This is a genomic window from Olivibacter domesticus (genome assembly GCF_900109575.1).
GTDB classification, from domain to species: Bacteria; Bacteroidota; Bacteroidia; order Sphingobacteriales; family Sphingobacteriaceae; genus Olivibacter; species Olivibacter domesticus.
In genome coordinates this window covers 57,672-115,342 of record NZ_FOAF01000010.1, presented here as the reverse complement: position 1 = coordinate 115,342, position 57,671 = coordinate 57,672, and the positions used below count along the sequence as shown (strand labels likewise).

Here is a 57,671-nt window from a genome sequence, read left to right as displayed (position 1 = left end):
CAGATTTGGACCTTCTCCGTTGGTACCACAAATGAAAATTCCTGCTAATCCGTCTTTTATCAGCCCACTCACCACCGTGGGAATTATGTCAAGATTAAGTGTCCCATCTTCGTGAAACGAAGAAAAAGTCGCTGCTATTAAACCTTCTGTTTTTTTCATCCGTATATAATTATTGATATATTGTTTATTTATAGCGGTATCAATGAGATCGCTTCGCTAAGTTGTTTTTTTTAAGGCGATGAAGCTATCATGATTTATTTTTCACTTTTTGTATGTTTTTCAGCAACGTTCAAGAGAACGCTACGCTTAGTTCATTTCACTGTGTGATTGGCAAATCATGATGGTTTCATCTGTATATAATTATTTATTCATTTATTTCTGTTTCCAAAAGTATTCATGCTGCCTTTGGCGGTTTGAGTGATTCTCTCCTTGGCATAAACAAGCTCGTTACACTCAGTTAATTATTCATATTGTGCCCACCTTTATTGCATTCATAATGGTTTCAAATGTGCTATTTTCTGCTCATTTATATTACTTGTACCCTCCCTTATCCGTTCTGAATGAAGAGGCGGGCAGTCCCCTTGAATTAAATAGGCTACCGATCGCCCAATCTTTAAAACAATAACGCACCGCAATTGGATGGGCTACCTGCCGACTCTGGATGATTAGCTCATTGTCAGTCACAATACGTGCCGTTGCCGGATAAAATTGTCGATCCGCGCCCGCCACCTCAAAATTATCATTTGCTGTTTCACTATCTCTCATAACAAGTCCTTCTGCTACGTTGTCAAAATACAAATGAATATTGCCTCCCTTTCTCTTCGTCTTTTTGAGTACTGGACTGTTCGTCTCTTCTGATAATTTTCCATAAACCTTTGCTAACGCCAGATTTGACAACCTCCCAGCAACCGTTGTTTTATCTGGAGGATGTATCGTTTCTTTGGAACCAACGTCCAACGTCACGGCCATCCCCGTATTGGGTATTTCTGTCATTGCTTGTAACTGGGCCTCTCGTAGATAAGCCGACTGATTTTTTCCGTCGTACTTAAATGGTGCTATCTGCGCATAAAGAAAGGGAAAGTCACCTTGATTCCACCTCGCCCGCCAACCCTGTACCATACCGGCAAACCAGTCGGCGTAGCGATCGGCCGTGCCGCGGTTTCCTTCACCTTGATACCATATCGCACCTTTAATCCTGTATCCCAAAATCGGATAAATCATGGCATTGAACAGCACTGTCGGCGTATTTTTTGTCACCTTTTCAGGTATCCTCAGACTGGCAAGCTCTGGAAAAGAGTTAAGCGAAGTCGAATCCATCCATGCTTGGACCTGTGTCCCTCCATAGGCGGATTGCAAGATACCAACCGGCACCCCTAGTTCTCGCTGTAGATTTAGTGCAAATTGATAGGCAACGGCGCTAAATGCCGATACGGATGCCGAATCGGGTTGTGTCCAGGTGGCATCACAGTCATCCAAAGGATGTATGGCTTGCTTTACCGGTAGTCTAAACAAGCGAATAAGTGGATTGCCGGCTTCCGAAATAAGTCTATCTGCATGCAATACGGGTTGGGTGGGCGGACTGGCTACCCGCATACCCATATTTGACTGGCCCGAAGCAAGCCAAACTTCACCAATCAGCACATCCCGCAACACCATTTCGTTTCCATCGTTTAGGTAAATCTCATACGGCCCTCCAGCTTTCGGCGTTATTACCATCACCCGCCAAGCACCATCATCATTGACCTGTACACGGTATTTCTTTTCATTCCAAGAAGTGGTAATATCAACGGTCTGACCATTTGAAGTACCCCATACCGGTACGGAGGCTTGTTGTTGCAAGACCATACCATCACTAAACACCGCGGGCAATTTCACCTTCGCCAAGGCCCCTGTTAAAAAAAAGGTTGTAACAAATAGGCAAATCAGCCGCTTGCAATGATAACTTATCATAATTTTTCAATTTATCGGTTATCAATATCCAGGTGTCTGTTTGATATTCGGATTACTATTGATCGATGAATTGTGCACTGGCCAAAGAAGAATGTTCTGTTCATTTTGGCGGCCGGCAAGGCTACCGACTTCCTCAAACACTACACCAAATCGAATCAAGTCCCACCAGATTTTGCCTTCCGCTACAAACTCTTTTTTCCGTTCATCAATAATTGCTCGATCTATTTGCTGCGGCGGCACGGCGTTGGGATAAAAATTAGCTATACCATAAGCCCGTTCAGCCACGGCATTAAGCCGTTCAACAGCTACGGATGAATTACCTAGCGCGTTTTCAATTTCGGCACTCATCAGCAAGGCATCGGCGTACCGGTAAACCACAATATCTGCATCAAAAACGCGGGTTTGGTTCTGCCAGCTACCAGCATACTTATTGATCCATTGAAAGGTCGCGTCTTTCGGCTCATCGAAAAACGTTTCAAAGCTTACATTTTTTCGTTGATCATCGGCATTTGCCGACAGGAAGTTCTTATACTCATCGGTCAAGAAAATCCATTGCTGATGACTACCCACCTTAATGGGATTTTCGATGTATTGTGCCGATATGTATTGCAAAGGCACCAGATGATCCGCCGGATAGCCCCCTGTATACTCGTCCATTACATAGCTCCACGCAAATACGATTTCCTGGTTAAGTTTATTGTTGAATACACTTGAAAAATCTGTCATTAACGTGTAATTGGAGTTGTTCACAACAGCATCAACGGCTTGCTTTGCTAAAGTTAACGCAGCATCACCTCCTCCCCTCACTTTAGCCATCCACAGATAATAATCAGCTTGCAATAGATTGATTGCTCCCTTCGAGGCTAAATTACGGTCGTTAACATTTTCCGGCATGAGCGAATTGGCCGCCTCCAGATCAACACGCACTTGCTCGAACACACGGTCGGCCGGCTCCCTGGAAGGGTAGAGATCTTCTTGTTCTCCAGACTCGAACCCGTTGACCAATACAGGAGCGTCACCCCAAATACGACCGATCCAATAGTAACAGAATGCCCGGACAAATAGCGCATTGGCTAAAACTTTGTTCTTGTTTGCTTCATCAGCAAAGGAAATGTTAGGCGTATATTTCAGGATGAGATTACAATCATTAATCGTTGTATACAGGTTCTGCCAGTTCGCGTGGGTATGCGAGGCGTTTAGCTGGTTAGTAAACGGATCACTATAAGTCGCATTAGTAGCCAAACCTCGCCCCCATAGGCCAGAACGGTATTCTCCCCAGAAGATATAAGCATCCGAAAACGCGAAGCGCATCTCATTGTAAACGCCATACATTGCTGCAGCAGCATCACTTTCATCTGCCCACATAGCATCCGCTGTAATGGCACTTTTTTGGTCAACATCCAATTTGTCATGGCATGCCTGCATTCCGAGCAAACTGGCCATTATATAGATAAGATAATATTGTTTGATCTTCATGATACTTTCATTTATAAGGTTATTTTGGCTCCAATTGAAAACCTTCTGATCGGGGGGTAATTATAATACGCATTTCCGCCAGCATTACTATACGTAGTGGACGCCCCTACTTCGGGCGAAATACCTGTTCCTCGCAAGGCGGAGAAATAGTGTAAATTATTCCCCGAAAGGGTAAGGACCATACTTTTTACGCCTAGTTTACTGAAGACTTTTTCCGGCAGTCGGTACTGCAAAGTTACTTCTCGGATACAGAGGTAGTCACCTTTATAATTAAAGACATTAGATGTTCTCGAAAAATTCGAGTTACCCGCATCTGGGTCATTCGCCGTAAACCGGGCATACTTTGTGTCATCCCCTTCATGCGTCCATGTCTCTTTCACTCTGTCCACAAGCGTGTAATTATTGGCAAAAGTATTCATGAAATAGCGCATATAGGCATTATGGTTAATCGAATGGCCCAAAGCCCAATCCACAAAGACATTTAGGCTAAAGTTTTTGTAAGAAAAGGAGTTGTTCAATCCACCTGTGGTGTGTGGCACAGTTACACCGAGCTCAAACTGGTCCATGTTGTTAATCCGTCCGTCACCGTTGCGATCCATCCATTCATAATCGCCCGGTAGCTTGCGTCCACGGATGTTTTGCCCATCTGCAGGATCCCAACCCCTAGCGCTTTCGTCGTATCGTGCATTTGCCGCCTGTTCGGCGTTCTGCAGGATGTGATCCACCATATAACCATAATACCGATACAATGGTTCCCCTTCTGCCGTACCACCATAAGCCGTCCCATCCGATAAGGTGATTCCACCGATACGATTCCGATCGCGTCCATTGTCGGGCAATTCAAGCACTTTGTTCTTGACAAAGCTCCAGGTTAATTTTGAATCCCAGGAAAAGGCATCCGTCTGTATATTTCGCGACGAAAGTTCCAGATCATAACCATGGAATCGCACCTTACCGACATTGGTTTGCACGTTATTAAACCCGGAAGTATTTGGCAGTTCCATACTAAACAGCAGGTCTTCGGTGACCTTATTAAAATAATCGGCGCTGATTGAAATTCGGTTGTTAACAATATTCAGATCGAAACCGGCATCGAGTTGGGTTGATGTTTCCCAGGTCAAGTTCCTATTCGGCATACTAGATGTCGCACTGCCTACATTTCCGGGCACAATACCTGCATTTCCATTATACCGTGCATCGGTGGCAAAGCGGCCCAAAGCATCGTATAATCCTATTGAGTTATTACCTGTCTGTCCGTAGCTCGTCCGCAATTTCAGGTAATTAATCACCCGATTGTCCTTCAGGAAATTTTCGTCTGACATGATCCACCCGCCAGATATACCAGGAAAAAAGCCCCATCTATTTTCTCTAGCAAAGAGCGACGATCCGTCGACCCTAAAGGTGGCCATCAGCAAATATTTTTTCTTAAAATCGTAAGATAGACGGCCAAAATAACCGATAAGCACTTGCTTATCAAAATTACTGTCTGCACCGGTTTTGTTCGGGCCGGCTGTCAATGTAGGCACCTTATCCGAGCTGGCACCTGTGGCACTAGCCGAAAATCCTTTGTTATCGGTCACCTGATAGGAGTAGCCTGCCATCCCGGACACTGAATGTTGGCTGCCAAAAGTCTCGTCATAAGAAAGATATGCGTCTAATTTCGTCCTTTCCAACTCGCCGAATGTTGCTTTTGTGGTTCGGAGACCGCTGAATTCATGTGCTTTCTCAAAATAATCATATTGCGTGACGTGACTATAGTTCGAAACTTGGACATTAGCCTTCAATTGGTCCAGAATCCGATAATTCAATCCTCCAATCAACGAAAGCCGTCGGTCCTTATTTGCTACGTCGCGTGTATAGTCCCACCAAACAGGGTTCGGTGAACTAGCATTGTAACCCGGTGTCGGCCGACCGTCAGCATAATACACTTTCTGCGTAGCAGGTGTCGCCAATCCCCTTGCAATCACATTCATCTGGTTCTCGAACTCACTCGAACGCGTTAATGAAAAATCGAAAGCCGTATTTAACGTAAGTCGTTCTGAGATTTTCGCATCCGTCTTTGCACGTGCACTATAGCGGGAGTAACCAGTCCCCAAGGCTACACCGCCATCATTTGTATAGCCACCGCTTGCTGCATACCGAAGAAATTCGTTACCACCATCTACACCGAGGTAATAATTTTGCCAAAGCACCTCACGGAACATCAGCGATTGATAATCGTTATCTTGGTATATCAATGTTTTACTCGGATCGAGCGGATCGGGCATCGAATGATACCCTGCGGGCACAGCTTCGCCTTCGCCCAGGTATCGAGTGGAATAAAGAGAATTTGCATCATTGCCTGAACTTGCTGAATATCCCGAGGCACTATTGTACTCCGGAGTCGGACTCAAGGCCACAGCAGGCCTCACCGTATTGATATAGTCGCGTGCATTCATGAAATCGATCAGCGTTTCCGGTTCCTGATGCGCAAGGCTTACGTCAAACGTGATCCGTGGCGCCTGCGAGGATGAACCCTGTTTGGTGGTAATCAGCACTACCCCATTAGAAGCACGCGATCCATAAATAGCAGTGGAAGCGGCATCTTTCAGTACTTCAATCGATTCCACATCGTTCGGATTGACACCTGAAAACGCTCGTTCTACCCCATCTACCAGTACCAACGGATCGTTGGATTTATTAATGGACGAACCACCACGTATCCGAAAAACAGCATCTGCACCGGGTGTGTTATTAGATTGATACACCCGTGCACCGGCAACTTTACCTCTCAATCCCTCTCCAACTGTAGTGATGGGAATGTCACGTAAAACCTCTCCCCCTATCTTCGTAATCGCTGAAGTAAGCGTTCGTCGGGACTGTGTACCGTATCCCACTACTACCACTTCATCTAGATTCTCATGTGCTTCAACTAGCGTGACAATAATCTCATTCGATGTCGGTATTGAAGCTTCTTTTGTTTCAAAACCAATAGTTGAAAAAATAAGCGCTCCACCCAGAGGAGGAACACCGATGTGAAATGCGCCGTTTTTATCCGTAGTGGCTTTTACGGTTGAACCCTTGAGTGAAACAGTCACCCCTTCCAGCGGCTTTCCGTCAGCCCCACTGACGGTACCTGTAACCCTTCTATCCTGTGCGGCTACATGTTGCACCGAAAAAACAGCGCAATACAGGAAAACAATAAATAACAAACAAACCTTCATGACATAGAGTTAAGTTTAATAATTGGAAATTGGTTATTATGTAGAACATATGAACAAATATAAAAGACTTAACACCACATTTCAAAACTTTTAATTAAAAAAAATTAAACGGATTTGCTGGCATGGCTCTGCCCTAATGTTCGCTCATATATTGGTTCACATACTACCCCACCAACCATTGCCGGGATCAACATCAAGTAAATAGGTAATGCTTTAGCTATGACGGCCCTTGCCTATTATTTTTTATTAATACTAGCTTTCCTTTTCTATGTCGTATTCGAAGTTAAAAAGCGGGCACTTGGCGTTAGCCTGTTTCACTGCATTCAGTCGTTTACCAACCCTTTTAAATCCAACTGTTTTAAAACCAGCGACCAGCTATCTGTAGGATTGTGTTTGGTTTCAAACAAACAGTAAACAGCTCCGTTAGCTCCCACAGCAATATCTGAATAAGCCGAAATCCCTTCATTGACCACCTGCTCGATTATCCAAGTCTTACCACTGTCGTTGCTCGCTTTCAGTGTTAGATTCTGCCGGGGATGTTTAGGAATGTGTTCACTGTCTGGATTCAAGAAGAGTAAATAATTCTTCTTTCGGTATTGGGTAGCGATGATGCTAGACATGCAGATCGGTTCAAACAATGCTTCGTCATAAGTGGGGGCAGTCCATTCTGAAATCCCATTCTTACTGAAGCTTATGCCTTTCCGTCTTTTATCAGACTCATTACGGATGCTCAGCATTACCCTGCCATCCGGGAGTTGCACAGCCATGGTTTCACTGGGGTTTTTAAACCCTTCCACCTCAGGCACCATCACGCCCCTGTGCCACGTTTTTCCGTTGTCGTCGCTATAGATGGTCGCGATACGGGAAGGCCGATGACTTCTATGCGGTTTTATCTTATCCGAATTGGCAAGCCATACAGGCACCAATAACCGCCCACTCTTAAGCTGTATGCCATGCCCAGGAGATGGGGCCAACACCTTCCAGTCGTAATCCTGCTTAAATGCTTCAAAAGTAGCAGTAATGTTTACAGCCTGCGACCAGCTGTGTCCGTCATCAGTAGATTGAATATGATATGCGTAAGCATAATCACGTTGGTATAACAAATGGATGGTACCATCACGATCTACGATAGGGGCGGGATTGTCGGTAGGTTTGCCTCCCGCACGTTTGGCAACTACCTGTACAGCGCCCCATGTTTTACCGCCGTCTTCGCTCCGCCGCAACAGCAAGTCCATGTCCGCCCAATCGCTTGCGCTTTCTATCCGTCCCGCAGCAAATGCGAGTAGGGTTCCTTTTTTTGTCAGCGCCAACGCCGGTATACGGATAGACGAATATTCTCCTATTTTTGGCTCAAATACCACTACTTCTTCCTTTTCTTGCGCTGGTATGGGCTGTGCTGCTGCGCCAATCACGTGTATGCAAATTAAAAAGGTGAAAAACGATCGTAAAAATTTCCTTATATGTTTCATTTGTAAATAATTATTCGTCAATTCTATTTTACTTTTGGCACTCATGAACCCCAAAGCGGTTTTCAATCCATCAGTCAGATGGAGCTTACCATGGTTCATTTTTTATTTTTTGATATGCAGGATTGATTACGGGTAGTTGTACACCGGTTTGGCTTCTCCACCTTTCGAGCATCTGCTGAAGGGATTTCGCCAATTTTATATTTGACTGGGCTAGATTATGCGATTCTTCTTGATCAGCCTTTAAATTGTACAGTTCCAGCGCCCCGTCTTCCAATGATTCAATCAGCTTCCAATCCTGATATCGGATGACACTGAGCGGAGCAGACGGATTGGGATGGCCGGTACCGACGTAATTTGGAAAATGCCAATATAGAGCGTCTCGTTGCAGTACCCCCTTCTGCTTGAGTACTGGAACCAAGCTGACACCGTCCTGGTGTTGATCAGGCATCAGGGGCAAGCCCACCATATCCAACAAACTTGGATAAAGATCAGCGGTGATCACCGGCGTTTCCGAAATCAATTTCCGGTCAGTGACCCCCGGCCAATGAATGATCAGCGGCACTCTAATTCCCCCTTCATAGAAGTTACCCTTATTACCGCGGAAGGGATAATTTGATGTCTGCTTGCCATATCCCCCATTGTCGGAAGTAAAGATGATGATGGTATTTTCCGCAAGCCTCGACGACTCCAATTTCTCCATGATGGCCCCCATACTAGCATCCACACTTTCAATCATGGCAGCATAAGCCGGTTTCACATGCCCTTTCAATGTGTCCGGTGCCTTTTGCTCATAACGCGACTGAATATCCTTCTTTGCCTGAATGGGTGTGTGCACCGCATAGTGAGACAAATACAGAAAGAAAGGTTTGTCGTTGTTGCTTTCGATAAATTCGATCGCTTCAGCAGTCAATCTGTCAGTCAGATACTCTCCCTGTTCACCATCAGGCAACGTATTCCATTCCACCCACGGATGTCCTTCTGCCATCCGCCATCTGCCATGGTACGGATAAAAGTGCTCACCCGTATGTCCGTGATGATTGCCGCCGATGTTGATATCAAACCCTTGGTATTTGGGATAGTAGGCCGAGTCATCGCATACATGCCATTTGCCGATACTGGCAGTGGTGTATCCCCCAGTCTTCAACGCTTCGGCGATCGTCACTTCCTCCAAAGGAAGATTCATTACATAATCCGCGTCTTTCAACCGAGTTCCTTTTCCCCCATCAATACGTTTGTACCCCTTAATGGGAATGGCATGGGTAATGTGTAAACGTCCGGGATTTTTGCCTGTAAGAAGACTTGCTCTTGTTGGCGAACAAAGTGCACTACTGGCGTATGCATTGGTAAACCTCATCCCTAATTCGGCCAGCTGATCGATATGAGGTGTTTCGTAGTAATCACTACCGTAACAACTGACATCGCTATATCCCAGATCGTCGACTAGAAACACAATAATATTCGGCTTTTGCAACATTTGGGCGGTGCCCACATTGAAGGAGCATAGAATAACCAATAGCAATGCAAGCTTGGTGAGTGGTCTTTGGTTTTCCATGTTTATAATGGTATTTATTAGTCAATGATCAGTTCTGGAATAGGGCTGTTCATGCCGTCGTTATATTGGTTATTTCTACACTCTACATTATGTAGAACATATAAACAAATATAAGCACTTTGTTTTCAAAACCTACAAATTTTATCAAAAAAACATGCTTATTTGCGAAAAACGTGAAGCTAATAGATGTATCGCTTTGTAGGCAATTTTTCTAATGGTTCCTTTTTAGTCTCAATTTTTTAATAACTCGCTGAAAAATTACCAAAAGAACAAAAAGCCATCAAAACAAGCATTTAATAACTCCCGAAATGCTTTAATGAAGTACAGAACATATATTCAATAGGTACCTTTGAGCTAAGCAAGATGTACCGGAAAAAGATATATAACACCTGGATGAAAGGTAGGTGGAGGGGAGGTGATACGTGAATAAAATCAGCCTAGCGCATTAGCTGTGCTACACTGGAACCAACTATAAAGAAAAAGCAAATTAAATCATTTCAGATACTTATCTATTAGCTTAGCAGTCTTTGAGGAAGCGCCAGGCTCACCCATGATTGCCGCCAATGCATTATAATCGGCAAGAACGCGCTCGCGATAAGATCGGTTATTGAGCAACTGATCTAATTCCTCAGCAATTGCGTCGTAATGAGCGGCATTTTGTATAAGCTCTTTCACTACTTCCCTATCCATAATTAAGTTAACCAGCGATATATAATCAACTTTTATAACCCGTCTAGCGATCGCAATGGATACTGCGTTAGCTTTATATACCACCACCTGGGGGATATGGAGCAAGGCGGTTTCCAACGTGGCTGTTCCACTTGCTACCACAGCAGCCTCAGCATTGTTCAACAGATCGTAAGTCTGATCGAAAATAACGGGAATAGTAGCTCCATGCATAAACTGCTCGTAATAACTCTGATCAAAATTTGGCGCCCCAGCTATTGCGAAATGATGCCCAGGAAATAGTTTCACCACTTTCATCATCTCTGGAAGCAGTTTGCTAATTTCCATCTTCCTACTCCCCGGTAGTAGGGCGATAATAGGTTTATTGATTAAATTATTGGCTTCTTTGAATGTCGAATTAAACCTATATTGACTCACCGCATCTAGTAAAGGATTACCTACATAATCCACTTTCATACCCCATTGGTCATAAAACCCCACTTCAAATGGCAAGATGCAAAAGAGATGATCTACGATACGTTTAATTTTCTTAACCCTTTTGGTATTCCAGGCCCATACCTTAGGTGATATATAGTAAAATACCTTTATATCGTGTTGCTTTGCAAAAGCCGCAAGCTTAAGATTAAATCCTGGAAAATCAATTAAGATCAATGCATCAGGGCGATGTCTAAGTAAATCCGCTTTTACGTTCTTTAAATTTTTCAGGATACTCCTAATATTCAGTAATACCTCTATAAACCCCATGAAGGACATTTGTGACGTATGCAACACCGCTTTTTGGGTACTCGCAGCCTCCATTTTGTCACCCCCAACGATACGAAAGGTTGCATTTGGATCTTGTTCCTTTAGGGCATATATAAGATTCGCTCCATGAAGATCACCTGAAGTCTCACCCGCTACAATATAATAGTCCATTAAAAACTTATTTAATAAATACTTCCCTGCCTACGATTCATTTTAATAAATATCTACCCTCATAATACCTTTTTAAATAAGAGCAACAATATCAAACCAAAAAAAGTCAATGCAACCATTCCCCCACCTGTCCTCGTTAATTCTTGCTTATAAAAATACCTTAAGATTAGCAAATTAACAACTCCTGCGACGGCATATAATGTTAATGGTTTGTCGGCGAAATGATTACCTAGCGGTGAGTGCTCGGACAATAAATAGGCCATTAATGGTGCTATAACACCCAATAAAACGCCAAAAAAAAGATTATTTCTCTTAAACATATTATTTTAGGTTAGTCCGTCGCTATTTGCTTTCTTAATAAGCAAACTAGAACTATTCCGCATTTAGGCTATTTCACATCAAAAGACCACGAGTTTAACTGCGGTATAGCATGATGAGCGGTCATATCAAATTGAGTCGGCACCAGCGAAGCAAAGCCGTGATTAAGTGCCCATACATCGGTATCTTCCCCTCTATCATTTAAAACAAATTTGCCGGTTAACCAATAGTATGGTCTGTTATACGGATCCATTCGTTCGTCGAATTCTTCAGCCCATTTAGCATCCGCTTGTCGGCATACTTTCACCCCTTTTATCGTGCCCTGTGGAAAATTCACATTTAACAATGTACCGAACTGGATGCCATTTTTTAATACCTGACTAGCTATTTCTCTAACAAAAGGTCTACAATTTTCAAAATCTGCATCAAAAGTATGGTCATCATAAGAAAAGCCGATAGATGGAATACTCTCAATAGCTCCTTCAACAGCCGCCGACATTGTTCCGCTGTACAATACATTAATGGAGTTGTTGAGCCCATGATTAATTCCTGAAACACATAAATCTGGCTTACGTCCTTTAAAAATTTTGTTCACAGCTAGTTTTACACAATCAACAGGTGTTCCAGAGCACTTATACATTTCTACATCTGGATAAATAGTTACAGGCTCTATACGAAGTGGTTTACCGATAGTGATAGCGTGGCCCATACCAGATTGAGGACTGTCGGGCGCAACAACTATTATTTTCCCTAATGACTGCATTTCTTCCAGTAAGACCTTAATACCCGGAGCTGTTATTCCATCATCGTTAACTACTAAAATAGTTGGCTTTTGTTTACTCATGTTGCGAAGATACTAACATTACTTTTTGGCTTAAAAATAAATGTCAATTAATAAAAAAATCCCAAAATAAAACAGAGGATAACCATTTGATTATCCTCTGCAATTATCTTTGTAAAGTTATATTAAAGATTATTAAGCCAGTCAACTACCTGATCCCTGGTTTTTCCTGTCTTTTTTTGTAAGCGCCCTACTAATTCATCTTCTTTCCCCTCTTCATACAATAAATCGTCATCTGTTAAATCGGCATAAGCTTGTTTTGCTTTTCCTTTAACCTCATTCCATACACCTTTTAACTTTAAATTTCCCATTTTTATCAGTTTTTTAATACGTAAATAAAATTTGTTCGTTTGTAGTTAAACAGCCTATGAGATAAATTGTTTGACGGTACTATTCCTACTTCCCCTTCATTTCTTGAGCACCTTTTTTTATTTCCTCTACCACTTCAGGGTCTAATAAGGTTGTGATATCGCCTAAATTGGAAGTGTCTCCCTCTGCGATTTTACGTAAAATCCGCCTCATAATTTTGCCTGATCTGGTTTTCGGCAGCCCCTTAACAAACTGAATTTTGTCGGGTTTGGCAATTGCTCCAATAATACGTGATACCGTTTTATTAATATCTCCACGCATTAAATCTGCATCTTTTAAATGTTCCCCTGCAACTACAAAAGCATATATACCTTGCCCCTTTATCGTGTGTGGATAACCAACCACCGCAGATTCTATTACATCACTATGTCTATTAATAGCATCTTCTACTTCTGCAGTACCAATTCGATGCCCGGAAACATTTAGCACATCGTCAACACGGCCGGTAATACGATAATAACCATCTTTATCTCTCAAGCATCCGTCGCCGGTAAAATACATATTTTTGTAGGTAGAGAAATAAGTCTTTTTGCAACGTTCATGATCGCCATAAGTAGTCCTTAACATTCCCGGCCATGGAAACTTAACGCATAGATTTCCACTGACATCATTTCCTTCTATTTCCTTACCGTTTTCATCCATTAAAGCAAGTTGTATTCCGGGCTGAGGAAACATGGCATAACTCGGTACTGTTGGCGTAATTCCGGCAATTGGGCTAATTATAAAACCACCTGTTTCGGTTTGCCAATAAGTGTCTACTATTGGCGCTTGTCCTTTTCCTACTTTTTCATCAAACCATTTCCATGCCTCTTCGTTAATAGGTTCTCCTACTGATCCCAGTGTCTTAATGGTACTGAAATCTTTTCCATCCACATATTCATCTCCAGCCCCCATTAAAGAGCGAATCGCAGTTGGAGCAGTATATACTATATTTACTTTATGCTTTTCTACAATGTCCCATAATCTACCTGCATTGGGGAAAGTAGGAATTCCTTCAAACATTAGGGAAGTAGCGCCTTGCGATAACGGGCCATAAACAATATAAGAATGACCTGTAATCCATCCGATATCTGCTGTACAAAAATACACATCGCCTTGCTCGTATTGAAAGGTATTCGCAAAGGTATAACCTGTATAAACCATGTAACCACCACAAGTATGAACTACACCCTTAGGACTTCCTGTTGAACCTGATGTATAGAGAATAAACAACATATCCTCAGCATCCATTTCTTCTGCGGGAACATGCGGATTTCCTTGCGTTTCTACCTTTTTTATTTCATCTTCCCACCATACATCACGCCCCTTTATCATGGATACTGGTGTACGCGTTCTCGTAAGAACGATTACTTTTTCCACAGACTTGCATTGTCCAAGCGCATCATCAACAATATCCTTCAATTCAATAACCTTAGTACCTCTAAAACTGCCATCAGCAGTAATGACAAGATTACATTGCGCATCATTTATTCTATCTGCTATAGATTGGGCGGAAAAGCCCCCGAACACTACTGAATGGATGGCACCTATACGTGCACAAGCTAGTACGGCAATCGCTAACTCCGGTACCATCGGCAAATAAATACATACGCGATCACCTTTTTTGATACCGTTGTTCCTTAAAACATTCGCAAACTGTTCAACATTAAACAATAATTGTTTATAACTTAAAATACGATAACTTTCATTTGGATCATTAGGCTCCCATATAATAGCAGGTTTATCTCCTAATTCTTGAATATGTCTATCCAAGCAATTCTCCGTTATATTAAGCTTACCTCCTTCAAACCATTTTACAGACGGACCTTCAAAGTCCCAAGAGAGTACCTTACTCCATTTTTTCCGCCACTTGAATTCTTCAGCTATTCCTGCCCAAAACTCTTCTGGCCGCTCCACACTTTTTTTGTAGGTTTCCTTATAATCTTCGAATGACCTTACTTTTAAATTCATTACCGTTATTAATTTAGTTTATGTTTTGTTTATTCTTCAATGCGTCTAAATCACAGCGAACTCAAAAAGCTTGTATAGTAAACTCCTCTAATGGTTAGCTAAAAAATATTATTTGCTGATTTTACGCACCCAAGTTAGTAATCTTTATAAGCCTTTCCAAAAGATTACGCAACAAAATAATCTATGTTTTATCATTTTACGCCAATATTTTTTACATTTTTTCGCTATCATATTCACCCTTTAGTGAATACCAACCAAAAATCAACAAGCCACCACTAATAATCGGCATCAATACAAATGTGTATACAATAGCTGGCACCAGATCTTCCGGGTTACCACTTCTAAACTGCGGAATGGCTTGGCTCACTATTAAGTAATAACCAGCTACGAGCGCAAGTATTATCCATAAAATTCCCAAATATTTCTTTATACTATTCATCATTCGTCGATTTGTTAAGTGTGTTTACCGCTTTCTCTGCGTTTTTATTAGTAATATAAATAATACCAATTATAAAACTTACTCCGATAATAATAATGGGATACCAAAGACCTTCCAAGTAGGGTTTATCGAAAGGTAAATCTTTTCCGGCTTGTGCTGCTATCGTATTTGCCGTTTGCGCTCTTGCAACCAAATAAGTCGCAACAGTAGGCATTAAACCGCCAAAAATACCGTTACCAATATGATAGGGTAATGACATAGAGGTATACCTAATATTTACAGGAAACATTTCTACCAAGAACGCAGCAATTGGCCCATAAACCATGGTTACATACATGACCTGCAAAAACACGAGTGCAATCAACTGCCAAATATCCTTGGGAATGAGATGTATAGCCGTAGAATTCTCCGTATGTACGACCTCCTCTGTTAAAGGGTTCAAATATTCTTTAATGACCTCCTTCTTCTCTGTACCATCATCATAAACACTATGTTTAGTGGTAATAATGACTTCCTTTGCCCCATAATCTTCCTGTAGGAGCTTTTCTCTTTTTTTGGACGTATTGAAACCTTCTACTGTTTCTTGTTTCTTGCTCGTATCAGCTAAATTGTAAATTTTTTCATAAATTGGTCTATAGGTAAGTACCGCTAAGATCATCCCAGTCATCATAATGGCTTTTCTTCCTACCTTGTCTGAAAGCCAGCCAAAAAAGATAAACAATCCGGTACCAAAAAAAATTGCTATGCCTAAGATGTAATTGGTTTGATCAAAATCTATGTTGCACACTCTTTGCAAGAAAGATAAGGTATAAAATTGCCCAGTATAAAACACTACTCCCTGCCCCATTGCTGCACCAAACAATGCCAGTAAAACAAATTTAAAGTTAAATTTATGGCCAAAGGACTCTTTCAGCGGATTAGCAGAGATCTTACCTTCATCTTTTATTTTTTTAAATAAAGGTGACTCGTCCATATTTTTACGGATAAAGTAACTTACAACCACCATAATAACAGAGATTAAAAAAGGCACCCGCCAGCCCCAATCCATAAAAGCTTCATCCGACATAGATTTCCGTGTCAGAAGTATAACAGCCAAAGAGATAAATAGGCCAAAAGATGCCGTTGTTTGTATCCAAGAGGTTCGCTCCCCTCTACGATGAGGTTCAGCATGCTCCGCAACATAAGTGGCAGCCCCACCGTATTCACCACCGAGTGCTAAACCTTGGAGCAAGCGTAATACGAGCACTAGGATAGGCGCTAAAAAACCTATTGTTTTATACTCCGGTATTAATCCAATGGCAACAGTCGATAAGCCCATTATTAATAAGGTTACCATAAACGTATATTTTCGTCCGATCATATCACCCAATCTTCCAAAAAAGAGTGCTCCAAATGGACGTACAACAAAACCTGCGGCGAAAGTGGCCAGCGTCGATAAGAATGCGGCGGTTGGGTTATCAGCAGGAAAAAATTTGGTGGATATAATAACGGCTAAACTGCCAAAAATATAAAAATCATACCATTCAATCAGCGTTCCAAGGGAAGAAGCTCCTATGACTTTCCATAAACCTTTGGCGGGAGGTACCTCTAAAGATCCGTTTTCTTTCATCATTAATTATTGGTTTTAAAGTATTGGTCAAAAAATAAATTGGTTTATTCTTAGAACCTATTTAAAATTCATCTAATAATTTGTTTATGCTTCTTTTTGGCTGCGACTTTGTTATGTTTTCTTGAGGTAGACGCAAGCTATCTCTTCAAAAACATGCCTCGTCTCGCTCAAAAATAAGCTATAAACATTTTTACAATATAAATTTAAACAGGCTCCTACAAAATCGCAAATTAGCATATAAAACTTAATTTTATATAAAAACATTCTAAAAACAATATTATCTTTACTCATATTTAAACCCTGCGCTAAAAATGATGTACATCATAAAAAACATTTTTGCCTACAAGCTTGCATAAATAAAAACATTTTCAGATATTTGCACACTCTTTAAGAAACTGGAGTTTTAATAACAGAACGAACATCATATAGTCATGTCAAGAATTTGTGATTTAACAGGTAAAGCAGCTTTAAACGGACATAACGTTTCCAACTCTAACGTTAAAACCAAGCGTAAATTTTACCCTAACCTTCAAACAAAAAGGTTTTTTATCCCGGAAGAAAACCGTTGGATAACATTAAAGGTATCTACGTCTGCAATCAAAACCATCAATAAAAATGGTATTACAGCAGTCATTAATAAATTTATTAAAAAGGGATACGTTTAGTTTAACGTTTTATTACGTATAAACTTTATCCTGTAGTACAAAATTTCCCGCAGAATTGCGGCATTAAGACAACATAACAATGGCTAAAAAAGGTAACAGAGTTCAGGTAATTTTGGAATGTACCGAACATAAAGAAAGTGGCTTACCGGGCATGTCTCGTTATATATCCACAAAAAATAAAAAAAATACAACTGAGCGTTTGGAATTAAAAAAATACAACCCAGTACTTAAAAAAGTAACCGTTCATAAGGAGATTAAGTAATATTTTACTAACCTCTTGAGAGCATAAAAAATATAAGAAAATGGCTAAGAAAACCGTTGCGACCCTTAAAACCGGTAAAGGTAAAGACTATACGAAAGTAATTACCGCCGTTAGATCACCAAAAACTGGTGCTTATACTTTCAAAGAACTAATAGCTCACAACGATCACATTAAAGATGCTGTTGAAGCGGCAAAAGAAATTGTTGCAGAAAGCAACGCTTAATAATTATTGAGTTAATGTATAATGAAGCCCTTCATAACAAGGGCTTTTTTTGTTATATTACCCCTCAATTATTCTATTTCTTCACTCATTTTATTTATCTTTGGAACTATGCTAGTTTAGTTTTCTTTAAGATCTAAGCATAATTTTTCTAAACCATCTACTGCTTTGTTTACCATACAAAGTCCGTTCAAGTCCGCTCAACTCCATTAAAGTCCGCTCAAGTCCGTTCACGCTTTAGCTTTCATTCATGTATCCCCTAGCCATCCTTTAGTCTTTCCCTGATTCAGGCAGACCTAGGCTCTATCTCATCTTAGTTAAGGTGCGTCGCAAACGAATTGGATAGTAAGCATGGTAGTATAGAATAGGTATAGGAAGAAGTACAAAAGTAGTAATGAAACCATTATATGGAACTAAAGATGTATATAACTCATGGATAACGCTTTTAAGGCATTGTTTGTATCGCTCGTAATTGCTTTATGAGTATCTGGTATTATACCCACAACCCCTTTATTCAATTTTGTGATACTTTTTTCCGCAAAAAGTATCCAAAAACTCTGGCTTAAAATCTTCTGACAAAGTCTCTGCCGTTACTTAGATAGTGCTACCAGAATATTTTGAGGCCAATTTCAAACCAACGATCAGTTTTTCCTTCGACAATACGCGTCATTTGCCATGGCTTCCCTTTAATTTGAAATAATCAGTCCGGATTATCCATTTTGCAACGATCGATAAAGAGCAAGTGCGTTATTTCCGTAAGCTTCTGAAAAAACACGAAGGTGTCATACACATCACCCCCATCCAGTTTTTCACAAATACTTCGCTCAATGAGCGTATACTCTGCCCAGGTGTCCAGTAGCTCCAGCCATTGCGGATACCTTCGCTTATTAAATAGCTGCGCATAGAACCAATGTGGATGGGCGATTTCACTGGGTGTTAGCCAACGAACTTCCCCTTTGTACCGAGTAATCACCTCCCTATATTCCTTTTTTGCCGTAAAGGGATTGGGGCGATTGTCGTCTTGTATGAGTACGACGTCTGAATTTTGGTCGTAGTAATAGGTACTCTCGCACTGATAATGAAACTTCTGCATATATGGGTTCTGCGGAAGATACGGTTCAAAGATACTGTCACCGTTTTCTAAACATTCCAAATACAGCCATGCGATATCCATTAAACGTCTATTCAGTTCCAATTGGTAAATATCATTTTCGGCATGTATACCCGAATAAATTCCATTGGAAATAACCGTTCTGAAGACTTCCTCATTACGGAGCAAATGATGCTCATAATCAGTGGCATCAAAAAACTCCCAATAATATGAACTTAAATCTTCTATGCTATGGATGTTGCGCTTGTGTTCCAAGGCAATCAATCCTGGTTGTGTCTGTACTATCATAACAAATCAATTTTTGGCTTAGTAGCCAATTCGAATACGTTGCACGATAAAAAGATAAAGCGTTTCAAGCAATCGTTCCAATTGTTGGAACAAATCGGCGAAAGAAAGCACTTCATCATCTAGCTCAAACCGATGTCTTTCCACTAGAAACACCGTATATTGATGGAGCTTACGATTTAATTCAGCGAAATTAAATTGACGCAGCGTAGCAAGTGGGTTTTCATATTCGCTTTTGCTTAAGTGATGGAAGGGCACATAATGGTCGTGTTCCCAAAAGCTTCCAATCTCCTCATCCTTAAATCTAAAAATTTCTGGCTTAGCAAAATATTCATCTTCCTTCTGTGCCAGTATAGCAGCCAAAGCAACCATCTTATGCTGGGTATGTATCAAACCATTATGCTTGCTGAGATTCCCTTCGTCCATTCCATAGTCAACAAGATAATAAACGTCCCTAAGGTTGTCCTTCAAGCTATCATATTCCCATTTACTAAACATTTTCATTAACGTTTTAAACGGATATTGACCCTCTTCTCTCGAAAGATAAGCCGTTGCAGCAAATTTGCTCTCCCCTGCGGTTACATCTAAACTCATAGCCAGTACATATTGTATTTCAATCATTAAAATCAGTTGCATAAATTGGGGGATTTCATCTGTAGGATTCGTACGTCCTCCGTCGTCCAGTTGACTTTTATCAACCCCCATCCCCCACCAATGATAGAGGATATTCTTCCACCACTGCAGTCCACCGCCTTTACTTAGCATTTTGCTCAACGTCCTGTTCAAATCCCACAAATCCTCCTTCTTCAAGGCTATGAAATAATTATCACCTAGTAAGTGATTTGCATTTTTCTCATCGCATAAGCGAAACAAATGACCGTCATCTACGTCGCGCGTAATTAACCACGCCACGTCCAACAGTTTATTCAACATTTTTCGAAAGCGGAAAAGCGTGAGCAACCCATTCCCAAACGCGAATAAAAAAGGACGATAGTGGCAATGCTGCCACTCCCATAACAGATATTGACAGTCTGCTAACGAAAATTGACTGAATACATCTCGGAGCACTAATGCAGGCGTACGCAGTTCTTCTTCATTTAGCGAGTGCGGATAGTCTTCATGCCATAACCATACGGAAACGCGTTTTGATTTAGATTCTTGCATAGCATTAGTCATTATTGTTCTATCACCTCCACATCTTTATTCACTGGCTTTGCTCCACCATATGCCTTCTCGAAAACCAATTCCAATTCAGCCGCCTCCTCCGCTTGCTGTTTATCAATGATACTGTGAACGAGTTCTCCTAACTTGGTACGGGGCATTTTGCCCTCGAAGGCATCAGTAGGTTGGGCAATAACATAAGATGGCACTTGCAAAGGGAGCCCGCCCTCCCGGTGAATCACATACATGGCCTGCGCAAGTCGGAGTAGTAGCTCGTGGAAAACAGCAATCTTACTACCGAATTGATCGTAATAGATAGTCTCTGGATGAGTAGACGAAAGCATCATATCATCAAAAGTGTCGTACCATTTTTGTAGTGATTGGAATGAAAAAAACCTACTTATCGTGTCTGAAGGATTGATTTGTCCATTAAAGGAGTACTCGCCACGGGAAGAATACGCATAATAATCATCTCGCTTCCTGAAAAAGACTAATGGCTCCTGCTGTTTTTTTAATCCGCATTGCTTATAAATGATATAAGCAACTTCCACCTGCTCTATCAGCTGTTTACAATAGTATCCGCTATCAACAACCCCCGGGCTAGCCATTTCAGGGTAAGCACTCGCGTTTACCATGTGGCTGATATCGCGCATCCAATGATCTACGGAAGTTTGGTGCTTGAAAAAATCATCAATATACATCATCGGATTCTTAATGACCTGTTTCTTTATATACCGAAAATTTTCAGCTTTCAATTTCTTTTGCTTATTTTTCATCTCTTTTAGGTTTTAGAAAAATGGTTCAGGAATAATTATAATCAACATATCAAATTTAAGAACTATTTTTCTTCATATCAAATTATTTTGAAGAAAATTAAAATCAATGAGTTTTATTCTAAAGCGAATTAAAGAAATAGCCGATCAAGAAGGAATTAGTGTGACGGCCCTAGAAGCATCAATTGGTGCTAGTAAAGGGGTTTTTTCGAGGGCATTGGCTAATAGCACAGACATACAGAGCAAGTGGCTTGTTAAAATCGCTGAAAATTATCCCCAATATTCGCCTGATTGGCTTATAACCGGCAAAGGCGAATCGAAGAGAACCGATGTTTGTCAAGAACCTCTAGAAGATTACTTACCCCAAGAAACGGTTAAATTGACAAACGAAGTTATTCAAGCTTTAAAAAAAGTCATTTCCGCTCAGCAAACAACCATTCGTTCGCAGGAAATAACAATTGACGCATTACAAAAGCGAATCGGTGACATGGAAAACGAAAAGTAAGACTACCTCTCGACAATATGAGCCTGGCTAATGCTAACGATCATCAGGAAATTCGACTAAGAGCGACGCTGGTAAATGGTGGCCACATTGTTATAGTAATGACAGTACTTTCAATTTTGGGATTTCCTGGTCCAAATCTTGATACTGCACAAACAATTAATTCGAGTTAAAAACAGTAACTTTACACCCTTAAACATTGACGCTCGTATATAGACATTATGGGATTATTTGATTTTTTCAAAAAGAAAGAGCCTACACCTGAAACCCAGGAGGCATTAGATAAAGGGCTTGAAAAAACCAAGGAAGGCTTCTTCACAAAGATTACCAAAGCCGTTGTAGGAAAATCTACTGTAGATGAAGAAGTCCTCGATAATTTGGAAGAAATTTTGGTAACCTCCGATGTTGGTGTAACCACCACCTTAAAAATTATCGAACGTATTGAGGATCGGGTCGCTAAAGACAAATATGTTAATACTTCCGAGCTTAACGGCATTCTCCGTGAAGAAATCCAGGCGCTTCTAGCTGAAAATAACAGCGACGATTTTGAAACTTTTGAATATGGGAATCATAAGCCATATGTTATTATGGTGGTAGGCGTTAATGGTGTAGGTAAAACTACTACAATAGGAAAGCTCGCCCATAAATTGAAAGAAGCCGGTAACAAGGTTGTGCTTGGAGCGGCCGACACTTTCAGGGCTGCCGCTGTTGAACAGATTAAATTATGGGGAGAAAGAGTGGGCGTACGGGTAGTAGCGCAATCAATGGGTTCCGACCCCGCTTCTGTTGCTTTTGACACCGTACAATCGGCTGTAGCCAATCAGGAAGATGTAGCTATTATTGATACTGCGGGACGTTTGCATAATAAGCTAGCCCTCATGAATGAGCTTACTAAAATCAAAAATGTCATGAAAAAGGTTGTGCCTGGCGCACCACATGAAATTTTGTTGGTATTAGATGCTTCAACGGGTCAAAATGCAATAGAACAGTGTAAGCAATTTACCCAAGCTACTGATGTAAACGCCTTAGCGCTGACGAAATTAGATGGAACTGCTAAAGGAGGCGTAGTAATTGGGATATCTGACCAATTTAAAATTCCAGTAAAATACATTGGCGTTGGGGAAAGTATTAACGATCTGCAATTATTTAATAAAAAAGAGTTTGTAAACTCCTTATTCAAATAGGAGACGTGAGCATAGCATGAGAACAAAAAAACCAACAATTATTACTCCTTCTAAACCACGCGTAAATGTTATAACATTAGGCTGCTCAAAAAACATCCATGACAGTGAAATACTAATGGGGCAGCTTCGGGGAAACCAAATGGAGGTAGTACATGAGGCGAATAATATAACAAAGGACGATATCGTCGTTATTAATACCTGTGGCTTCATCGATAATGCTAAGCAAGAATCTATTGATACTATTCTTCAATATAGTGCATTAAAAGAGGAAGGAAAACTTGACAAGGTGATTGTCACAGGGTGTTTATCTGAACGTTATAAACCAGAGCTTCAAGCAGAAATACCTAATATTGATGCCTATTTTGGCACAAATGATCTAAAGGAACTCTTAACGACAGTAGGTGCCGATTACCGGTATGAATTATTGGGGGAACGTGTACTTACCACACCTACTCATTACGCTTATTTTAAAATTGCTGAAGGCTGTAATCGTCCTTGTTCTTTTTGTGCAATACCGCTTATGCGAGGAAAGCATGTCTCAAAATCTATTGATGATCTCGTTAAAGAAGCTAAATATTTAGCTAAGAATGGCACAAAAGAACTCATCTTAATTGCACAAGATCTGACCTACTATGGCTTGGATATTTACGGAAAACGAAATCTTTCCGAACTATTAAAACATCTTTCTGATGTAGAAGGCATTGAATGGATCCGACTTCAGTATGCATACCCGTCAGGCTTTCCATTAGACATTTTAGATGTCATGAATGAACGCAGTAATATTTGCAATTACCTAGACATGCCTTTACAGCATATCGCTGATAATATGTTAAAATCAATGCGCCGCGGAATTACAAAGCAGAAAACGATCGATCTGGTAAACCAGATTCGTGACAAAGTTCCAGCCATTGCATTACGCACGACGCTTATCTGTGGCTATCCTGGAGAAACGCATCAAGATTTCGAAGAAATGATGCAATGGGTGGAAGACACCCGATTTGATCGATTAGGATGCTTTACTTATTCGCACGAGGAAAAAACACATGCCTATTCGCTCGAAGACAATATTCCTGAAGAGGAAAAGCAATCAAGAGTGGAGCAGATCATGGAGCTTCAACAGCACATTTCTTATGAAATCAACCAAGAAAAAGTAGGTAATGACTATAAAGTACTAATCGACAGAACCGAGGAGAATTATTTTGTAGGTCGTACAGAATTTGATTCACCCGAGGTAGACAACGAGGTATTAATACCCTTGACGGAGAACTATGCCACCATTGGCCGATTTGTAAATGTGCATATTGATAGAGCAGAGGATTTTGATCTATATGGTACAATTAAGGTAGAGGTATAGCGTTAAAAGCATAGGTTTTAGCTAACACCTAAACTAATGACTAAAAGAATGAAGGCAAGTTATATCAATTATAAAGACACCAATAGTTTCTCCGAAACCCTTTTATCATACGTGGCTAGTAACGAAAAATTAGCTCCCTTTATAGGTAACAAACCAACTTTTGAAGGATTTGAAAAACAGATGCTGCAAAAAAGAGAAGGAACAGATCGTGCCACACTAGTAAATGCGCTTCTCGAGCAGTATAAATCACTAGAAAACAAGGAACCAGCGGTTCATCAAAATATTGCATCGTTAGCTGAGCAAAATACTTTTACGATTACTACCGGGCATCAACTGAACATCTTCACTGGTCCGCTCTATTTTATTTTCAAGATTGTAAGTACGATCAAATTGTGTAGAGAGCTCAAAGAGAAGTACCCTACATATAATTTTGTACCAATTTATTGGATGGCAACAGAGGATCATGACTTCGCTGAAATAAACCACACTCAGCTTCAAGGAGAAGTCATTAAATGGGATATCCCTGCACGTGCAGCCACTGGGCGAATGGAGACTATCTCGATGGCTCGCACCGTTAAAAAGTATAAAAAATTACTTGGTCTTTCCCATAATTCGGATAAGCTTTCGAAACTGGTGGAAGAAGCATACTTAAGCCATACCAACTTAGCGGATGCAACCCGCTATTTAGTAAACGGTCTTTTTGGCAAGTACGGTCTAGTAGTAGTTGATGCAAATGATTCTTCTTTAAAAAGAACTTTCTCTCCCTATATTAAACAAGATATCCTTGAGCAAAATAGTTTTCGTGAAATTATTAAAACCACGCAAGCTTTAGAAAAGGAAGGTTTTGAAACCCAAGTCCATGCACGGGAAATTAACTTCTTTTACTTAACAGATGATTTTCGCGAGCGCATAGTGGAAACGAAAGAAGGAGACTTCCAGGTATTACACCATAATATAACCTTTTCTAAAAAGGAGCTTTTAAAGGAAATAGATGATCACCCCGAACGCTTTAGTCCGAATGTTGTGATGCGTCCATTATACCAAGAAATACTGTTGCCAAATCTCTGCTATATTGGAGGAGGTTCTGAAATCGTCTATTGGCTACAATTAAAAAGTAACTTTGACTATTATAAGGTACCATTTCCTATACTTTTACCCCGCAATTCTGCCATCATCTCCAACGGACATCTTGATTATAAAATATTCCGTTTGAATCTTACTTTTAAAAGTATCTTTAAAGATGCTGATTTACTTAAGAAAGAGTATGTAAGAATACACTCAAAACATCGTTTAAGTTTACATGATGAATGGGTAGAAATGGAAGAAATTTTCGACAAAATAAAAGAAAGAGCTAGTAAAATTGACCCTACACTAAGACCCAGTGCAGAAGCTATTAAGGCGCGGCTTTGTAAGGCTATAGATAATTTGGAAAAGAAATTTGTCAAGGCAGATAAATTGAATTTTGAAGACGCCATTTCTCAGATTGATAAGATAAAAAGTAAATTCTTTCCGAACGGACATTTACAGGAAAGAGTGGAGAACTTTGGATTACTATATGTAAAATACGGAGATGAACTCATCAATGATTTATTGAAATATTTTAATCCGTTAGATATGAAATTTACTATCTTGTATTAGCAAATAAGTAGCAAGACATAAGTAGCAAGACATAAGATGCAAATCGCACCTCCCTTATATTAACATCTTCGTATTAAGTAAAGGGATATTAAAAGTGGCCTAACTCTTGATACCTACATCTTGATACTTGATACTTACCATCATGAATATCGAAGAACTAAGAACATATTGTTTAAGCAAAAAAGCAGTTACAGAAGGTTTTCCTTTTGGACCTGAAACACTGGTTTTTAAAATTGCCGACAAAATTTTCCTTCTCACAGGCTTAGACTCCCATCCCTTAACCTTTAATGTAAAATGTGATCCCGAATTAGCTATTGATCTCCGTGAGCAATATCCTAATAGCGTAATACCCGGTTATCATATGAATAAAAAGCATTGGAATACGGTCATTATTAATGGTGAGTTAAACGTTTCACAGATAAAAGATTTTATTGATCATAGCTATAACATGGTCTTAGATAGTCTTTCCAAAAAAGCCCGAGAACAATTATCAATGTAACAAAACGCGTGCTTTAAAGATATTTAACATTTCAGTCAGCATATTTTAACATTATCTGCTCTATTTTTATAGAAGAAAATAAGCCGGTTATGAATATGCACTATCAAAAACTCAATAACGTATTTGGATGGATTTGTTGTACGCTCGCTACAACTGTTTATTTTTTAACTAAAGAACCTACGGTCAGCTTTTGGGACTGCGGTGAATTTATTGCATCGGCATATAAATTGCAAATTGTCCACCAACCCGGTGCCCCGCTCTTCATAATGCTGCAGAATCTATTTTCGAATCTAGCCTTTGGCGATCATACGCATGTCGCTTTCTGGATGAATGCAGGGTCGGCCTTGGCGAGTGGCTTAACAGTGTTGTTCCTGTTTTGGACCATTACCGCTCTTTCAAAAAAAATAATCGCTAAACAAGGTCAGGATCTTAACAAACTGCACATCATTCAGCTACTGGGTGCGGGTATAATAGGGTCTTTAACATTTGCCTTTTCAGACAGTTTTTGGTTTTCTGCTGTAGAAACGGAGGTATACGCAATGTCTTCATTATGCACCGCATTGGTATTTTGGCTTATTTTAAAATGGGAAAGTAGCGAACAGGAATTTCGATCAGATAAATGGCTCGTCCTCATTGCTTTTATTATGGGCCTCTCTATCGGAATACACTTACTTAATCTCCTAACGATTCCGGTACTTGCGTTAGTCATTTATTTTAAAAAAGCTCATCAAGTAACTATTAAAGGTATCGCAAAAGTGGTCGCCTGGAGTTTTTTAGTACTGGCGTTAATCTTATGGGGCGTTGTTCAATATTTCATAAAAATAGCTGCTTATTTTGACCTCTTTTTTGTCAATCAATTAGGCTTAAGCTTTGGAAGCGGTATTTGTTTTTTTATCCTACTATTCCTTGCCGCGATTGTTTATGCTATTCGTTATTCGATTAGACATAATAAAGCAAAATTAAATTTACTCTTTATCTGTTTCTGTTTTGTTCTTTTTGGTTATAGCTCATTCGCGATGGTGTTTATTAGGGGTATTGCTAATCCTTCCCTTAATAACAATGCGCCTGATAATATCTTTTCTTTTTTTGAGTATGTAACACGTGATCAATACCCCGCTAGCCCATTAATCACGGGAAAATATTTTGATTCTGACCCTATTGCTGTAAAAGATGGGAGCCCAATATACAGAAAGGATAAAGATAAATATACACTTGTAGGACACAAACCTATCTATGAATACGACCGTACCACCATCTTTCCAAGAACACATAGCCAGAAGGATAGTGAATTTTATAAGCACTGGCTTAACCTTAAGGATGAGCACCCTACCTTTATTAGTAACCTACAGTTCTTTTCCACTTACCAAGCTGGAGTGATGTTCTGGCGCTATTTCATGTGGAATTTTGTTGGACGACAGAATGATGAATCAGGGCAATTGGGAAACTTAACAGATGGAAATTGGCTTAGTGGCATCAAGCCCCTTGACAACTTACGATTAGGAGGACAGTATAACCTACCTTCTGCAGCCGAAAGAGATCCCGCTAACAATCACTTCTATTTCTTACCCTTAATACTTGGCCTCATTGGTTTATCGTGGCATTACCGATCCAATAAAAAGGATATGGCTATCGTAGCATTGTTATTCTTCTTTACCGGTCTCGCAATTGTTTTATACCTAAATGATACCCCTCTCCAACCACGCGAACGTGATTACGTCTATGTAGGCGCATTTTATGCCTTTTCTATTTGGATAGGTTTCAGCGTTATTGCCTTAACAAGTTTCTTAAGAAAAAAAATAACTACAAAAATTGCCCCTTATAGCGCCATTATGATCGCTTTTCTAGCAGCTCCTTTACTGCTAATTAGCAAGGGATGGGACGACCATGATCGTTCAGAACGCTATACAACAAGAGATTTATATGCCCGCAACTACCTTGCATCTTGTGAGCCAAATGCAATTCTGTTTACTTATGGAGACAACGATACCTTTCCCATTTGGTATGCACAGGAAGTAGAGCATATTCGGCCCGATGTTAGAATTGTAAACATAGGTTACCTAAACTCAGATTGGTATGTTAAGCAAATGAGAAAAAAAATTAATGAGTCGGAGCCGTTACCTATTTCCATCGAACCATCAAAAATTGATAAAGGGGTGAGAGACTACCTTGTATACGAAGATTATAATATTGACGGCCGACTAGAAGTGAAGGATTTATTGGATATTATGCTTTCCGATCATCCAAATGATAAATCCACACGTACGGGGGAAAACTTCTTACCTACAAAAAAAATGAAACTTGCCATCGATAAGCAAGAAGTTATACAAAATAATATTGTACCAAAAGCCTGGCAGGACTTTATTACAGATAGTATGGAATGGGATTTCAACAGAGATTATGTAACACGCGGTGATTTGGCAATTATGGATCTGTTAAAAAACAATCAATGGAAACGTCCGATCTATTTTGTAAAGATACCACCAAGTGAATTACTGGGATTAGATAATTATTTAGTGAATGAAGGATTGCTTTATAAGCTAATGCCTGTTGATCTGGCTAAAGCTACAAAGCATAATGATAATGGCCAGGGTATACAATATACAAACAGATGGGCATTGTATGATAATCTCATGCAAAAATATAGTTGGGGCAACGTCAAGGCACTCCGCTATCTCGATCCTTTAACAAAAAATATCATACCTCAGTTTACCAATAATTTTAATGTGTTAGCGCGGGAACTGCTAGATACAAATCAACATGAAGAAGCAAAAAAAGTCGCCAATAAATGCTTAGATGTTTTGCCGAAACAAATTTTAACAATGAATCAATCGGTTGATTTTTACTATCTTTCCGATACGCTTTACGAAGTCGATGAAAAAGCGAAAGCAAATGATCTTATGCATCGCAATGGTGATTATATATCAGAACAATTAACATATAAACTGGCCATAGCAAAAGATAAGCCGCACAATGTAGATCAACAATCAATCCGGTTGGGAATGGGTATATTGAATGCCATGCTGGAGAATTCTAAAAAATATAAACAAGTTGAAGTAGAAAAATACCTGGAAAATAAATATGCAATATTAGAGAAAGAAATAGCAACGGTCGGTTATTAAGTTTCCTTAACCAGTTTCCTAGATTAACCGGTTCTCTTTAATTTTTAACAGACATAAAGATCTGCAATACAAGAAAAACGACTAATAATGAAAATATTAGCCGTTTTTCTCTCGAAACCTCTTGTACAATTTGACTGCTATCATCAGCATAATAGCAAAGAGAAGAAGGCCAACTACACCATAAATCCAGTTAATGGCACTCTTTAACACTACTGTAAATACAATTGCAAAGAGTAAAACGGTTGCCAGCTCATTCCAAAGTCTTAGTTTAGTAGATGTCCAACCACTTTTATGCGCATCTAAATTATACATGATTCGCTGGCAAACGAAATGGTATACGATAAGACCTAAAACAAACACCAGCTTAACATGCATCCAAGATTGTTGCCACCATGCAGGATTTAAATGCATCATGACAGCGGCTGCGGCTATCGTTAAGTACATGGATGGTGTAGTAATAATCCACCAGAGCTTCCGCTCCATCAGTACAAACTGATCATGAAGTATCTTATACTCATTGTCAGTTCGCATCTTAGCTTCTGTATGATAAATAAAAAGTCTTACCATATAAAAAAGCCCTGCCATCCAACAGACCACAAAAATAATATGAATTGCTTTTGCGTATAAATACATAAAGTTATGAGTTATGAGTTATGAGTTATGAGTTTGACCGTTCTAATCTGGCAACTCGCAACGCACAACTCGTAGCTAAATCTTGTATCTAAACTCTTTTATTAATTCAACTGCATATTTAACATTATCAAAAGGAATATCAGGCATAATACCATGACCTAAATTAAATATAAAACCTTCTTCCCCTCGCATACGTTCAAAAAGAGCTAATATTTTCTTTTTGATAACCGCTTTTTCTGCATATAAGACAAACGGATCAAGATTTCCTTGCACGGCGATACCGCTAGGTAAACTCTCCTTTATATTTTTCAAATCGGCATTCCAATCTACTGAAATGACATCAGGCTTCGCTTCTGCCATCATAGGGGCGAACACAGAACTTCCTTTACAGAAAGAAATGATAGGGATGCCAGTTCTATTTAGTTTTGATATAATATCAACATTATAGTTATGCGAAAACTCTTGGTAATCGCTCCATGAAAGAGCAAGTGCCCAGCTATCAAATAACTGTAAAGCATTTACACCGGCATCAATTTGCATATTTAAATAGGTAATTGTTACCTGAGCAATCTTTCCTAACAGCTGATGTGCCAATGCGGGGTGATTATTGAGAAATAGTTTTGTAAGCTTAAAATCCTTTGACGATCCCCCTTCAATGAGATAACTCAGTACGGTAAAAGGAGCACCAGCAAAACCGATCAAAGGGATTTTCCCATCTAATCTCTGTTGTATTACTTTTATTGCGTCACTTACATATTGAAGTTTATCCAGCACATCGGTTTGAAGTTCATCTATATCCTGCTGCGTCCGCACGGGGTTTGAAAATTTGGGACCTACACCTTGTGTAAAACTTAAATCGCCCCCCATAGCCTCGGCCGTCACTAAAATATCCGAAAAAAGTATCGCAGCATCAATGCCAAGTAAGTCAACAGGTAACATCGTAACATCAGCAGCTATTTCGGGTGTCTTACACATCTCGAGGAAAGAGTATTTATTTTTTATCTCCCAATATTCCTTCATAAATCTACCTGCTTGCCGCATCATCCATACGGGAGGTCTTTCGGTTGGCTGAGAAAATGCAGCCCTCATAAATAAACTTTCTTTTATAGCTGTAGTCACTTCTATTTAGGTATTTCGTTTTCTATTCTATTAACAATGTGCATTATTCTACTACTTACATCTAGCCCCTTCACTTTTTCCAAGTAAGCTTTCACACGATCGTAGTCCTTTTTTCGTAGGTTCAAATTAGCAAGGTTTACAAAAATAAGCGCCTTATCACTTTTACGCCTGAAAGGCAGTAAACTAGCAATCTGAAAATGCCTTTCAGCACTTTCATAATCTAATAGCTGCAAATCCAAGCTACCGCTAATAAATTCATAATAATTTCGCCGTTTTTTCCTCAGGTAATTCGGGTTTTTGATATCAGCTAGCAGACTGCGGGCCTGATCATATTGTTTTTTTTTAAAAGCCTCTGAAGCAAGCAAAACTGTGCCGTCTCGATAGTAACTCCAAATGGTATAACCAATTAAACAAGCCATTAAGGCTGTTAATTGATATGCTTTGGCATAAATTGTATAGGCCAATAATATTAAAGCAAGTACCACAACACCCAGTCGAGCTTTAGAAGTCATCATAGGCTAATGCGTCTTATTATCCGTAAACTTATACCCTACTCCTCTGATAGAATGGAAATAAATTGGATTCTTTTGATCGGGTTCAAAATATTTACGGAAAGTTAAAATAAAGTTATCTATTGTACGTGTTGATGGATATACATCGTAATTCCATACCGTCTCTAAGATTTGCTCACGTGATACCGCTTCATTTCTACGCTCTATAAGTAGCTTCAGTAACATCGTTTCCTTTTTCGTTAATGCAGTGATCGTTCCGTCGGCATGATGAAGTTCAAATGAATTAAAATAAATAGTCTTATCTCCAATCTGGTATGAGTTCAGCTCTTTTAAGTCGTCCCCCTTCATTCCTCTGCGAACTAAATTACCTACCCTGAGAATGAGCTCTTCTAAATTGAAGGGTTTAACCAGATAGTCATCGGCGCCCTTTTTTAACCCCGTAATACGATCTTCATTCGTATTTTTGGCTGTTAAAAACATAATGGGTACCTCAGTATTTTCCAAACGTATGGTTTCAGCAACCTGAAAACCATCAATTTCGGGGATCATTACGTCAAGTATAATCAGATTAAATCGCTCTTCTTTAAACTTTTTAAGCGCCTTTTTACCGTCAGTAGCGGTTGTTACTTTGTAACCCTCAAGTTCAAGATTTAATTTAATCGCTTCGAGCAGGTGTTCTTCATCTTCTACCAGAAGTATACGTTGTTTAGTCTGCATATCAGTTAAATGTTACATCAAAAATGCTCCCCGAGGGAGTGTTATTTAATACTCTAATTTGCGCATTGTGTTTGTCCAATACTGATTTTACTATGTACAATCCCAATCCTGTACCTTTGGTTTTTCTGGTATCTTCACTTCCTACACGGTAAAATTTATTAAAAATACGTTTTTTTTCATCGTCATTTATGCCTATCCCCAAATCGGCAACAGAAAACCGTATTTGACTATTTTCATTTTTGTAAAGCTTTACGTTAACGTGGGCACATGGAGGGGAATATTTAATAGCATTTTCAATCAGATTAGTAATGACAGAAGTGATTGCAAACTTATCTCCTATATAAGCTATTCCAGATTGGATATCTGTTTTTATAATTTGCGAAGTACACGAATGTACCTGCAATCGATCAGCTATATGATTAGTTAGATCTGAAAAATCAAATTCCTCTTTGGGTACGCTTTTACCTATGCTTTCTAACTTAGTTGCGATAAGTACATTTTCAACTAAATCGTCTAAACGTTCTATATCTTTTAACGAATTTGCTAAAAATTGATCACGCTGTGCCTTGTTGAGATCACGTTTCAAAATCGTTTGAATATATAATTTGATTGAAGCTAATGGAGACTTCAGTTCATGCGTTACAGAGAGCAGAAAATTATGCTGCTGCTTATGTGTCTTATGCTCGTGAACAAATGCCCTTTTCAATTTAATTGCACCAATCAAAAAAATAGTCATAAAAATAAATCCTTCGCCAATTACCATCCCCTTCCGCAAAGGTTCTAATTCCATCAGCAGCATTCCCCACCACACAATCTGTGCGATCGCATAAAAAACCAGAAAATAAAATAAAAACAATGGTTTTCGCATATCTAATTAGTTGTTAGTTGTTAGTTGTTAGTTGTTAGCTAATTAAACTTATAAACCCTAAAAGCTAACCCCTCAATTCTAACATCTATTTGAACACTACATCTAAACTTTCAAATATAGCTCTTTTTGCTTTTTCGAGTTCTATTTTTGAATGAGCAGACGATACAAATCCAACTTCATACCCTGACGGCCCCAAATAAATCCCTCTGTTTAATAATTCTCTATGAAGTATCTTATATTTATCCATACTTTCATGCGCAATATCAGTTGCTGCTTTAATGTTTTCCTTATCGGTAAAAGCAATCCAAAATATAGAGGCTATATTAAATATTTTTACTTTGTAATTTTTAGCATCAGCATACCGTCGGATAGAAGCGACAAATTCACTTGCTTTTTTATTTAGCTCTTTATAAAAACCCGCTTTGTTAAGTTCGGATAATTGCGCAATTCCCGCCGCCATAGCAACAGGGTTTCCTGATAGCGTACCCGCCTGGTAAACACCGCCATCTGGTGAAATGTGCATCATTATTTCTGCAGAAGAACCGTAGGCACCAACAGGCATCCCTCCGCCAATGATTTTGCCATAGGTAATAATATCTGGTTTAATATCGTAATAGGCTGCTGCTCCTTCAAAACCCAATCTAAAACCTGTAATTACTTCATCAAATATTAATATACTGCCGTTGGCCTGTGTTATTTCACGTAAAAATTGAATATACGCTTTGTCTTGCAATAATAATCCGTTGTTCGCTGGGACACCTTCGATAATAACGGCTGCGATTTCTCCTTTAAATTGTTCAAAGGCCGCAGTAAGTGCCTCCTTATCATCTAAAGCAATTACAATAGTATCCTCAGCAAAAGACTTCGGCACTCCCAACGAGGATGTCTCACCAAATGTTACCAAACCTGAGCCTGCTTTTACTAAAAGAGAATCTGAGTGCCCATGATAACAACCTTCAAATTTGATAATTTTATCTCGACCGGTATACCCTCTAGCTAATCTAATTGCAGACATAACTGCCTCCGTACCCGAGCTAACAAACCTCAACTTCTCTATATATTTATTGTTTTTTAAGATTAGTTCCGCAAGTTCATTCTCCAGCGCCGTGGGTGCGCCGAAACTCAATCCATGCTCAAGTGCTGCAACAACCGCTTCCTTGATCTTAGGGTTATTATGTCCTAAAATAAGTGGGCCCCATGAACAGCAAAAATCTATAAATTGATTTCCATCTGCATCCCATAAAAAACAACCATCGCCTCTCTCTATAAATAAAGGAGTACCATAAACAGATTTAAAGGCCCTCACCGGTGAGTTAACCCCACCAGGAAAGTATTTTTTAGCCTTTTCAAATAAAAGAGCCGATTTCTCTCTCGGTATATCCGCTTTTGAACTTTTAGGTTTTATATCTTCCTCCGTTCCAGAAAATATCTTTTTTATAGAATCTAACATATATTAGTTATCAGTTGTGAGTTGCCAGTTGTGCGTGCCTGCTTACTTATAACGTAGCACGTACAACTTATAACTTTTAATTATATCCATTTCTGCTCCACCATATCTCTAATGTGGTAGGTTGTGATAACACTAGCACCTGCTCTAGCAAATGCATACATGGTTTCCATCACGATTTTTTGTTCATCTATCCAGCCTTTTTCTGCTGCAGCTTTTACCATCGCAAATTCTCCTGAAACGTTATAACATGCTAAGGGAAGAGTTGACTCGCTCTTGATGTTGCTAATAATATCTAAATATGCCAAGGCTGGCTTTATCATCAAGATATCAGCACCCTCGTTTTCATCAAGAAAAGCTTCGCGAAGTGCTTCCCTCGGATTCCTAAAATCCATTTGGTAAGCCTTTCTATCACCTTTACTTGGAGCACAATCTGCCGCTTCTCTGAATGGACCATAATAAGATGAAGCAAATTTAGTAGCGTGCGACATAATTGCTACATTAACAAACGCATTACTATCCAGCGCATTTCTAATAGCACCAATCCTGCCATCCATCATATCAGACGGCGCTAACATGTCAACTCCCGCATCGGCATGCACTAATGACATATTAGAAAGCACTTCTATGGTTGCATCATTTTGCACATAATCATCTTCAAGAATCCCACAATGTCCATGGCTTGTATAAGAACATACACATACGTCTGTAATGATATAGATATCGTCACCAAACTTATCGCGCAACAATCTTATTGCTTGAGGAACTAAACCATTTTTATCGTATGCAACATGCGCATCTGGACTTTTCTCCTCCCCCACTCCAAACAACATTATTTTGTTAACACCCAATTTCAAACCTATCTCTACATCCTCAATCAGCTTATCTAACGAAAAATGATGAATTCCCGGTAAAGAGGGCAAAGCATGTTTTACATTCGTGCCCGGAACTACAAAATATGGGTATACAAACATATCCTTTGACAGGCGGGTTTCGGCCATCATCTCACGGACCAGTGGATTCTTTCTTAATCTTCTTTGACGATAAATCATTGCTCCTTTATCAATAATACGTTAACTATTTATCAAAAAACATCCAGCAGCTTACTAATTATCGTTACCAAAATCATTTAGGAAATGGCTTGTATATAAGCTACTGGAGGATTCTAAGACAAAGATAAGAAAGAAATAGCCCTTCTGTTTATCCATATATTATTATAGCAATGGGGTGACAGTTTTTGATGCGTCACCATTAGCGGAATTACTATTACCATAATCTAAGCCAAAAACGGCCTCTGCTAGACCTAATTCATCTGGAGAGAATGGCAGTGTAAACTGCAGGCCTATTTCTTCCAACTTTTTACCAGTTGAGTTGCCTATGCTAATGATTTTCTGTCCAGGTTCCACCAGATTGTTCTTAAAGTATGCTTCTACATTAGTAGGACTTGTGAATATCAATACATCGGCCCCAGACCTTTCCACATCTTCATCGATCCGCGTTTCATAAACAGGTAGATCAATAATCTTAGTATCAGATCCCAACCTACTCTGGATAGTTTGCAGCGATCCTTTTGCCCTCGGAAAAAGCACAGTAGACCCAGCGGCAATGGCCGCAAATGCATCACCTACTTTTTCCATCTCAATACCTTCAGCTTCACCGGAAAATGAAGGTATTATCCCGTAACTGCGGAGTGCCTCTTCAGACCCCCTACCAACTACCGCATACTGCACATGCTTACTTAACCTCGGTTTAAGTCGAAAGAAGTTCTCAATACCATTTTTGCTACTGAAGAAAACCCATTTGACGTATTTCAAAATATAAGGATCTAACGTGTTTATAATGGAAAATATTTTAATTAATGAGCGGCCTTCTACTTGAATTTTATGATGCGCTAATGCTCTTTTTAAATAGCTGCTGTCGGCTAACTCACGTGTAATGAATACAGAATTAGGTAATTTTCTATCATCCGTGAATTGATTTACAATTTTCTCCGCTAACCCGGTCGTACTATCGGCCTTTAGATATAATCTAGAAGGAAAACTTTCACCATCTTCCGCTTTCGTTGTCCAAACTTCAAAACCTTGAGCCGTTTTACGACAATAACACCCTAGAGGCATATGGCAACCCCCTTCAAATAAATTAAGCACTTTACGTTCAACACCTATAGCTTCTGCTACTTCACCATCATGTATTTGTTTTAATACCTCCTGAAGCTCATCGTCTGTTGCCCTTATCTGAACCGCCAGTACTCCTTGTGCCGGGGCGGGAATAATTTCCGTTGGGGGGATAACTTCCACATGGAATTCACTTAAATCAAGTTTCAATCGATCAACCCCCGCTTTTGCAAGCATTATAGCATCGTATTTTTCATCACGCAATTTCTGTATACGTGTATTCACGTTCCCTCTCAAGTCTTCAATTTCCAAATCGGGCCTCGTTGCCAACAACTGGGCTTTCCTTCTGTTGGAAGAAGTGCCAACAACTGCATTATGCTTAACAGATAATCTCTTTTTTGAGTCTACACAGTCCTTTAGAATAATTAACAGTTCTGAAGGATCTTCACGTTCAGAAACAGCGGCAATCTTCAAGCCAGGCGGACTCGTTGTTGGTAAATCTTTATGCGAATGTACGGCGATATCTATTTTACCTGATAAAAGTTCTTCTTCAAGTTCCTTCGTAAAAAAACCTTTTCCTTCCAATTTATCCAAACGAAGATGTTGTATATTATCGCCTTGTGTTTTGATAACTTTCAGTTCGGCCGTCACACCGATTTCAGACAAGCGGTCCTTTACATAGTTTGCCTGCCATAAGGCTAAATCACTACCTCTCGTTCCAATAATAAGCTTTCTATCCACTTCTTTTAAGAATATGTTTACAGTAAATGTTTACAACCTGATCGTAGAATGTTCTAAAATACAAAAAAAGATGGCCAAGAAAAATTAACCATCTTTATAAAGCCATAAAAATAAAAAAATATATCAGCTCTTAGTCCAATCGTTACTTGAAACTGTGTTTTTTATTTAAGTAATATGCTGAATAAAGGAAATTGATTTAGGCTATATTAATTATTTTCTATATCCTTACTTTTCGCCACCAGAATCTCTTTGGCCAATACCATCGGTACGCTGATATACTTTTTCTCCATGTAGTTGATTACCTTTTCTAATACCTCACGTGAACAGGGATCTAGCGCATTCAACTCATTGGCAAAAACGGTATTTAACGCAAATGATTTAATTTCTTTTACTTTCTCAGGAACCTGACGCATAGCAATTTCTACTTTTCGTTGCTTCAGGATTGGTATAAATTCAGCTACATTACAATCTATAATACGTTCAGCATGAATGAGCTCATTATAACGTTCTTGCAAATTCTTATTCGCAATAGCTTGTAAACTGCTAACTTCAATATAATGCATTGGATACATTGAAATTACTTCTTCCGTCACATCATTAGGAATAGCTAAATCTACAACAATTTTCTTCGATGTTTCACCATTCAATAATGATTCATAAATTGATGATGTGATCACAGGCTCAGTTGCTCCAGTACAAGTAATCAAAATATCAAAACCTCCTTTATAGTTGCGCAAATCGGCAAGTGAATAAGCCTTTCCTCTTAAATCTTTGGCTAAGCGTTCTGCTTTGTCAAGAGATCTATTAAAAACAACAAAGTTGGAAAATTTATGTTTCTGCAGGTATTTAGATATGTTCTGATTGGTTTCTCCAGCGCCGATTAGTAAGATACGAGGGTTTTCAACAAATTTAAGGTCTTTAAGTTTTCGATAAGCTAACGATACAACAGACACGGGGTTACGGGATATCCTTGTGTTTGTATAAACTTCTTTAGCTGTTTTCACTAAGCTGTTCATCATCAAACGCATAAAATCCCCGGTCAGACCACTCATTCTACAACGTTCGTAGGCTCTACGTACTTGTGCAAGAATTTCCTTTTCTCCAACTACCAAACTTTCCAATGAGCACGACATCCGAAACAAATGATTCAATGCATCAATACCTTCATAAGTGGTTACTTGGTCTAAGAACTGATCAAATTGATCATCGGGAACACAGAAATTAAGCCCTCTTAGAAAACCTTTAACGAAATCATCTGTCAAAGGATGCCCACCATGAAAAACAAATTCAACGCGATTACAGGTTCCTACATAGAAAAGTTCCGCAATGTCGAAGTTATTCTTCACATTGATCAATCGGCTTTCTAGCTCTTCATTACAAATAACTAAATTACCTAAATCTTTTAGGTCAACATGCTTATGTGTAAATGCTATTACTTTAAGGTGCTCCAATTCTCTTTACCTCTATATTATACTGTGGACAAAAGTACATCTATACACTTGTTACAGTGTCAAAACTTTGTAAAACACAACTATTTAGAATGTTTTTAAATTAACGCCTTATTAAGCCATAAAACCCGCGTTAAATAACAGAAAGACAAAAAAAACCGTTTCCAATTAGGAAACGGTTTGACTTGTCAATTACTTAATTTTATTTAGTTGCTGGCGTTGTTGTTGCTCCAGGTGCAGCAGCTCCTGCTGGAGGCGTTGGTTTAGCATTAGGATCAATACCTAATTTGGTTTTAACCGCAGCACCAATATCCTCACCACCTTCAAAATAAAGAACTGATTGTTGAGAAATATCTAGGATATAAGCATATCCCTTTTCTTTGGCAACAGCTTGGATAGCTTTCTCTGCTTTTTCAAAAACAGGTTGAAAAACCTCTTCTCTTTTTGCAGACACTTCTTGTTCCGCCTTTTGTTGAACTTCCTGCATCCGGCCTTCCACTTGTTGAATTTCGGTTTGCATAGTTTGTAACTCTTTGCCCAATGCTTCTTTGTTAGCCTCGCTTAACGTTTTATACTTATCTTGATACGCAGTAATTTTTTTCTGACGCTCTGTATCCATTTGTTGAAGCTCCGTACGTTTTGTTCCAACAAATGTTTCTAATGCTTGATTTGCAGTTTTGTATTCTGGCATCAAAAATAAAACTTCTTGAGAGTTTACATGACCAATCTTCTGTTGTGCACTTACAGAACTAATGGTTAGAAATAATCCCGCAGCTACTAAAACCGTCTTTAATAAATGTTTCATTGATTTAAATTTGTTTTTACTTGCCCTCATTAGAGCATATTCACATTGTTTAAGTTAATTTATATATACTTCTTCAATTGGCCAGTCACCAATGATGTGGATCCATTTAGCCGATGCAATTTTAAACAAGTATTCCCTATTTTGCAAGTGCTTCTGGTTTATATCCTAATCGGGTAATCACATCATTGCTTTTATCTAAGCGTGGATTGGAGTAAAGAAATGTTACTTCACTTCCCTTATCAAGCACTATATCCAAATTTTGGCTTTCAGCAACAGCTTGGATGGCTTTTGAAACACGCTCTTGTATGGGCTTAACTAATTTCAATCTTTCTTTGTAAAGGTCTCCTTCAAAACCAAATATCTTCTTTTGAAACTCCTTTGTTTCACGTTCTTTCTGCACAATCTCATCTTCACGTTTTTTCCGCATTTCCTCACTCAACATTACTTGATCTTGTTGGTAGGATTTATACATCCGCTCTATGGAACCGTATCTTGCATCAACCTCTTTCTGCCATTTTACCGACATGTCTTCCAATTGCTTTTGGGCAGAAACATATTCAGGAATATGTTTTAAAATATATTCACTATCCACATAAGCAAAGCGTTGAGCAAAGGCAGATACTCCTGTAACCAATATAATGGCTAACGTTAATATTATTTTTTTAGTGTTCATCATGATCTATTCATTTATAACTTAAAGACCTTTTTTAGCCAAAATGGTTTAATGTTAACACGATCTAAACACAATCGCTTCATATTTACGCCAAAGATAATACCATTATCGAGTAGTAAACATAAAATTTAACATTTTTTAGCAATCTTCTGTGTCACACAAGCGTCGCACATATGCATACATACACCTAGCTCCACTATTATTATAACTAATCTTTATAAACTAACAATTCTTATTCAGTTCTATTTTCCTTCAACAACTTCTAATTAAACCCGCCCATCTGTTGCATAATACTGAACGTGAACGGTTGACGCCATTGATCAGATTGAACGCCCGGGATAGGGTCAAATGCATGACCATAATCTATTCCCAACAATCCGAATATAGGCAAGAAGATACGTGCTCCAATACCTGCTGAACGACGAACCTTAAATGGATTAAAGTCTCTAAAACGATCCCATGTATTACCGGCATCCGCAAAAGCTAATAAAAATACTTTTGCCTGTTCATTCATCATAACGGGATACCGTAACTCCATCTGATAACGGGTATAAATCGGGCTACCAGAGTTTCTAGCTATATTGATATCAGTGGTACTTGTTTTGTTCTCAGGAATTACATAACCGTTCGCATATCCGCGCATTGCTACTACTTCAGACCCTTGCAAGAAATCAAAGCCCATCATACCATCTCCCCCTAATTTAAATCTTTCAAAGGCAGATGTTCCTGTTACTTTGCTATATGAGCCTATAAAACCAAACTGTGCTTGTGCCTTAAACACTAACTTACCGGCTACCGTTTGGAACCATTGGGAATCAAATTTCCACTTGTGATATTCAACCCAGCGATAACGAATATTATCTGGTGCCGTTGGGTAATTGATATTATTAAACAGTGAATATGGAGGAGTGGCTTGTACCGTAAACTTTAAATTTGAGCCCGATGTTGGAAAAATCGGATCACTCAATGAGTTTCTACTAATTTCTTGTGTTAAGTTGATATTATAAGAAGTACCATTCTTAAATAAGAAATAAGCATCATAATTTCTTAACTTATATTGTTGTAAGTTAAGTGAATAGTTTAACTGGAAGGCATAATCTGGCCATTTTAAACGCTTACCTAAACTCACTGTTATCCCGTTCATACGGATCTTTGGTGTACTTTCAGTTACATTTTCTCTACCAGTATAATAATCGTAGCCTCCATATGCAGACATAGAAGTAAATGCGCTCAAACCGAAATAAATTGGTTTCTTACCGCCAAGCCAAGGTTCTGAGAACGAAAAGCTATAAGATTGATACGACTTACCACTTGTTTGTCCGCGTAAACTTAGTTTTTGACCATCACCTCTTGGAAGTGGTTTCCACGCTTTCTTGTTGAATAAATTCTTAGTGGAAAAATTGTTAAAGGTTAAACCCAATGTTCCAATAATACGCCCTGCACCAAATCCGCCGGAAAGCTCTACCTGATCCGATGGTTTCTCCGCAACTGTATATTCAATATCTACCGTACCGTCTGCAGGATTAGGTTTTGGCACAGGAGATGTTTTTGATTCATCGAAGTTACCGAGGGTAGCAATTTCCCTAATATCCCGCATAATATTAGTCTTCGAAAATTTCTGTCCTGGTTTTGTTTGCAATTGACGTCTTACAACCTTATCATTGGTTACATCATTACCTTTTAAAACAATTCTATTTACGTCATACTGTGGCCCCTCATACATACGCATTTCCAAATCCACCGTATCTCCATAAATTTTAGTTTGTACAGGATCCACTTGAAACGTTAAATAACCATCATCCATGTAGTAGGCAGAAACATCCGCACCACTTTTTGAAGGCCCTAGCAGTTTCGCATTTAGTTTTTCTTCACTAAACACTTCTCCCTTTTCAATCCCTAAAATTTTGCTTAATGTTTCATCTGTATATTTAGCATTTCCAGACCATGATATATTGCCGAAGTAGTATTTAGGCCCCTCATAAACTTCAATATCTACTTTTACATTTTTACGATTTAGTTGTGTAACCGTATCTTTAACAATTATAGCATCACGATAACCCTTCCCTCTCATTTTTGTTATCAGCGCTTCCTTACCTTCACCGTATTTTTCAAAGTTGAATTTCCCAGGTCCCCAAAATCTCCACCACCTTTTCTGCTTAACTTTCTTAAGGTATTTATGCATTTTGTAGTTAGAAAACTCTTTGTTCCCTGTAAAATTAATCTCCTTGGCTTTTACCTTTTTGTTCTTCTGTACCTCTACTTTCAGTATTTGATTATTCGCCTCCGTAGTATCTTTTACTTGTGAAGTCTTAATATCAGGATATAAAAACCCTTTTTCTCTTAAATAGCGTTTAATGGTATTTCGGGTAGTATTCAACAGGTTTTCGTTAATAATCTTACCTGTATTTTCGTTAAGTCGCTTACGTACTTCTTCCGTTTGACTTTTGCTGAGCCCTGTCAAATCAATCCGTGTTAAACGGGGTCTTTCTACCACATCTATGTTTAAAAATATAGAATCTCCCTTAATCATGTCTACAGTAAGCTCTATATTATCAAATAATCCCTGCGACCATAAATTTTTAATAGCATTAGAGGTGGCTTCACCAGGTATTTCCACTCTATCGCCAACAGAGAGCTTGGAGATGGTTAGTAATACATCGTTATCCAAAAATTTCGTACCACTGATCGTTATACCTCCAATAATATAATCTTTTGGGGCTAAATAGCTTAGCTGATCACCAGACGGTCGTGCAGAATTACCTACCCGAAGCTGTGCAGAGGCTAGTTGAGCTCCTAATACGTATACACCAATTAAAAGAAAAAATCGCTTCATTGAATTTATTTATCGGCGCTAAAGTAAAATAAACAGTTGTTAATTTTTGTTAAACTATTTTTTTTCAGTTATTTCGACTTTAGCGATGGATACTTATATTAAAATTAAATTTATAAATTTATTTTATCTGTTCACTCGTTAAACCAAATCGTCTCTCTCGATTTTGATACGACAAAATCGCGTCATATAAATCGTCGCGCCTAAAATCAGGCCATAACTTCTTAGTAAAATACAGTTCTGCGTAGGCTAGTTGCCATAATAAATAATTACTAATACGCTGCTCTCCACTGGTTCTAATCATCAATTCAGGATCGGGTAATGGATATGAATTCAATCGCTGCGCAAACAGGTGTTCATCTATATCTTCTATCTGTATATCTCCATCAAGGGCTGACTGTGCCAAAGATTTTGCCGCATCAACAATCTCCCATCTAGCGCTATAGCTAAGTGCTAGCGTTAAGGTGCACTTTGTATTCATAGCAGTTTCATCCATACACTTCTTCAAATATTTGACCGCCCTTGGCGGTAATTGCGTTAAATTGCCAATAGCATTCAGTCGCACACCATTCTTCATCATAGTTTGTGTTTCTTTAGCGATCGAAGAGACTAAAAGCTCCATCAACGCCGCTACTTCCAACTTAGGGCGGTTCCAATTTTCAGTTGAAAAGGTATACAAAGTCAAATAGGGCAATCCAATATCAAGAGCACCTTCCAAAATATCCTTAACCGAAGCAACACCTTCTTTATGGCCAAAGACCCTTAGCTTACCCTTTTCTTTAGCCCATCTCCCATTGCCATCCATAATAACCGCAACATGTTGAGGCAGCTTATTTCGGTCTATCAATTCAATATTAGTCATTTTAACTAGTTCTTTTTAATATATACGGGGCATCCTGCCCTGAATATGGCATACGTAACTGTAATAGTTGCCGTCATATAAGAATCTTTGCTTCTTCCATCTCCTCGCTGCGTTCCTACAGTTGCTTGCTGTGAAGGATCTATAAAATATTTTCGCTGTTCTAAAGCTTCTGTCCCTAGCTGATATTCGGACGGGACCCATCCGTAAGCACTTATATAATCACCGCTGATATCATCTAGATAATCAGTGAAAGCTATGCGGTACCCTAACTCTAACCCTACCGTTAAGGGGCCTCGCAAATTATATTTAAATCCTAGGCCAAAAGGGATAGCTATCGCAAATCTGTTATAGTTTACTCCCTCTGTTTGATACTCGTGAAGATTCACTAAATCACCATCAAAATTATAACTCTTCGGTTGAAAATGAAAGCCTCCAATACCTGCAAATAAATACGGAGTATAGGAAACTCTAGTATATGAAGGTTCAAATTTAAAAAAATTAAATTCTGCTAATAGCGATGCCTCATATAAAGGTGATTTAAAATATAACCCTTGCTGTTGAATATTTTCATTGTCATTTGTAGCAGCATTCCCCCTAGTGTTTGCCCGAAGCAAATTTAACCTTACTGTCCAGTTATGACTTAAATTTTTCCGTACTAAAAGACCTAATGTCCAATCATTAAATTTCATGGGATTACTTGTGTTAAGCTCGCCCATGTATCCAGAGGCTCCTAAGTTCAGACCCAACTCCCAATCCTGGGCATTTACTTTGGAAAAAAACACCAAAATAAAAATAAAAGGAAAAAGTATTTTTTTTCGATCTGTAAACATTAAACCCAATAAAGCTGGTAAAGATAAAAGAATTAATTTATAATTGAATCGTTAAATAGTTGAATCGTTAGATAGTCGAGTAGTTAGACTGTTAAATAGTTGAGTGGTTAGATGGTTAAATAGTTGAATGGTTAAGTAGTTGAATGGTTAACTAGTTCGTTAATTAGTTAAATTGTTCGCTAACAACAAACATCTTGATACTTGATACTAATACCCTGTTATCGCTTCTAACTAAAATCTTGATACTTGATATTACTTTAATAGGCCAGTGCCTGAAACCAACCACCTGCGATCTTCGGCAAGCTCATACTAATAACAACTGGTAACTATCAATAATTCCTTGTATCCAAACCCCATAGCAATTTATGTCTTAATGTACTAAAAAAGCTCTCCTGCTTAAGCCTTATTAAGTTGACTGTAAAGTTTGCACGGCTTATATTAATAATAGCTCCTGTATTAATAACCCGCGTATTGGAATCACAAGAAAAGAGAAAAGAATCACTTCTACTTTCAATCTCAATGCGGATCAGGCTGGTATCTGTAACCACAATAGGCCTTACATTTAAATTGTGTGGAGAAATTGGTGTTATAATAAAGTTACCGGAACCCGGCATGACAATAGGCCCTCCGCAGCTCAATGAATAAGCGGTAGAACCTGTAGGAGTAGCCACAATTAATCCATCGGCCCAATAAGCGTTTAAAAGTTGATTATTAACATAAGCCTTAACAGTTATCATGGCGGAGCTGTCTTTTTTAACGATCGTAATATCATTCAGTGCAAAAGACACTTCTCCTTCATTTGAAGTTCCGCCATTCTCAGTATAAGTCGACAATAACACCCGTTGCTCTATATCATAATTACCAATTAAAAGCGCTCCGAATGCTTCTTCTATTTTGTCCTTATTAATACTTGCCAAAAAACCCAATCTTCCAAAATTAATACCCGTAACCGGAATACCGCTATCTGCAATAATCGAAACAGCAGCAAGCATAGTACCGTCCCCCCCTAAACTCAACATAAATTTTATATCCTTTGGCAAATCTTTATAAGAAGTAAAAGAATGGGTATTTTGCTTATATTCAATCTTGTCGTCGAGAAAATCGTTAAACATGTGATAAACCCAAATTTCAATGTGCTCGCGAGCCATTAAATCAAATAATTCCTGAACATACTGAACAACAGAGTCTTGAAACTCTCTTCCATATATGGCTAACTTCATTAACTTAGGTGTTGCAATACTATAAATCTAAATAATTCATTAACTGGTCATAGCGATCTCTTGTGCTATCGTAGCCCCTTTTATCATTATAAATAGCTTTAACAATATAATCGTGACGTAAAAACGAAGCAACGATCGACGAAATATCCGTTCGATTAAGCTTTAAGGTCACCTCTAAACGCGTTGACTCGGGAAAACTACGCACACTGGAACTTAAAATCTGTGCATTATCCGATTCTACAATCTGGGCTATATGAGACATAGAATTATCTCTATTTCCTATTTCTAAAACTATTATGCCTCCTTGTTCATCAGAAACAAGACTCTCAGCTAAATAGTCGATGATATTATTGAGGATAAGAACTCCTTTATATTGTTGCTGTTCATCTACCACAGGCAATACGTCTAAGTGATGCACATGAAATAGCCGCAAGGCATCATATATATGTTGATTTTCATATACAAATATCAGCTTTAATACCTTGTTAATCTGACCTTGCTCTTGTAGATCATCTTCTGAAACTAAGCCTTGATAGAAGTTATTCTGAACCACAGGTAATTGTGAAACCTTATATTCAGTCATTCTATCCAGCATATACTGCGCCGTATCTTTAGGGCTAAGAGGATAAATATCGTTTTTTATGATTTCGCCTGTAGTCATCGTCTTTATAAACCTTATATGTTCTATGCCATTCAGAGAAGTAAGTCATCCTAAATTACTGCTGATAAACATTTATTAATAATACGATAAAAACAGCAAATGGTTTAATTTAATTTTATCTTAAATGCATCAAAACATTAGATCAATGTATCTAAAAACAATTTAAGATGGCTATTAAATTCTTTCGGCTGTTCCATCATCGGTGCATGTCCGCACTGATCAATCCATGTAAGACTTGCATTGGGTAATAATTGTAGAAATTCCTCTGCAACATCCGGCGGAGTAATTTTATCATTCTTTCCCCAAATAAGGCCAACACGAATCTTTATGTTTGGTAATTCTTTAGCCATGTTATGCCTGATAGCCGATTTAGCCATTGCAATCGTTTTAATTACTCTTTCTTTATTATTAACTGTCGCAAACACTTCATCCACCAATTCCTTGGTTGCTGTTTCAGGTGCATAGAAAGTGAATTCAACTCGTTCCTTTATAAAATCATAACTCTCCCGCCTAGGGAACGATCCTCCGAATGAATTTTCATACAGTCCGGAACTTCCTGCCAAAACAAGCGCCTTAATCTTTTTCTGATGTGCAACGACATACATTAATGCTATATGACCACCCAAAGAATTACCTACGAGCACAAAGTCGTTTAGCTTCAAATGGTTTACAAATTTTTCTAACCAATTAGCTAAACTTTTAATCCCTGTGGAAAGAATAGGCAATTCATAAATAGGTAACATCGGAATAATAACTCTATACCCACCTTTAAAGCCCTCAACAGTTTCTTCCCAATTGCTCAAGGCACCCATTAAACCATGGAGCATCAATAACACTTCACCCTCTCCCTCATCAATATATTTATATCCTTTATCTTCCTTGATGGTTAGCTCCATATAATGTGATTAAATGCTGAATTATTGTATTCTCTTAACGTGTAACTATATATAAGAGCTACGGCTATTATTTAAAAAGGTCTGTCAAAAACGAAACAAACCGAAATCATTTATTATAGCACGTGTATCAAGCATTCAGTAATTCCTTTACGATCTCAGATACTGTTCTTCCATCTGCAGTACCAGCAAGTTCCTTATTTGCTTGTCCCATTACCCGGCCCATATCTTTCATTCCGGAAGCGCCTAATTGTCCAATAATCGTTTGAATGCGTTCGGTGATTTCTTCTCTTCCTAGTTGTTTGGGTAAATAGGTCTCTATCACATCTTGTTCCTCTTTCTCTATTTGATAAAGATCCTGTCTATTTTGTTGTTGATATATTTCTGCAGATTCTTTACGCTGTTTTACCAATTTCTGCAATACTTTAATTTCGGCGTCCTGATTGAGTATTTCGCTTGCACCTTTTTCTGTTTTTGCCAACAACAAGGCCGATTTAATAGCTCTTAACCCTCTCAATCGTGGTTCATCTTTGGCCAGCATGGCCGATTTTATATCTTGATTGATTGTATTTTCTAATGACATCTTTTAAATTATTTAGTACGACAGCAAAATTTGACATTGCAACTAAGACAAAGCTAAATATTTTGCATTTAAAACAAATAAATAGCCAAAGTATTTACGTAAGTATTATGATTGTTTATGAAAAAGGGTTCCACTAGCTTGTGCCGTTGGCATCAATAATAAATCATTTACATTTACATGGGCAGGTCTGGAAGCTGCAAACCAAATGGCTTCGGCTACATCTTCTGCTGTTAAAGGGGTAAAACCTTCATAGACCTTTTTTGCCTTTTCCGAATCTCCCTTGAACCGCACAATTGAAAATTCTGTCTCTACAGCCCCTGGGTCCACGCTTGTCACTTTGATATTATAGGGTAGCAAATCGATACGCATAGCCTTCGTTAAAGCATCGACCGCATGTTTTGTGGCACAATAAACATTTCCATTTGGATATACTTCCTTACCTGCAATGGAACCTATGTTGATGATATGTCCTTGTTTGCGCTGTTTCATGAGGGGAGCAACCAAACGTGTTATATATAAAAGTCCTTTTACATTTGTATCGATCATCCTATCCCAATCATCTGTATTTCCTTCTTGTATAGGTTCTAGTCCCTGACTTAATCCAGCGTTGTTAATAAGAACATCAATATTTTTCCACATGTCGGGTAACTCATCCCATGCTTTCTGAACGAGTGTCTTATCTCGTACATCGAGACCTATAGTATGTATTTGCACACCATGTTCAGTCTGAAGGCCTGTGGCAATGTCATGGAGACGGTCTACCCGCCTAGAGGCTAACAATAAATTAAATTTTTGTTTCGCAAATATTTCAGCACAGGCATAACCAATTCCGGAGCTTGCTCCTGTTATAAAAACTGTTTTCATTTTCTTTTATTTAGGAATTCAACTTTCTTTGGAAGTGCTCACAACCGGCAAGACCTACATCAAACCTTACTCAAATATTAAGCTGAATTGTAAACTCCTTAGTAATAATTTATCTATTGGCTGCATAAAAGGGTTAGGACCTCTATCCAGCTTTTTATCTAATATGCTATTAATACTCTGTGACCATTTTAATTCGGCAGACATTTTAAAATATTCAAAAAAAATATCTACTCCTGCTCCAGCCTCATAAGAGAAATAATAAGGTTTTACTATTAAGGGCATGCGTGCTGGGGGATTTTGCGTAAGCGCATCATAATATTTATTCCTGCCGATATTTCTGCTAAATTTAGCGCCACCAACGATATATCCTCTATACTTGTCTTCACCATAAATTTGTTTCATATCTGATTTGAACTTCAGCAGTACAGGCAGTTCGAAAGCAAAAAAGTTTCTATCCATGCTACTTTCGGTAGATGCCTTTTCAATATCTTCTTTATGGTATTTAGAAATGGTGGTCCGCTCTCCCGTTGATTCGTTAAGATAGGTATAATCTAACGACTGACTCGCAAAAATGAGATAGGTGGGTCTCAAAATAAAATTTGCATTCCCTCCCAATCGTATATCAACAGGAATCCCAAAACCCAAGCCGCCGATAGCAGCAGGTGTAGAGATCCCCACTAATTTTTGCCCGCTTATGCCCCCATTAGACAGTTGCCAGTCTTTATTTTTACTTACTTTATAGTAAGAGGTTTGATAGGTAAAAAAAAATCCTAAGTGCAGTACCTGGTTCTCGTCATAGGCACCGCCAAATGGAAAGGTGATTCTTTTCTGTGCATTTACTGCAAAAAATAGACTTAAGAACAAACCAACGCATAGGCCTTTTTTTATCATCATTTTGTACCGATATAAATTGTACAAATACCAAATGTTTGTGGTCTGCAAATAGTTTCTGAAAATCCAGCTTCTTTTAGTATAGAAGTAAATGCATCACCATCAGGAAACTGCACAACCGATTCAGGAAGGTAATTATAGGCTTTGCTATCTTTAGAAAAGATACGTCCGAAAAACGGCATCATCGTCTTTGAATATACGTTATATAACTGTTTAACAGGAAAGGCCTTTGGATTGGAAAACTCTAAAATAACGGCTTTTCCGCCAGGTTTTAGTACTCGACAGATATCTTGCAGCCCTTGTTTAAGATTTTCAAAATTGCGTACACCGAAAGCAACAGTTACTGCATCAAATGCAGCTGCGTCAAAGGGTAGCCCTTCAGAATCACCTAAAGCCACTTCAAACTTGTGTCCCAAGCCTCGTTTGGCAATTTTTTCTTTCGCAACCGCCAACATTCCTTCTGAAATGTCGACGCCTATAATTTTATCTGGATTCAATATTTTAATAGCCTCAAATGCAAAATCACCTGTGCCCGTTGCAACATCCAACATTCGTTTAGGTTGGAGCATTTTAAGTGATTTAATTGCCTTTTTCCGCCAGATAATATCTATTCCAAGAGAAAGGAAATGATTCAGGAAATCATAGGTCTTGGAGATATTATTGAACATCGTAGCTACCTGCTGTTTCTTTCCAGCATTATTGTCTTTATATGGTATAATAGTTTTTGAGGTCATCTATAGGCAAACTTAGATAAAATTGGCTTCATCGCCAAACTATAAATCTGAATTCGATTCTTCTTTATGAACTTAAAAATTCAATAGCAAAGCCAGATAAGGCACCTTTGCGCCGAGTCTTGCGAACGCACAACGGATAACTGGCAACTCATAACTAAAATAACTACCTTTGCATGATGATGATTAAAAGTGCCGAATTTGTTTGTAGTAATACAAAGATGGATAAACTCCCTCCCCCTCTATTACCGGAATATGCATTTATTGGGAGATCGAATGTTGGAAAATCGTCCTTAATCAATGCTATTACACAACGCAAAGGCCTTGCAAAAACATCACAGACACCTGGCAAAACGCAGCTAATCAATCACTTTCTGATTAATAAAGACTGGTATCTAGTAGATTTACCGGGTTACGGCTACGCTAAAACCTCAAGAGATAATCGGGCAGAATGGGGAAAATTTATTAAAAAATATCTCTTTTCGAGAGAAAACCTCCAGTGCGTATTCGTATTAATAGATAGCCGCCTGAAACCGCAAAAAATTGATTTGGACTTCTGTTATATGCTTGGTGATAAAGGTATTCCTTTTATCCTTATATTTACCAAAGCAGACAAACAATCACATCTAAAATCTGATCAAAATATTGTGCTTTTTCACAAGGCCCTGGCACAATGGTTTGAAGAAATACCTGCGCATTATCTTACATCAGCAGAAAACCGTTTAGGTTGCGATGATGTGCTAACATTAATAAATGATGTAAATCTAAAATTTACTATAGAGCATTAATATATAGATGAAGAAATACCTCTCTTTGGTTCTTTTTGCACATAGCATTTTCGCTATGCCTTTTGCGTTTATAGGTTTTTTCTTAGCAGTGCATACGACCGACAATCCCTTCAATTGGATACTGTTGGTACTCATGCTGATCTGCATGGTTACTGCTCGTAATTCGGCAATGGCATTTAATCGATATCTCGACCGGGATATTGACGCACGGAATCCACGTACGGCTATGCGCGATATTCCTGCAGGTCGGATAAGTGCGCAAAAAGCATTACTCTTTACCTTCATAAACTGCATAATTTTTATCGCAGCAACTTATTTCATCAATCCAATATGTTTTTACCTATCTCCTGTTGCGCTTTTTGTAGTGTTGTTTTATAGCTACACCAAACGTATAACCCCTCTTTGCCATTTAGTTCTTGGATTAGGGTTGGGACTGGCGCCTTTGGGAGCTTATCTTGTAGTTACAGGTAGTTTTAATATTGTTCCTGTGATGTACACTTTTTCTGTATTGTTTTGGGTAAGTGGCTTTGACATTATCTATGCATTACAAGACGAAGAATTTGACCGGGCAAATAACCTTAACTCGATACCGGCCTACTTCGGAAAAAAAGGTGCTCTTAGAATATCAGAAGCATTACATATCTTATCTGCTATTTGTATCATTATTCCCATGTTTTACATGCACCTTAGCTGGTTCTATATAATAGGAGTGATTTTTTATTGCTGCCTTTTGGTTTACCAGCACTTGATTGTAAGTCCTACCGATCTTCGGAGGGTTAACCGGGCATTTATGACTACCAATGGGGTTGCTTCTGTGATTTTTGCCGCATTTTTTCTTTTGGATATTTACTTTTTTGGATAGTGCTATAATCTCCAACCAAAGCGCAATGGGTTTAGAGCCTGTTTAAGTTGCTCGGGGCATCGATGAAGAATATCTCTTGCAGATTTACGAAAATTATTGTAAAATGCCCCCTTCATCTGTAGCAGTATGCGCTGACAAACAAGTGACATCACGCTCAGCGGAAATTAGGAAAACACGTTCATTATGTAAACATTTTACCATAAAAGCTTCAGAGAATCTCTAAAGCTCCGGTTAGACGGCCTATATCCACAAGGTGAAATATGGTTATCCCGATTACATGGGAGTGATTTTTGATAATAAACGGGTAATGTCCTTCTCTTTTTATACGTTATACATAAGTTAAAAAAAGTCTATGCATACATTAAATAAAGCAGTCCGTCGTTTCGTACCACAGAACCTTACCATAACATGGGAGAATTTAAAGCCCCTATTTCTGGAGTTGCAGAATCGTTCCATAAATTCAGTAGCAGAACTAACACAATGGATGCAAGATCGAAGCGAACTGGAGGCGGTGCTAGAGGAAGACTTTGCCTGGCGGTACATCCGAATGACATGCGATACAGCCAACGAAGCACTATTGCAAGATTTCCAATATTTTGCTACCGAAATCGAGCCTAAAATAGCCCCCATTAATAATGAGCTTAATAAAAAACTTATCGGTTCTGCGTATACGGTGGCATTAGATCAGGAAAAATATTTTGTCTATCTAAGGTCTATAAATAAAGCACTGGAAATTTTTAGAGAAGACAATGTTCCTTTACTAACTGAAATACAGGTAGAACAGCAGAAATACCAATCTATCACTGGGGCTATGGAGATAACTTTCGAAAACCAGCAATATACGCTACCACAAGCAGCGGTTTTCTTGAAAGATCTTGATAGACAAAAGAGAGCAAGTGTTTGGCACAAAATTACCGAAAGACGTTTACAGAATAAAAATGAACTAAATTCATTGTTTAATTCATTACTTCAGTTACGTCATCAAGTAGCATTGAATGCTGGGTTTGAAAATTTTAGAGACTATATGTTTCAAGCCATGGGGCGATTTGATTATACGGCTCAGGATTGTTATGCTTTTCATGCAGCTATCGAGAAAGAGGTCGTGCCATTGCTGCAAGAAAAAATGCAAGGACGACAGAAAACGCTCAATCTGGATAAACTGATGCCTTGGGATCTTGAAGTAGATATAACAGGTAAACCTGCACTTAAACCATTTCATAATGGCCAAGATCTTATTGAAAAAACCATTCTATGCTTCAACCGTTTGAACCCCAGTATTGGTAAGTATATAGCACTGATGCAAGCAAATCAGCTTTTTGATGTAGAAAGCAGAAAAGGAAAGGCACCAGGTGGTTATAATTATCCGTTGGCTGAAAGTGGTGCGCCCTTTATCTTCATGAATGCAGCCAGCACCTTCCGTGACTTGACCACAATGGTACATGAGGGAGGACACGCTTTACATACCTTTTTATCAGCACACCTGGAACTTAACGATTTTAAACATCTTACCAGTGAGGTTGCTGAGCTTGCATCCATGAGTATGGAGCTAATTTCGATGGATCAATGGGGGGTATTCTTTGATAATGAAGAAGAGTTAGCGAGAGCAAAAAAAGAGCAACTTGAAGATGTGTTAAAAACGCTTCCTTGGGTAGCAGTAGTAGATCAATTTCAACATTGGGTATACACCAATCCAGCACATACAGAAGAACAGCGCGCCGAGGCTTGGAATCAAATTTTTGATCAATTTGGCCATAATTTTGCCGACTGGACCGATTTAGAGGAAGCTAAAACTTACTTATGGCAGAAACAATTGCATATTTTCGAAGTACCATTTTACTATATTGAATATGGGATGGCCCAATTAGGCGCAATAGCGGTATGGAAAAATTACAAGGAAAATCCCCAAAAAGGATTAAAGCAATATATGGAGGCCCTCAAACTTGGTTATACAAAAACAATTCCTGAAATATACAAAACGGCTGGAATTGAGTTTAATTTCAGTCAACCCTATGTAAAAGAACTTATTAACTTCGTGAAACAAGAACTTGAACTTTATCAATAATTTTTTTTTAAATGAAACGTATTACAGTCTTTTGTGGCTCAAGTATAGGAACTGAAAACATCTACTTTGAGCAAGCAAGTTTATTAGGTGAAACATTAGCAGGCAATGATATTCAATTAATTTATGGTGGTGCGAAAGTTGGCCTAATGGGAGCCGTAGCCGACGGTGCCCTAAACAAAAATGGGGAGGTAATAGGTGTTATCCCTGATTTTCTATTAAAAAAGGAACTAGCTCATCACGGGATTACTAAATTGCATGTTGTCGAAACAATGCATCAGCGTAAAACACTGATGCATGATTTATCTGACGGTTTCATTGCATTGCCCGGAGGCTTTGGTACAATGGAAGAACTCTTTGAAATTATTACCTGGGCACAGCTAGGCCTACATAAGAAACCTATTGGCTTGTTGAATACAAATGGATTCTATAATCACTTAAAATTACTAATCGACCAAATGGTTGCCAGCGGTTTCTTAAAAGAAATTAATCGGGATATGTTATTAATTGATGAAAATATTGACGACTTACTGAAGCAAATGAAAGACTATACAGCTCCTAGCGTCGGCAAGTGGATCCAGAAAGAGGAGACTTAACTTTGTTAAGTCTCCTAGCGAATCAGTTGTTTCACTATTTCAACACTCATATCATTGTAATCTTTTATGTAATAGTTACATGGGGGTAATTCTTCCTTCGTATGAGATGACAATACCCCTACTACCTTCATTCCTGCGTTAAGCGCCGCAGATACGCCCGAAAAGGAATCTTCAAACACCACACAATGGGCCGGTAAAACGCCCAGATTCTGCGCAGACTTTAGATAAACTTCCGGATTTGGTTTATGAAATTCCACATCTTCACTGCTTAAAACAGATTCCATTTTCGAAACAAAGCCTAACTTATCTACAATTAAGAATAAGTTAGCGCTTGGTGCCGAGGTCGCTATCCCCGTTTTAAATCCCGCTTCTTTTAAATCATATAAGAATCTTAGGTAACCAGTAATAGGCTCGATATGATCAGCATAAATTGTTCTAAATAGGCCTTCTTTTTCTTCTTCCAACACTTTTATCTCTGCCTCATTTAACTCACGTTTTAGAAAGTACTGCATAATATAACTATTGTGTTTACCATACATATGATCAACAAATTCCTGTTCGGTATAAGGAACTGATCTTTTATCAAAAAACTGTCTAAAGGCCTCAGCATGGAACGGATTGGTATGGCAAATAACGCCATCCATATCAAAAATCACTGCATATTCATTCATACAGCAAAGATAAATAATAACCTGAATTCTATTATTATTTTCGGTTCAGAACGCTTTGAAATGGTTAGATTCAACTGCAAAGGACGACGGAATAGCGGGCTATTTCGAGGAGTTTTCAGGAAGAAGATGGCCGTTTCAAAGTGAAAAAATGGGAAAAGCTAATCCAATAGCTTCTCCAGGCTGCGTTACCTTCGCTTGTCTTATCCCGATAGGCCTACGCAAAGGTGCCTTACCTGGCTTTGCTATTGAATTTCTGAACACATAAAGAATAATCGAATTCAGGTTAATAACCTGGTATTGCTATTTAGTTCATAACAGGTAAATAAGAATAATCTCTTCCATAATCTAACATTTGTTCATAAAAGGAATTTGGATATTCAACTTTTACATCGGTAATCTCTCCATTCTTTTCAACTGCCACCAATTTAGGTTGAACAAAACCTTTATACGGCTTTAAATTGAGTTTGGCATAACGATCTAGTACTTCCTTATGCAATACCTGGTCAACTTTTACGCCATATGTTTCTACAAGATTTTTACCTGCATTGTAATCGCCCTCAGATTTGATCCTTTGTATTTCTTTCAATAAACTACCGAACAAAACACGGAGCTTTTCATAGTTATTTATCTGCACATAGGTTTTATCATTCGCTTTAACAAATTCAACAACATTATCCTTTTTGCCCTGCTGATAAACCCAATAGGCATTAAGCGCACGGTTTCTCATATGCGCCTCTTCGATATCATCACCTAACTTCAAGCGCGTTAACTGTGTCATTAACCCATTCATCATATAGCTATCATAGGCAGCTTTTCCAACTTCGACAGAAGGCATTACCCCTATTTCAACAAGTTTCGGATCTAGAATATAATACAGCGCAACTAAGTCGGCACGTGCCTCTTCTAAACAGGAGGCATAGCTCTTTAAGGTTTTATCAGGCGTAGCTACGCCCTTATTGATTTGTCCAGAAGCATGCCCGATACATTCGTGCATATCTGTATGAAGATCACTTCCTAAATTTCCATATTTCTTCATCCGTTCTAATTTCTCTTTGTCGTTCATAAATTCATCTAAAAAGCCGCTGGTTGCGCTGCTTTCATTATATGCGTGAATAATATTACTCAACGAAACAGATTTAGAACCGTATTCCTTTCGTAGCCAATCGGAATTGGGTAAATTAATGCCTATTGGAGTACTAGGGGCGGCATCTCCAGCTTCTACTATTGCTGTTATTGCTTTCGCGCTAATGCCTTTGACACTTTTCTTTTTATGGTCGGGCATTAAAGGAGCATTATCTTCAAACCATTGTGCTTGATCAGCAATGGCTTTTATACGTTTTGTAGTCTCAAAATCTTTCAAAGAAAGCACCGCCTCATAGCTCCCTTTAATCCCAATCGCATCATTATACACCTCTATAAATCCGTTTGCAAAATCGATAGTAGAGGCAGTATCTTGCACCCATGCTTTGTTATATTCGTCCCAATTCTTAAGATCACCTGTTTTATAATATTCAACCAGCAGGGATAAGGCTTTCTTCTGCTGCTCATTTTCTGCAAATGGAACGGCCTTTTCGATCCAGAATACCATTTTCTCAATGGCAGCGCTATACATTCCCCCAACTTTCCAAACGTGCTCCTTGAGTTTTCCTGCTTCTTTTATTACCTTACTATTTAGACCCCATTCTGGCTCCTGCTCTGTGTG

At 38.7% G+C, this 57,671-nt stretch carries 53 protein-coding genes (2 of these 53 cut by a window edge); 14 read left to right on the top strand and 39 right to left on the bottom strand.

The features are described from left to right. The 13 genes from BMY50_RS23995 to BMY50_RS23935 form a co-directional block, all read right to left on the bottom strand. Window positions 1–159, bottom strand: partial view of a dihydrodipicolinate synthase family protein gene (locus BMY50_RS23995; protein ID WP_093330419.1) — the beginning only. It extends 774 nt beyond the left edge of the window; only the first 159 of its 933 coding nucleotides appear in the window; the start codon lies at window positions 157–159; the stop codon falls past the left edge of the window. 372 nt (window positions 160–531) lie between these two features. After that, window positions 532–1,950, bottom strand: a complete 1,419-nt coding sequence (locus BMY50_RS23990) for a sialate O-acetylesterase (RefSeq protein WP_093330416.1) — start codon at window positions 1,948–1,950, stop codon at window positions 532–534. Window positions 1,951–1,971: 21 nt separating this feature from the next. Next, a complete protein-coding gene (locus tag BMY50_RS23985; RefSeq protein ID WP_093330411.1) occupies window positions 1,972–3,426 on the bottom strand; it encodes a RagB/SusD family nutrient uptake outer membrane protein in 1,455 nt (484 codons plus the stop codon). An 11-nt stretch (window positions 3,427–3,437) separates the two neighbouring features. After that, window positions 3,438–6,629: a SusC/RagA family TonB-linked outer membrane protein gene (locus tag BMY50_RS23980; protein WP_093330407.1), complete on the bottom strand. Its 3,192-nt coding sequence runs from the start codon at window positions 6,627–6,629 to the stop codon at window positions 3,438–3,440. A 323-nt stretch (window positions 6,630–6,952) separates the two neighbouring features. Then, a complete protein-coding gene (locus BMY50_RS23975; protein ID WP_238383872.1) occupies window positions 6,953–8,197 on the bottom strand; it encodes a sialidase family protein in 1,245 nt (414 codons plus the stop codon). After that, complete coding sequence (locus BMY50_RS23970) at window positions 8,184–9,572, bottom strand: sulfatase (RefSeq protein ID WP_162276666.1); 1,389 nt, start codon at window positions 9,570–9,572, stop codon at window positions 8,184–8,186. The genes BMY50_RS23975 and BMY50_RS23970 overlap by 14 nt, the downstream gene beginning before the upstream one ends. 570 nt (window positions 9,573–10,142) lie before the next feature. Beyond that, window positions 10,143–11,252 (bottom strand): lipid-A-disaccharide synthase, encoded by a 1,110-nt coding sequence (gene lpxB / locus BMY50_RS23965; protein ID WP_093330398.1) that lies wholly within the window; start codon window positions 11,250–11,252, stop codon window positions 10,143–10,145. Between the two features lie 59 nt (window positions 11,253–11,311). Then, the gene (locus BMY50_RS23960; protein WP_093330395.1) at window positions 11,312–11,572 is read right to left on the bottom strand and encodes a hypothetical protein; all 261 of its coding nucleotides are present in this window, start codon (window positions 11,570–11,572) and stop codon (window positions 11,312–11,314) included. Between the two features lie 68 nt (window positions 11,573–11,640). Then, window positions 11,641–12,414: a 5'/3'-nucleotidase SurE gene (gene surE / locus BMY50_RS23955; RefSeq protein ID WP_093330391.1), complete on the bottom strand. Its 774-nt coding sequence runs from the start codon at window positions 12,412–12,414 to the stop codon at window positions 11,641–11,643. A 122-nt stretch (window positions 12,415–12,536) separates the two neighbouring features. After that, the gene (locus BMY50_RS23950; protein WP_093330388.1) at window positions 12,537–12,722 is read right to left on the bottom strand and encodes a CsbD family protein; all 186 of its coding nucleotides are present in this window, start codon (window positions 12,720–12,722) and stop codon (window positions 12,537–12,539) included. 85 nt (window positions 12,723–12,807) lie between these two features. Continuing rightward, window positions 12,808–14,730 carry an acetate--CoA ligase gene (gene acs, locus BMY50_RS23945; RefSeq protein ID WP_093330384.1) on the bottom strand — a complete coding sequence of 641 codons (1,923 nt, stop codon included), beginning with the start codon at window positions 14,728–14,730 and terminating at the stop codon, window positions 12,808–12,810. 211 nt (window positions 14,731–14,941) lie between these two features. Further along, window positions 14,942–15,172 (bottom strand): DUF6814 family protein, encoded by a 231-nt coding sequence (locus tag BMY50_RS23940; protein ID WP_238383871.1) that lies wholly within the window; start codon window positions 15,170–15,172, stop codon window positions 14,942–14,944. After that, window positions 15,162–16,778 (bottom strand): MFS transporter, encoded by a 1,617-nt coding sequence (locus BMY50_RS23935; RefSeq protein ID WP_093330741.1) that lies wholly within the window; start codon window positions 16,776–16,778, stop codon window positions 15,162–15,164. Before BMY50_RS23935 ends, BMY50_RS23940 begins: the two co-directional genes overlap by 11 nt. A 431-nt stretch (window positions 16,779–17,209) precedes the next feature. Here BMY50_RS23935 and rpmB point away from each other — a divergent pair, with 431 nt between their 5' ends. The 3 genes from rpmB (at window position 17,210) to BMY50_RS23920 (ending at window position 17,928) form a co-directional block, all read left to right on the top strand. Continuing rightward, window positions 17,210–17,443: a 50S ribosomal protein L28 gene (gene rpmB, locus BMY50_RS23930; RefSeq protein WP_093330379.1), complete on the top strand. Its 234-nt coding sequence runs from the start codon at window positions 17,210–17,212 to the stop codon at window positions 17,441–17,443. 79 nt (window positions 17,444–17,522) lie between these two features. Beyond that, window positions 17,523–17,705: a 50S ribosomal protein L33 gene (gene rpmG, locus BMY50_RS23925; protein ID WP_013668369.1), complete on the top strand. Its 183-nt coding sequence runs from the start codon at window positions 17,523–17,525 to the stop codon at window positions 17,703–17,705. 40 nt (window positions 17,706–17,745) lie between these two features. Next, complete coding sequence (locus BMY50_RS23920) at window positions 17,746–17,928, top strand: DUF4295 domain-containing protein (protein WP_013668370.1); 183 nt, start codon at window positions 17,746–17,748, stop codon at window positions 17,926–17,928. Between the two features lie 697 nt (window positions 17,929–18,625). Here BMY50_RS23920 and BMY50_RS23915 read toward each other — a convergent pair. From BMY50_RS23915 to BMY50_RS23905, 3 genes are read right to left on the bottom strand one after another with little or no spacing between them, the layout of a single operon-like run. After that, window positions 18,626–19,324 carry a hypothetical protein gene (locus BMY50_RS23915; protein ID WP_093330376.1) on the bottom strand — a complete coding sequence of 233 codons (699 nt, stop codon included), beginning with the start codon at window positions 19,322–19,324 and terminating at the stop codon, window positions 18,626–18,628. Between the two features lie 18 nt (window positions 19,325–19,342). Further along, the gene (locus tag BMY50_RS23910; RefSeq protein ID WP_139202328.1) at window positions 19,343–20,485 is read right to left on the bottom strand and encodes a hypothetical protein; all 1,143 of its coding nucleotides are present in this window, start codon (window positions 20,483–20,485) and stop codon (window positions 19,343–19,345) included. Between the two features lie 11 nt (window positions 20,486–20,496). Then, window positions 20,497–21,258: a hypothetical protein gene (locus tag BMY50_RS23905; protein ID WP_093330368.1), complete on the bottom strand. Its 762-nt coding sequence runs from the start codon at window positions 21,256–21,258 to the stop codon at window positions 20,497–20,499. Between the two features lie 106 nt (window positions 21,259–21,364). Between BMY50_RS23905 and BMY50_RS23900 the strand changes: the two genes are divergently transcribed. The 6 genes from BMY50_RS23900 (at window position 21,365) to BMY50_RS23875 (ending at window position 29,551) form a co-directional block, all read left to right on the top strand. Then, window positions 21,365–21,760, top strand: a complete 396-nt coding sequence (locus BMY50_RS23900) for a hypothetical protein (RefSeq protein WP_093330365.1) — start codon at window positions 21,365–21,367, stop codon at window positions 21,758–21,760. Between the two features lie 218 nt (window positions 21,761–21,978). Next, window positions 21,979–22,941, top strand: a complete 963-nt coding sequence (gene ftsY, locus BMY50_RS23895; protein ID WP_093330362.1) for a signal recognition particle-docking protein FtsY — start codon at window positions 21,979–21,981, stop codon at window positions 22,939–22,941. 16 nt (window positions 22,942–22,957) lie between these two features. Beyond that, window positions 22,958–24,295: a 30S ribosomal protein S12 methylthiotransferase RimO gene (gene rimO / locus BMY50_RS23890; protein WP_093330359.1), complete on the top strand. Its 1,338-nt coding sequence runs from the start codon at window positions 22,958–22,960 to the stop codon at window positions 24,293–24,295. Between the two features lie 36 nt (window positions 24,296–24,331). Continuing rightward, window positions 24,332–25,933 (top strand): bacillithiol biosynthesis cysteine-adding enzyme BshC, encoded by a 1,602-nt coding sequence (bshC, locus tag BMY50_RS23885; RefSeq protein ID WP_317040863.1) that lies wholly within the window; start codon window positions 24,332–24,334, stop codon window positions 25,931–25,933. Window positions 25,934–26,075: 142 nt separating this feature from the next. Continuing rightward, complete coding sequence (locus BMY50_RS23880; protein ID WP_093330351.1) at window positions 26,076–26,432, top strand: MmcQ/YjbR family DNA-binding protein; 357 nt, start codon at window positions 26,076–26,078, stop codon at window positions 26,430–26,432. Between the two features lie 89 nt (window positions 26,433–26,521). Beyond that, window positions 26,522–29,551, top strand: a complete 3,030-nt coding sequence (locus tag BMY50_RS23875; RefSeq protein WP_093330346.1) for a glycosyltransferase family 117 protein — start codon at window positions 26,522–26,524, stop codon at window positions 29,549–29,551. A 96-nt stretch (window positions 29,552–29,647) separates the two neighbouring features. On the opposite strand, the gene BMY50_RS23870 is transcribed toward BMY50_RS23875, so the two are convergent. From BMY50_RS23870 to ubiE, 21 genes are all read right to left on the bottom strand, one after another. Beyond that, window positions 29,648–30,184, bottom strand: a complete 537-nt coding sequence (locus BMY50_RS23870; RefSeq protein ID WP_093330342.1) for a CopD family protein — start codon at window positions 30,182–30,184, stop codon at window positions 29,648–29,650. A 75-nt stretch (window positions 30,185–30,259) separates the two neighbouring features. After that, window positions 30,260–31,291: a uroporphyrinogen decarboxylase gene (gene hemE / locus BMY50_RS23865; RefSeq protein ID WP_202907934.1), complete on the bottom strand. Its 1,032-nt coding sequence runs from the start codon at window positions 31,289–31,291 to the stop codon at window positions 30,260–30,262. Between the two features lie 14 nt (window positions 31,292–31,305). Beyond that, entirely contained in the window at window positions 31,306–31,818 is a 513-nt protein-coding gene (locus BMY50_RS23860; RefSeq protein WP_139202327.1) for a hypothetical protein, read from the bottom strand. Between the two features lie 3 nt (window positions 31,819–31,821). Next, window positions 31,822–32,532 carry a response regulator transcription factor gene (locus BMY50_RS23855; protein ID WP_093330330.1) on the bottom strand — a complete coding sequence of 237 codons (711 nt, stop codon included), beginning with the start codon at window positions 32,530–32,532 and terminating at the stop codon, window positions 31,822–31,824. 1 nt (window position 32,533) lies between these two features. Then, a complete protein-coding gene (locus tag BMY50_RS23850; protein ID WP_093330324.1) occupies window positions 32,534–33,400 on the bottom strand; it encodes a sensor histidine kinase in 867 nt (288 codons plus the stop codon). Window positions 33,401–33,485: 85 nt separating this feature from the next. Beyond that, on the bottom strand, window positions 33,486–34,850 hold the full coding sequence (hemL, locus tag BMY50_RS23845; protein WP_093330320.1) for a glutamate-1-semialdehyde 2,1-aminomutase: 1,365 nt from the start codon (window positions 34,848–34,850) through the stop codon (window positions 33,486–33,488). 80 nt (window positions 34,851–34,930) lie between these two features. Continuing rightward, window positions 34,931–35,899 (bottom strand): porphobilinogen synthase, encoded by a 969-nt coding sequence (gene hemB / locus BMY50_RS23840; protein ID WP_093330316.1) that lies wholly within the window; start codon window positions 35,897–35,899, stop codon window positions 34,931–34,933. Window positions 35,900–36,061: 162 nt separating this feature from the next. Next, a complete protein-coding gene (gene hemC / locus BMY50_RS23835; protein WP_093330311.1) occupies window positions 36,062–37,702 on the bottom strand; it encodes a hydroxymethylbilane synthase in 1,641 nt (546 codons plus the stop codon). 206 nt (window positions 37,703–37,908) lie between these two features. Further along, window positions 37,909–39,153 carry a glutamyl-tRNA reductase gene (hemA, locus tag BMY50_RS23830; protein WP_093330307.1) on the bottom strand — a complete coding sequence of 415 codons (1,245 nt, stop codon included), beginning with the start codon at window positions 39,151–39,153 and terminating at the stop codon, window positions 37,909–37,911. A gap of 199 nt (window positions 39,154–39,352) precedes the next feature. After that, window positions 39,353–39,955: an OmpH family outer membrane protein gene (locus tag BMY50_RS23825; protein ID WP_093330737.1), complete on the bottom strand. Its 603-nt coding sequence runs from the start codon at window positions 39,953–39,955 to the stop codon at window positions 39,353–39,355. 136 nt (window positions 39,956–40,091) lie between these two features. Next, window positions 40,092–40,628, bottom strand: coding sequence for an OmpH family outer membrane protein (locus tag BMY50_RS23820; RefSeq protein ID WP_093330304.1), 537 nt, complete (start codon window positions 40,626–40,628; stop codon window positions 40,092–40,094). A gap of 262 nt (window positions 40,629–40,890) precedes the next feature. Beyond that, window positions 40,891–43,461 (bottom strand): outer membrane protein assembly factor BamA, encoded by a 2,571-nt coding sequence (gene bamA, locus BMY50_RS23815; RefSeq protein ID WP_093330300.1) that lies wholly within the window; start codon window positions 43,459–43,461, stop codon window positions 40,891–40,893. A 118-nt stretch (window positions 43,462–43,579) separates the two neighbouring features. Beyond that, on the bottom strand, window positions 43,580–44,320 hold the full coding sequence (locus BMY50_RS23810) for an isoprenyl transferase (protein WP_093330296.1): 741 nt from the start codon (window positions 44,318–44,320) through the stop codon (window positions 43,580–43,582). Between the two features lie 5 nt (window positions 44,321–44,325). After that, window positions 44,326–45,150 carry a type IX secretion system protein PorG gene (gene porG, locus BMY50_RS23805; protein ID WP_093330293.1) on the bottom strand — a complete coding sequence of 275 codons (825 nt, stop codon included), beginning with the start codon at window positions 45,148–45,150 and terminating at the stop codon, window positions 44,326–44,328. A 329-nt stretch (window positions 45,151–45,479) separates the two neighbouring features. Further along, the gene (locus BMY50_RS23800) at window positions 45,480–46,370 is read right to left on the bottom strand and encodes an NAD kinase (protein ID WP_093330289.1); all 891 of its coding nucleotides are present in this window, start codon (window positions 46,368–46,370) and stop codon (window positions 45,480–45,482) included. A gap of 19 nt (window positions 46,371–46,389) precedes the next feature. Then, entirely contained in the window at window positions 46,390–47,031 is a 642-nt protein-coding gene (locus tag BMY50_RS23795) for a CBS domain-containing protein (RefSeq protein WP_093330285.1), read from the bottom strand. Between the two features lie 137 nt (window positions 47,032–47,168). Next, window positions 47,169–47,927, bottom strand: coding sequence for an alpha/beta fold hydrolase (locus tag BMY50_RS23790; protein ID WP_093330278.1), 759 nt, complete (start codon window positions 47,925–47,927; stop codon window positions 47,169–47,171). Window positions 47,928–48,054: 127 nt separating this feature from the next. Next, window positions 48,055–48,507, bottom strand: a complete 453-nt coding sequence (locus BMY50_RS23785) for a GatB/YqeY domain-containing protein (RefSeq protein WP_093330272.1) — start codon at window positions 48,505–48,507, stop codon at window positions 48,055–48,057. Between the two features lie 105 nt (window positions 48,508–48,612). Further along, window positions 48,613–49,371, bottom strand: coding sequence for an SDR family oxidoreductase (locus tag BMY50_RS23780; RefSeq protein WP_093330267.1), 759 nt, complete (start codon window positions 49,369–49,371; stop codon window positions 48,613–48,615). 66 nt (window positions 49,372–49,437) lie between these two features. Beyond that, a complete protein-coding gene (locus BMY50_RS23775) occupies window positions 49,438–50,265 on the bottom strand; it encodes a hypothetical protein (RefSeq protein ID WP_093330263.1) in 828 nt (275 codons plus the stop codon). Continuing rightward, window positions 50,262–50,996, bottom strand: coding sequence for a bifunctional demethylmenaquinone methyltransferase/2-methoxy-6-polyprenyl-1,4-benzoquinol methylase UbiE (gene ubiE / locus BMY50_RS23770; RefSeq protein WP_093330258.1), 735 nt, complete (start codon window positions 50,994–50,996; stop codon window positions 50,262–50,264). Before ubiE ends, BMY50_RS23775 begins: the two co-directional genes overlap by 4 nt. Before the next feature lie 176 nt (window positions 50,997–51,172). Here ubiE and yihA point away from each other — a divergent pair, with 176 nt between their 5' ends. The 4 genes from yihA to BMY50_RS23750 all read left to right on the top strand — a co-directional run bounded on the left by yihA (window position 51,173) and on the right by BMY50_RS23750 (window position 55,298). Further along, window positions 51,173–51,781, top strand: coding sequence for a ribosome biogenesis GTP-binding protein YihA/YsxC (yihA, locus tag BMY50_RS23765; RefSeq protein WP_093330254.1), 609 nt, complete (start codon window positions 51,173–51,175; stop codon window positions 51,779–51,781). Between the two features lie 7 nt (window positions 51,782–51,788). Next, window positions 51,789–52,643, top strand: a complete 855-nt coding sequence (locus BMY50_RS23760) for a UbiA-like polyprenyltransferase (protein WP_093330250.1) — start codon at window positions 51,789–51,791, stop codon at window positions 52,641–52,643. 352 nt (window positions 52,644–52,995) lie between these two features. Continuing rightward, window positions 52,996–54,705, top strand: coding sequence for a M3 family oligoendopeptidase (locus BMY50_RS23755; protein WP_093330245.1), 1,710 nt, complete (start codon window positions 52,996–52,998; stop codon window positions 54,703–54,705). Window positions 54,706–54,716: 11 nt separating this feature from the next. Next, window positions 54,717–55,298 carry an LOG family protein gene (locus BMY50_RS23750; protein ID WP_093330240.1) on the top strand — a complete coding sequence of 194 codons (582 nt, stop codon included), beginning with the start codon at window positions 54,717–54,719 and terminating at the stop codon, window positions 55,296–55,298. Window positions 55,299–55,312: 14 nt separating this feature from the next. Here BMY50_RS23750 and BMY50_RS23745 read toward each other — a convergent pair whose 3' ends face one another. Continuing rightward, window positions 55,313–55,969 (bottom strand): HAD family hydrolase, encoded by a 657-nt coding sequence (locus BMY50_RS23745; RefSeq protein WP_093330235.1) that lies wholly within the window; start codon window positions 55,967–55,969, stop codon window positions 55,313–55,315. A gap of 55 nt (window positions 55,970–56,024) precedes the next feature. On the opposite strand from BMY50_RS23745, the gene BMY50_RS23740 reads away from it, so the two are divergent. Next, entirely contained in the window at window positions 56,025–56,234 is a 210-nt protein-coding gene (locus BMY50_RS23740; protein ID WP_093330232.1) for a hypothetical protein, read from the top strand. 39 nt (window positions 56,235–56,273) lie between these two features. On the opposite strand, the gene BMY50_RS23735 is transcribed toward BMY50_RS23740, so the two are convergent. Beyond that, window positions 56,274–57,671, bottom strand: partial view of a dipeptidyl-peptidase 3 family protein gene (locus BMY50_RS23735; protein WP_093330228.1) — the 3' portion only. It continues 657 nt past the right edge of the window; only the last 1,398 of its 2,055 coding nucleotides appear in the window; its start codon lies off the right edge, out of view; the stop codon is at window positions 56,274–56,276.

Excerpts from the sequence above, each read along its gene's own strand:
- BMY50_RS23980 (WP_093330407.1), bottom strand. The coding sequence starts at position 6,629 with ATGAAGGTTTGTTTGTTATTTATTGTTTTCCTGTATTGCGCTGTTTTT.
- BMY50_RS23870 (WP_093330342.1), bottom strand. The coding sequence starts at position 30,184 with ATGTATTTATACGCAAAAGCAATTCATATTATTTTTGTGGTCTGTTGG.
- BMY50_RS23935 (WP_093330741.1), bottom strand. The coding sequence starts at position 16,778 with ATGAAAGAAAACGGATCTTTAGAGGTACCTCCCGCCAAAGGTTTATGG.
- BMY50_RS23790 (WP_093330278.1), bottom strand. The coding sequence starts at position 47,927 with ATGGAGCTAACCATCAAGGAAGATAAAGGATATAAATATATTGATGAG.
- BMY50_RS23800 (WP_093330289.1), bottom strand. The coding sequence starts at position 46,370 with ATGAAGTTAGCCATATATGGAAGAGAGTTTCAAGACTCTGTTGTTCAG.
- BMY50_RS23785 (WP_093330272.1), bottom strand. The coding sequence starts at position 48,507 with ATGTCATTAGAAAATACAATCAATCAAGATATAAAATCGGCCATGCTG.
- BMY50_RS23780 (WP_093330267.1), bottom strand. The coding sequence starts at position 49,371 with ATGAAAACAGTTTTTATAACAGGAGCAAGCTCCGGAATTGGTTATGCC.
- BMY50_RS23745 (WP_093330235.1), bottom strand. The coding sequence starts at position 55,969 with ATGAATGAATATGCAGTGATTTTTGATATGGATGGCGTTATTTGCCAT.
- BMY50_RS23750 (WP_093330240.1), top strand. The coding sequence starts at position 54,717 with ATGAAACGTATTACAGTCTTTTGTGGCTCAAGTATAGGAACTGAAAAC.
- BMY50_RS23860 (WP_139202327.1), bottom strand. The coding sequence starts at position 31,818 with ATGATGACTTCTAAAGCTCGACTGGGTGTTGTGGTACTTGCTTTAATA.
- rpmB (WP_093330379.1), top strand. The coding sequence starts at position 17,210 with ATGTCAAGAATTTGTGATTTAACAGGTAAAGCAGCTTTAAACGGACAT.
- BMY50_RS23820 (WP_093330304.1), bottom strand. The coding sequence starts at position 40,628 with ATGAACACTAAAAAAATAATATTAACGTTAGCCATTATATTGGTTACA.
- surE (WP_093330391.1), bottom strand. The coding sequence starts at position 12,414 with ATGAGTAAACAAAAGCCAACTATTTTAGTAGTTAACGATGATGGAATA.
- hemB (WP_093330316.1), bottom strand. The coding sequence starts at position 35,899 with ATGATTTATCGTCAAAGAAGATTAAGAAAGAATCCACTGGTCCGTGAG.
- BMY50_RS23875 (WP_093330346.1), top strand. The coding sequence starts at position 26,522 with ATGAATATGCACTATCAAAAACTCAATAACGTATTTGGATGGATTTGT.
- hemL (WP_093330320.1), bottom strand. The coding sequence starts at position 34,850 with ATGTTAGATTCTATAAAAAAGATATTTTCTGGAACGGAGGAAGATATA.
- BMY50_RS23950 (WP_093330388.1), bottom strand. The coding sequence starts at position 12,722 with ATGGGAAATTTAAAGTTAAAAGGTGTATGGAATGAGGTTAAAGGAAAA.
- BMY50_RS23920 (WP_013668370.1), top strand. The coding sequence starts at position 17,746 with ATGGCTAAGAAAACCGTTGCGACCCTTAAAACCGGTAAAGGTAAAGAC.
- lpxB (WP_093330398.1), bottom strand. The coding sequence starts at position 11,252 with ATGGACTATTATATTGTAGCGGGTGAGACTTCAGGTGATCTTCATGGA.
- rpmG (WP_013668369.1), top strand. The coding sequence starts at position 17,523 with ATGGCTAAAAAAGGTAACAGAGTTCAGGTAATTTTGGAATGTACCGAA.
- bshC (WP_317040863.1), top strand. The coding sequence starts at position 24,332 with ATGACTAAAAGAATGAAGGCAAGTTATATCAATTATAAAGACACCAAT.
- ftsY (WP_093330362.1), top strand. The coding sequence starts at position 21,979 with ATGGGATTATTTGATTTTTTCAAAAAGAAAGAGCCTACACCTGAAACC.
- porG (WP_093330293.1), bottom strand. The coding sequence starts at position 45,150 with ATGTTTACAGATCGAAAAAAAATACTTTTTCCTTTTATTTTTATTTTG.
- acs (WP_093330384.1), bottom strand. The coding sequence starts at position 14,730 with ATGAATTTAAAAGTAAGGTCATTCGAAGATTATAAGGAAACCTACAAA.
- BMY50_RS23990 (WP_093330416.1), bottom strand. The coding sequence starts at position 1,950 with ATGATAAGTTATCATTGCAAGCGGCTGATTTGCCTATTTGTTACAACC.
- BMY50_RS23915 (WP_093330376.1), bottom strand. The coding sequence starts at position 19,324 with ATGATAGTACAGACACAACCAGGATTGATTGCCTTGGAACACAAGCGC.
- BMY50_RS23900 (WP_093330365.1), top strand. The coding sequence starts at position 21,365 with ATGAGTTTTATTCTAAAGCGAATTAAAGAAATAGCCGATCAAGAAGGA.
- BMY50_RS23940 (WP_238383871.1), bottom strand. The coding sequence starts at position 15,172 with ATGATGAATAGTATAAAGAAATATTTGGGAATTTTATGGATAATACTT.
- BMY50_RS23855 (WP_093330330.1), bottom strand. The coding sequence starts at position 32,532 with ATGCAGACTAAACAACGTATACTTCTGGTAGAAGATGAAGAACACCTG.
- rimO (WP_093330359.1), top strand. The coding sequence starts at position 22,958 with ATGAGAACAAAAAAACCAACAATTATTACTCCTTCTAAACCACGCGTA.
- BMY50_RS23755 (WP_093330245.1), top strand. The coding sequence starts at position 52,996 with ATGCATACATTAAATAAAGCAGTCCGTCGTTTCGTACCACAGAACCTT.
- yihA (WP_093330254.1), top strand. The coding sequence starts at position 51,173 with ATGATGATTAAAAGTGCCGAATTTGTTTGTAGTAATACAAAGATGGAT.
- BMY50_RS23760 (WP_093330250.1), top strand. The coding sequence starts at position 51,789 with ATGAAGAAATACCTCTCTTTGGTTCTTTTTGCACATAGCATTTTCGCT.
- BMY50_RS23810 (WP_093330296.1), bottom strand. The coding sequence starts at position 44,320 with ATGACTAATATTGAATTGATAGACCGAAATAAGCTGCCTCAACATGTT.
- BMY50_RS23905 (WP_093330368.1), bottom strand. The coding sequence starts at position 21,258 with ATGAAAAATAAGCAAAAGAAATTGAAAGCTGAAAATTTTCGGTATATA.
- BMY50_RS23910 (WP_139202328.1), bottom strand. The coding sequence starts at position 20,485 with ATGCAAGAATCTAAATCAAAACGCGTTTCCGTATGGTTATGGCATGAA.
- BMY50_RS23775 (WP_093330263.1), bottom strand. The coding sequence starts at position 50,265 with ATGATGATAAAAAAAGGCCTATGCGTTGGTTTGTTCTTAAGTCTATTT.
- BMY50_RS23850 (WP_093330324.1), bottom strand. The coding sequence starts at position 33,400 with ATGCGAAAACCATTGTTTTTATTTTATTTTCTGGTTTTTTATGCGATC.
- BMY50_RS23975 (WP_238383872.1), bottom strand. The coding sequence starts at position 8,197 with ATGAACCATGGTAAGCTCCATCTGACTGATGGATTGAAAACCGCTTTG.
- BMY50_RS23960 (WP_093330395.1), bottom strand. The coding sequence starts at position 11,572 with ATGTTTAAGAGAAATAATCTTTTTTTTGGCGTTTTATTGGGTGTTATA.
- BMY50_RS23985 (WP_093330411.1), bottom strand. The coding sequence starts at position 3,426 with ATGAAGATCAAACAATATTATCTTATCTATATAATGGCCAGTTTGCTC.
- BMY50_RS23880 (WP_093330351.1), top strand. The coding sequence starts at position 26,076 with ATGAATATCGAAGAACTAAGAACATATTGTTTAAGCAAAAAAGCAGTT.
- BMY50_RS23825 (WP_093330737.1), bottom strand. The coding sequence starts at position 39,955 with ATGAAACATTTATTAAAGACGGTTTTAGTAGCTGCGGGATTATTTCTA.
- ubiE (WP_093330258.1), bottom strand. The coding sequence starts at position 50,996 with ATGACCTCAAAAACTATTATACCATATAAAGACAATAATGCTGGAAAG.
- BMY50_RS23795 (WP_093330285.1), bottom strand. The coding sequence starts at position 47,031 with ATGACTACAGGCGAAATCATAAAAAACGATATTTATCCTCTTAGCCCT.
- bamA (WP_093330300.1), bottom strand. The coding sequence starts at position 43,461 with ATGAAGCGATTTTTTCTTTTAATTGGTGTATACGTATTAGGAGCTCAA.
- BMY50_RS23970 (WP_162276666.1), bottom strand. The coding sequence starts at position 9,572 with ATGTTGCAAAAGCCGAATATTATTGTGTTTCTAGTCGACGATCTGGGA.